Annotated in this window: 55 protein-coding genes (2 of these 55 running past the window's edge); 27 read left to right on the top strand and 28 right to left on the bottom strand. The window is 68.2% G+C overall.

What is annotated here, in order from left to right:
* Positions 1 to 863: the start of an acetoacetate--CoA ligase gene (locus CLV01_RS00805; protein ID WP_099732581.1), read on the bottom strand. The gene continues 1201 nt to the left of window position 1, outside the view; 863 of the gene's 2064 nt are visible here — the first part of the coding sequence; the start codon lies at positions 861 to 863; its stop codon lies beyond the left edge, outside the window.
* Between the two features lie 195 nt (positions 864 to 1058).
* Between CLV01_RS00805 and CLV01_RS00800 the strand changes: the two genes are divergently transcribed.
* The 3 genes from CLV01_RS00800 to CLV01_RS00790 all read left to right on the top strand — a co-directional run bounded on the left by CLV01_RS00800 (position 1059) and on the right by CLV01_RS00790 (position 4700).
* Positions 1059 to 2366, top strand: a complete 1308-nt coding sequence (locus tag CLV01_RS00800; protein WP_099732582.1) for a solute carrier family 23 protein — start codon at positions 1059 to 1061, stop codon at positions 2364 to 2366.
* 207 nt (positions 2367 to 2573) lie between these two features.
* Positions 2574 to 4088 carry an acetyl-CoA hydrolase/transferase family protein gene (locus CLV01_RS00795; protein ID WP_012202025.1) on the top strand — a complete coding sequence of 505 codons (1515 nt, stop codon included), beginning with the start codon at positions 2574 to 2576 and terminating at the stop codon, positions 4086 to 4088.
* A 138-nt stretch (positions 4089 to 4226) separates the two neighbouring features.
* The gene (locus CLV01_RS00790; RefSeq protein WP_099732583.1) at positions 4227 to 4700 is read left to right on the top strand and encodes a hotdog fold thioesterase; all 474 of its coding nucleotides are present in this window, start codon (positions 4227 to 4229) and stop codon (positions 4698 to 4700) included.
* Here CLV01_RS00790 and CLV01_RS00785 read toward each other — a convergent pair whose 3' ends face one another.
* The 6 genes from CLV01_RS00785 to CLV01_RS00760 all read right to left on the bottom strand — a co-directional run bounded on the left by CLV01_RS00785 (position 4701) and on the right by CLV01_RS00760 (position 11090).
* Complete coding sequence (locus tag CLV01_RS00785; RefSeq protein ID WP_373681033.1) at positions 4701 to 5414, bottom strand: ABC transporter ATP-binding protein; 714 nt, start codon at positions 5412 to 5414, stop codon at positions 4701 to 4703.
* Positions 5407 to 6165, bottom strand: coding sequence for an ABC transporter ATP-binding protein (locus tag CLV01_RS00780; RefSeq protein WP_047217557.1), 759 nt, complete (start codon positions 6163 to 6165; stop codon positions 5407 to 5409). Before CLV01_RS00780 ends, CLV01_RS00785 begins: the two co-directional genes overlap by 8 nt.
* Positions 6158 to 7243, bottom strand: coding sequence for a branched-chain amino acid ABC transporter permease (locus CLV01_RS00775; protein WP_099732585.1), 1086 nt, complete (start codon positions 7241 to 7243; stop codon positions 6158 to 6160). The genes CLV01_RS00780 and CLV01_RS00775 overlap by 8 nt, the downstream gene beginning before the upstream one ends.
* Positions 7244 to 7246: 3 nt before the next feature.
* Positions 7247 to 8119 carry a branched-chain amino acid ABC transporter permease gene (locus CLV01_RS00770; RefSeq protein ID WP_013799989.1) on the bottom strand — a complete coding sequence of 291 codons (873 nt, stop codon included), beginning with the start codon at positions 8117 to 8119 and terminating at the stop codon, positions 7247 to 7249.
* A 50-nt stretch (positions 8120 to 8169) separates the two neighbouring features.
* Positions 8170 to 9333, bottom strand: coding sequence for an ABC transporter substrate-binding protein (locus CLV01_RS00765; protein WP_099732586.1), 1164 nt, complete (start codon positions 9331 to 9333; stop codon positions 8170 to 8172).
* A gap of 164 nt (positions 9334 to 9497) precedes the next feature.
* Positions 9498 to 11090 carry a benzoate-CoA ligase family protein gene (locus tag CLV01_RS00760; RefSeq protein WP_046238978.1) on the bottom strand — a complete coding sequence of 531 codons (1593 nt, stop codon included), beginning with the start codon at positions 11088 to 11090 and terminating at the stop codon, positions 9498 to 9500.
* Positions 11091 to 11264: 174 nt separating this feature from the next.
* On the opposite strand from CLV01_RS00760, the gene CLV01_RS00755 reads away from it, so the two are divergent.
* From CLV01_RS00755 to boxA, 4 genes are all read left to right on the top strand, one after another.
* Positions 11265 to 12179, top strand: coding sequence for a helix-turn-helix transcriptional regulator (locus tag CLV01_RS00755; protein WP_013799986.1), 915 nt, complete (start codon positions 11265 to 11267; stop codon positions 12177 to 12179).
* 194 nt (positions 12180 to 12373) lie between these two features.
* Positions 12374 to 14035: a 2,3-epoxybenzoyl-CoA dihydrolase gene (boxC, locus tag CLV01_RS00750; RefSeq protein ID WP_099732587.1), complete on the top strand. Its 1662-nt coding sequence runs from the start codon at positions 12374 to 12376 to the stop codon at positions 14033 to 14035.
* A gap of 38 nt (positions 14036 to 14073) precedes the next feature.
* Positions 14074 to 15501, top strand: coding sequence for a benzoyl-CoA 2,3-epoxidase subunit BoxB (gene boxB / locus CLV01_RS00745; RefSeq protein ID WP_099732588.1), 1428 nt, complete (start codon positions 14074 to 14076; stop codon positions 15499 to 15501).
* A 26-nt stretch (positions 15502 to 15527) separates the two neighbouring features.
* Complete coding sequence (gene boxA, locus CLV01_RS00740; RefSeq protein WP_099732589.1) at positions 15528 to 16847, top strand: benzoyl-CoA 2,3-epoxidase subunit BoxA; 1320 nt, start codon at positions 15528 to 15530, stop codon at positions 16845 to 16847.
* Positions 16848 to 17018: 171 nt separating this feature from the next.
* On the opposite strand, the gene CLV01_RS00735 is transcribed toward boxA, so the two are convergent.
* Entirely contained in the window at positions 17019 to 17786 is a 768-nt protein-coding gene (locus CLV01_RS00735; protein ID WP_099732590.1) for an aspartate/glutamate racemase family protein, read from the bottom strand.
* Between the two features lie 14 nt (positions 17787 to 17800).
* The gene (locus CLV01_RS00730; protein ID WP_099732591.1) at positions 17801 to 18682 is read right to left on the bottom strand and encodes an amino acid ABC transporter substrate-binding protein; all 882 of its coding nucleotides are present in this window, start codon (positions 18680 to 18682) and stop codon (positions 17801 to 17803) included.
* A 222-nt stretch (positions 18683 to 18904) separates the two neighbouring features.
* Here CLV01_RS00730 and CLV01_RS00725 point away from each other — a divergent pair, with 222 nt between their 5' ends.
* Entirely contained in the window at positions 18905 to 20140 is a 1236-nt protein-coding gene (locus tag CLV01_RS00725; RefSeq protein ID WP_099732592.1) for a D-amino acid dehydrogenase, read from the top strand.
* Positions 20141 to 20159: 19 nt separating this feature from the next.
* Here CLV01_RS00725 and CLV01_RS28605 read toward each other — a convergent pair whose 3' ends face one another.
* From CLV01_RS28605 to CLV01_RS00710, 4 genes are all read right to left on the bottom strand, one after another.
* Positions 20160 to 20783 carry a hypothetical protein gene (locus CLV01_RS28605; RefSeq protein ID WP_143044510.1) on the bottom strand — a complete coding sequence of 208 codons (624 nt, stop codon included), beginning with the start codon at positions 20781 to 20783 and terminating at the stop codon, positions 20160 to 20162.
* A 46-nt stretch (positions 20784 to 20829) separates the two neighbouring features.
* Entirely contained in the window at positions 20830 to 21762 is a 933-nt protein-coding gene (locus tag CLV01_RS00720; protein ID WP_143044509.1) for a hypothetical protein, read from the bottom strand.
* Between the two features lie 167 nt (positions 21763 to 21929).
* A complete protein-coding gene (locus CLV01_RS00715) occupies positions 21930 to 22835 on the bottom strand; it encodes a LysR substrate-binding domain-containing protein (RefSeq protein WP_012202007.1) in 906 nt (301 codons plus the stop codon).
* A 42-nt stretch (positions 22836 to 22877) separates the two neighbouring features.
* Complete coding sequence (locus CLV01_RS00710; RefSeq protein ID WP_099732593.1) at positions 22878 to 23450, bottom strand: cob(I)yrinic acid a,c-diamide adenosyltransferase; 573 nt, start codon at positions 23448 to 23450, stop codon at positions 22878 to 22880.
* A gap of 181 nt (positions 23451 to 23631) precedes the next feature.
* On the opposite strand from CLV01_RS00710, the gene CLV01_RS00705 reads away from it, so the two are divergent.
* A complete protein-coding gene (locus CLV01_RS00705; RefSeq protein WP_016447305.1) occupies positions 23632 to 24000 on the top strand; it encodes an EF-hand domain-containing protein in 369 nt (122 codons plus the stop codon).
* An 82-nt stretch (positions 24001 to 24082) separates the two neighbouring features.
* Positions 24083 to 25507, top strand: coding sequence for an FAD-binding oxidoreductase (locus tag CLV01_RS00700; RefSeq protein ID WP_099732594.1), 1425 nt, complete (start codon positions 24083 to 24085; stop codon positions 25505 to 25507).
* Here the strand turns inward: CLV01_RS00700 and CLV01_RS00695 are convergent.
* Entirely contained in the window at positions 25497 to 26402 is a 906-nt protein-coding gene (locus CLV01_RS00695; RefSeq protein WP_047217545.1) for a LysR family transcriptional regulator, read from the bottom strand. The genes CLV01_RS00700 and CLV01_RS00695 overlap by 11 nt on opposite strands.
* Before the next feature lie 129 nt (positions 26403 to 26531).
* Between CLV01_RS00695 and CLV01_RS00690 the strand changes: the two genes are divergently transcribed.
* Positions 26532 to 27740, top strand: a complete 1209-nt coding sequence (locus CLV01_RS00690; protein ID WP_013799976.1) for a CaiB/BaiF CoA transferase family protein — start codon at positions 26532 to 26534, stop codon at positions 27738 to 27740.
* A 71-nt stretch (positions 27741 to 27811) separates the two neighbouring features.
* Positions 27812 to 28813 carry a Bug family tripartite tricarboxylate transporter substrate binding protein gene (locus tag CLV01_RS00685; protein ID WP_013799975.1) on the top strand — a complete coding sequence of 334 codons (1002 nt, stop codon included), beginning with the start codon at positions 27812 to 27814 and terminating at the stop codon, positions 28811 to 28813.
* A gap of 305 nt (positions 28814 to 29118) precedes the next feature.
* On the opposite strand, the gene CLV01_RS00680 is transcribed toward CLV01_RS00685, so the two are convergent.
* Entirely contained in the window at positions 29119 to 30408 is a 1290-nt protein-coding gene (locus CLV01_RS00680; RefSeq protein ID WP_099732595.1) for a M20/M25/M40 family metallo-hydrolase, read from the bottom strand.
* A 157-nt stretch (positions 30409 to 30565) separates the two neighbouring features.
* Complete coding sequence (locus tag CLV01_RS00675; protein WP_043795639.1) at positions 30566 to 31840, bottom strand: MFS transporter; 1275 nt, start codon at positions 31838 to 31840, stop codon at positions 30566 to 30568.
* Between the two features lie 65 nt (positions 31841 to 31905).
* Between CLV01_RS00675 and CLV01_RS00670 the strand changes: the two genes are divergently transcribed.
* The 5 genes from CLV01_RS00670 to sorU all read left to right on the top strand — a co-directional run bounded on the left by CLV01_RS00670 (position 31906) and on the right by sorU (position 35930).
* Positions 31906 to 32940, top strand: coding sequence for an AraC family transcriptional regulator (locus CLV01_RS00670; RefSeq protein WP_099732596.1), 1035 nt, complete (start codon positions 31906 to 31908; stop codon positions 32938 to 32940).
* A 98-nt stretch (positions 32941 to 33038) separates the two neighbouring features.
* Entirely contained in the window at positions 33039 to 33608 is a 570-nt protein-coding gene (locus CLV01_RS00665) for an RNA polymerase sigma factor (protein ID WP_099732597.1), read from the top strand.
* Complete coding sequence (locus CLV01_RS00660; RefSeq protein WP_012201996.1) at positions 33605 to 34192, top strand: hypothetical protein; 588 nt, start codon at positions 33605 to 33607, stop codon at positions 34190 to 34192. Before CLV01_RS00665 ends, CLV01_RS00660 begins: the two co-directional genes overlap by 4 nt.
* 46 nt (positions 34193 to 34238) lie before the next feature.
* Positions 34239 to 35486: a SorT family sulfite dehydrogenase catalytic subunit gene (gene sorT, locus CLV01_RS00655; RefSeq protein ID WP_099735021.1), complete on the top strand. Its 1248-nt coding sequence runs from the start codon at positions 34239 to 34241 to the stop codon at positions 35484 to 35486.
* Between the two features lie 96 nt (positions 35487 to 35582).
* Positions 35583 to 35930, top strand: a complete 348-nt coding sequence (gene sorU, locus CLV01_RS00650) for a SorU family sulfite dehydrogenase c-type cytochrome subunit (RefSeq protein ID WP_099732598.1) — start codon at positions 35583 to 35585, stop codon at positions 35928 to 35930.
* Positions 35931 to 35946: 16 nt separating this feature from the next.
* Here the strand turns inward: sorU and CLV01_RS00645 are convergent, their stop codons facing one another.
* The 10 genes from CLV01_RS00645 to mnmG form a co-directional block, all read right to left on the bottom strand.
* Positions 35947 to 37425, bottom strand: coding sequence for an IPTL-CTERM sorting domain-containing protein (locus tag CLV01_RS00645; protein ID WP_218968172.1), 1479 nt, complete (start codon positions 37423 to 37425; stop codon positions 35947 to 35949).
* Complete coding sequence (locus CLV01_RS00640; RefSeq protein WP_180288346.1) at positions 37344 to 38246, bottom strand: hypothetical protein; 903 nt, start codon at positions 38244 to 38246, stop codon at positions 37344 to 37346. Before CLV01_RS00640 ends, CLV01_RS00645 begins: the two co-directional genes overlap by 82 nt.
* Before the next feature lie 334 nt (positions 38247 to 38580).
* Complete coding sequence (locus CLV01_RS00635) at positions 38581 to 39402, bottom strand: methyltransferase type 12 (RefSeq protein ID WP_065344962.1); 822 nt, start codon at positions 39400 to 39402, stop codon at positions 38581 to 38583.
* A gap of 173 nt (positions 39403 to 39575) precedes the next feature.
* Entirely contained in the window at positions 39576 to 40610 is a 1035-nt protein-coding gene (locus CLV01_RS00630) for a peptidoglycan-binding domain-containing protein (RefSeq protein ID WP_013799966.1), read from the bottom strand.
* A gap of 196 nt (positions 40611 to 40806) precedes the next feature.
* Entirely contained in the window at positions 40807 to 41742 is a 936-nt protein-coding gene (locus CLV01_RS00625; RefSeq protein WP_013799965.1) for a ParB/RepB/Spo0J family partition protein, read from the bottom strand.
* A 13-nt stretch (positions 41743 to 41755) separates the two neighbouring features.
* Complete coding sequence (locus tag CLV01_RS00620) at positions 41756 to 42334, bottom strand: RBBP9/YdeN family alpha/beta hydrolase (RefSeq protein ID WP_071953952.1); 579 nt, start codon at positions 42332 to 42334, stop codon at positions 41756 to 41758.
* A gap of 2 nt (positions 42335 to 42336) precedes the next feature.
* Positions 42337 to 43107 (bottom strand): ParA family protein, encoded by a 771-nt coding sequence (locus tag CLV01_RS00615; RefSeq protein WP_034397528.1) that lies wholly within the window; start codon positions 43105 to 43107, stop codon positions 42337 to 42339.
* A 13-nt stretch (positions 43108 to 43120) separates the two neighbouring features.
* Positions 43121 to 43735, bottom strand: a complete 615-nt coding sequence (locus CLV01_RS00610; protein ID WP_012201988.1) for a LysE family transporter — start codon at positions 43733 to 43735, stop codon at positions 43121 to 43123.
* 106 nt (positions 43736 to 43841) lie between these two features.
* Positions 43842 to 44501 (bottom strand): 16S rRNA (guanine(527)-N(7))-methyltransferase RsmG, encoded by a 660-nt coding sequence (gene rsmG / locus CLV01_RS00605; RefSeq protein WP_099732600.1) that lies wholly within the window; start codon positions 44499 to 44501, stop codon positions 43842 to 43844.
* Entirely contained in the window at positions 44498 to 46477 is a 1980-nt protein-coding gene (gene mnmG / locus CLV01_RS00600; RefSeq protein WP_012201986.1) for a tRNA uridine-5-carboxymethylaminomethyl(34) synthesis enzyme MnmG, read from the bottom strand. Before mnmG ends, rsmG begins: the two co-directional genes overlap by 4 nt.
* Positions 46478 to 46780: 303 nt before the next feature.
* Here mnmG and CLV01_RS00595 point away from each other — a divergent pair, with 303 nt between their 5' ends.
* Both CLV01_RS00595 and gstA read left to right on the top strand, forming a co-directional pair.
* A complete protein-coding gene (locus tag CLV01_RS00595; protein WP_099732601.1) occupies positions 46781 to 47368 on the top strand; it encodes an NADPH-dependent FMN reductase in 588 nt (195 codons plus the stop codon).
* A gap of 95 nt (positions 47369 to 47463) precedes the next feature.
* Positions 47464 to 48072, top strand: a complete 609-nt coding sequence (gene gstA, locus CLV01_RS00590) for a glutathione transferase GstA (RefSeq protein ID WP_013799958.1) — start codon at positions 47464 to 47466, stop codon at positions 48070 to 48072.
* A gap of 60 nt (positions 48073 to 48132) precedes the next feature.
* On the opposite strand, the gene CLV01_RS00585 is transcribed toward gstA, so the two are convergent.
* On the bottom strand, positions 48133 to 48906 hold the full coding sequence (locus tag CLV01_RS00585; RefSeq protein ID WP_012201983.1) for an IclR family transcriptional regulator: 774 nt from the start codon (positions 48904 to 48906) through the stop codon (positions 48133 to 48135).
* A gap of 138 nt (positions 48907 to 49044) precedes the next feature.
* Between CLV01_RS00585 and CLV01_RS00580 the strand changes: the two genes are divergently transcribed.
* From CLV01_RS00580 to CLV01_RS00555, 6 genes are all read left to right on the top strand, one after another.
* Entirely contained in the window at positions 49045 to 49776 is a 732-nt protein-coding gene (locus CLV01_RS00580) for an SDR family NAD(P)-dependent oxidoreductase (protein WP_231574354.1), read from the top strand.
* 13 nt (positions 49777 to 49789) lie between these two features.
* Entirely contained in the window at positions 49790 to 50176 is a 387-nt protein-coding gene (locus tag CLV01_RS00575; protein ID WP_063327853.1) for an NIPSNAP family protein, read from the top strand.
* A gap of 12 nt (positions 50177 to 50188) precedes the next feature.
* The gene (locus CLV01_RS00570) at positions 50189 to 50740 is read left to right on the top strand and encodes a VOC family protein (RefSeq protein WP_065344965.1); all 552 of its coding nucleotides are present in this window, start codon (positions 50189 to 50191) and stop codon (positions 50738 to 50740) included.
* A 73-nt stretch (positions 50741 to 50813) separates the two neighbouring features.
* Positions 50814 to 51788 (top strand): tripartite tricarboxylate transporter substrate binding protein, encoded by a 975-nt coding sequence (locus CLV01_RS00565; RefSeq protein WP_099732602.1) that lies wholly within the window; start codon positions 50814 to 50816, stop codon positions 51786 to 51788.
* Between the two features lie 4 nt (positions 51789 to 51792).
* Complete coding sequence (locus CLV01_RS00560; protein WP_096914497.1) at positions 51793 to 52374, top strand: NADPH-dependent FMN reductase; 582 nt, start codon at positions 51793 to 51795, stop codon at positions 52372 to 52374.
* 81 nt (positions 52375 to 52455) lie between these two features.
* Positions 52456 to 53574 carry an alkene reductase gene (locus CLV01_RS00555; RefSeq protein WP_099732603.1) on the top strand — a complete coding sequence of 373 codons (1119 nt, stop codon included), beginning with the start codon at positions 52456 to 52458 and terminating at the stop codon, positions 53572 to 53574.
* A gap of 105 nt (positions 53575 to 53679) precedes the next feature.
* Here the strand turns inward: CLV01_RS00555 and CLV01_RS00550 are convergent, their stop codons facing one another.
* Complete coding sequence (locus CLV01_RS00550) at positions 53680 to 55374, bottom strand: methyl-accepting chemotaxis protein (protein WP_034397522.1); 1695 nt, start codon at positions 55372 to 55374, stop codon at positions 53680 to 53682.
* A gap of 300 nt (positions 55375 to 55674) precedes the next feature.
* Here CLV01_RS00550 and CLV01_RS00545 point away from each other — a divergent pair, with 300 nt between their 5' ends.
* The gene (locus tag CLV01_RS00545) at positions 55675 to 55869 is read left to right on the top strand and encodes a heavy-metal-associated domain-containing protein (protein ID WP_012201975.1); all 195 of its coding nucleotides are present in this window, start codon (positions 55675 to 55677) and stop codon (positions 55867 to 55869) included.
* Positions 55870 to 55913: 44 nt separating this feature from the next.
* Positions 55914 to 55973, top strand: partial view of a Cu(I)-responsive transcriptional regulator gene (gene cueR, locus CLV01_RS00540; protein ID WP_012201974.1) — the 5' portion only. 375 nt of this gene lie beyond the right edge of the window; the window shows 60 of its 435 coding nt (coding positions 1-60); its start codon is at positions 55914 to 55916; its stop codon lies beyond the right edge, outside the window.

The raw sequence follows: 55973 nt of genomic DNA, 5'->3' as shown, positions 1-55973 counted from the left end.
GCCACCAGCACCATGCCGCCATGGCCGTGGACGATGGGCTTGGGCAGGCCGGTGGTGCCGCTGGAGTAGACGATCCACAGCGGGTGGTCGAAGGGCAGCCATTCGGGTTCGAAGGCCGCCGTGGCCGCGTCGTCGCGGGCCGTGACCTGGCCGTAGTCGGCGGCATCGGCCAGGCTGGCCTGCAGGTCCAGGTTGGGCACAAGGACCACATGCTCCACGCTTGGCAGGCCTGCGCGCAGCTCCGCCAGCACGGCCATGCGGTCGATATCGCGCCCGGCGTAGTGCACGCCATCGACGGCGATCAGCGCCTTGGGCGCGATCTGGCGAAAGCGGTCCAGCACCGCGTTGGTGCCCATGTCGGGCGCGCAGATGCTCCAGACGGCGCCCAGGCTGGCCGTGGCCAGCAGGGCGACCATGGCCTCGGGGATGTTGGGCAGGTAGGCGGCCACGCGGTCGCCGCGGCCCACGCCCTGGGCCTTCAGGTGCAGGGCCAGGGCGGCGACCTGCCGACGCAGCTCGGGCCAGGACAGTTCGCGGTGGCGGCCCGTCTCGTTGCGGCTGACCACGGCGGGCATGCCGGCCGCATGGGCGGCATCCACATGGCGCAGCGCCTGGCGCGTGTAGTTGATCTGGGCACCCGGAAACCACTGGGCGCCGGGCATGGTGTTGCGCTCCAGCACGGCCGTGTGCGGCGTGGGCGACTGCAGCGCGTTGTAGTCCCAGATGCTTTGCCAGAAGGCGTCCAGGTCGGTCACCGACCAGCGCCACAGCGCGTCGTAGCTGTCGAACTGCAGGCCGTGGCGCTCGCGCAGCCAGTCCTGGTACAGGCGGATCTGGGGGATGAAGGCAGGGGTATGGCTCATGACCGGCCACGGTACGCGCGCGCTGCCCGCGAGCCCAGACGGGAAAGCCACTAGCCTGGCACCTGGGCGACAAAGTCTGCGGGCCGGATCGCGTATCTGCGCACAAACACTGGGAAAAAATTTCCGCTCCACCCCACCTGCCAGAAAACAAATGCCTCTAATATCGCGCCAATTTTTTACAAGGAGCGATGCCACATGGGCCTTTTCCAATGGACGGAAAAATCCGCCAACCAGCTGCAACGGGGAGGCGTGATCGGCCCCGCTGAGCGCCTGCCCTGGCCCCAGACCGGGCTGATGGGCATACAGCACGTGATCGCCATGTTCGGCTCCACCGTGCTGGCGCCCATCCTCATGGGGTTCGACCCCAACGTGGCCGTGCTCATGAGCGGCATCGGCACGCTGATCTTCTTCCTGATCACGGGCGGCAAGGTGCCCAGCTACCTGGGTTCGTCCTTTGCCTTCATCGGCGTGGTGATCGCAGCCACGGCCTATGGCGGCAAGGGCGCCAACGGCAACATCGGCGTGGCGCTGGGCGGCATCATTGCCTGCGGTGCGGTCTATGCGCTGATCGGCCTGGTGGTGCAGATGGTGGGAACGCGCTGGATCGAGCGCTTCATGCCGCCCGTGGTCACGGGCGCCGTGGTGGCCGTGATCGGGCTGAACCTGGCGGCCATCCCCGTCAAGAACATGGCGGCCAACAACTTCGAGTCGTGGATGCAGGCCCTGACCTTCGTCTGCGTGGGCCTGGTGGCCGTGTTCACGCGCGGCATGGTGCAGCGCCTGCTGATCCTGGTGGGCCTGATCGCCGCCAGCCTGCTGTACGGCCTGTTCACCAATGTGCTGGGCATGGGCAAGCCCGTGGATCTGTCGGGCGTGATCAACGCCGCCTGGTTCGGCCTGCCCCAGTTCCACGCGCCCGTGTTCAGCGGCCCGGCCATGGTGCTCATCGTGCCCGTGGTCATCATCCTGGTGGCCGAGAACCTGGGCCACATCAAGGCCGTGACCGCCATGACGGGCAAGAACCTGGACCAGTACATGGGCCGGGCCTTCATCGGCGACGGCGTGGCCACCATGGTCAGCGGTGCGGCCGGCGGCACCGGCGTGACCACCTATGCCGAGAACATCGGCGTGATGGCCGCCACGCGCATCTACTCGACGGCCGTGTTCTTCGTGGCCGCCGTCCTGGCCGTGCTGCTGGGCTTCTCGCCCAAGTTCGGCGCGCTGATCCAGGCGATCCCGCTGCCCGTGATGGGCGGCGTGTCCATCGTGGTGTTCGGCCTGATCGCCGTGGCCGGCGCCAAGATCTGGGTGGACAACCGCGTGGACTTCTCGCAGAACAAGAACCTGATCGTGGCGGCCATCACCCTGATCCTGGGCACGGGCGACTTCACGCTCAAGTTCGGCGACTTCGCGCTGGGCGGCATCGGGACCGCGACTTTCGGCGCCATCATCCTGTACGCGCTGCTGGATCACGCACGCGACGATCAGCCGCTGATTCATTGAATGTGAGCACACGCAAACATTCTTTGAGCCTTTGACTGCGCGGCAGGGCCTTTACGGGGAAACCCGAGGGCCGCTGCCAGCGCTGCTACCATCGGTTTCCGGAGATATACCGCCCTTGCGTTCTTGCATGGGGCGGTTTTTTTTAGGCTTGCAAGCCAGCGCTGCGGCACCCTGCCGGCTGGCGCGAGCCGTCAGCCGGAGCCATAGATGTCCCTCGCAGACCGCGTACGTTTCCCAGAATTCCTTTCGCGCACCATGACGGCCGAGCAGGCCGCCGCCCTGATCCCCCACGGCGTCAACGTCGGCATGAGCGGATTCACGGGCGCGGGCTACCCCAAGGCCCTGCCCCAGGCCATCGCCCAGCACGCCAAGAGCGAACACGCGGCCGGCCGGCCCTACAAGATCAATGTCTGGACCGGCGCCTCCACGGCCGCCGAGATGGACGGCGCCCTGGCCGAGGCCGGCGCACTGGGCCAGCGCCTGCCCTTCAACACCGACCCCACCTGCCGCGCCAGGATCAATGCCGGCGAGATCGACTTCATCGACATGCACCTGTCCCACGTGGCCCAGCATGCGTGGTTCGGCTTCCTCGGCCCCATGAGCGTGGCCGTGGTCGAGGTGCTGGGCGTGACCGAGGACGGGCGCCTCATCCCCTCCACCGCCGTGGGCAACAACAAGACCTGGCTGGAGATCGCCGACAAGGTGATCCTGGAGGTCAACACCAAGCCGCCGGCCAAGATGGAAGGCATGCACGACATCTACTACGGCACGGCCATCCCGCCGCGCCGCGTGCCCATTGCCCTGACCCATGCCGATGACCGCATCGGCGAGCCCTATCTGCGCGTGGACCCGGCCAAGGTGGTCGCCGTGGTCGAAACCCACAAGGGCGACCGCGACAACGTCTTCGCCCAGCCCGACGCCAACTCCAACCTGATCGCCGCGTCCATCATCGACTTCCTCGCGCACGAGATGAAGATGGGCCGCCTGCCCAAGGAGATGCTGCCCATCCAGTCGGGCGTGGGCAACGTGGCCAACGCCGTGCTGGCCGGCCTGCTGACGGGGCCGTTCGAGAACCTGCTGGGCTTCACCGAGGTCTTGCAGGACGGCATGCTGGACCTGCTGCGCGCGGGCAAGATGAGCCGCGCCTCGGCCACCTCGATCTCGCTGTCCGGCAGCGCCTACAGGGACTTCGAGGAGAACATCGACTTCTACCGCGAGCGCATCATCCTGCGCCCCCAGGAGATCAGCAACCACCCCGAGCTGGTGCGCCGGCTGGGCGTGATCGCCATGAACTCCATGATCGAGGCCGACATCTACGGCAACATCAACTCCACCCACGTCATGGGCACGGGAATGATGAACGGCATCGGCGGCTCGGGCGATTTCGCGCGCAACGGCTACCTGTCCTTCTTCGTCACGCCCTCGGTGGCCAAGGGCGGCAAGATCAGCTGCATCGTGCCCATGTGCTCGCACGTGGACCATACCGAGCACGACACGCAGATCATCGTCACCGAGCAGGGCCTGGCCGACCTGCGCGGCCTGTCGCCGCGCAAGCGCGCCCAGGTCATCATCGACCGCTGCGCCCATCCCGACTTCCGCCCCCAGCTGCAGGACTACTTCGACCGCGCCCAGCGCCAGGGCGCGCTGCACACGCCGCACATCCTGGGCGAAGCGCTGAGCTGGCACCAGCGCTTTGTCGAAACGGGCGACATGCGCGCCTGAACCGCGCAAGCGCGTTAGCGCGCCAGCGCGCAGTCTCCTGGGCTACAGGCGACCATCGGCATGGCTGCCTGGACTGGCGTAGCATGCAAGGACGGCCCACGGGGCCGTCTTTTTCGTTGCACCCACAGGACTTCTCCCATGCCGATCTGGAAGCGCAGCTTCACCCTTGAAGACATCACCTCGCTGAGCGCCGACACGGCCGTCTCGCACCTGGGCATCGAGTTCACCGAGATCGGTGACGACTTCCTGCGCGGCCGCGTGCACGTGGACCAGCGCACCTGCCAGCCCTACGGCATCATGCACGGCGGCGTGAACGTGGTGCTGGCCGAGACCCTGGGCTCGGTGGCCGCGGCCTGCTCCATCCCCGAGGGCTGGCGCAGCGTGGGCCTGAACGTCTCCGCCAACCATGTGCGCGCCGCGCGCCAGGGCTGGGTCACGGGCACGGCCCGCCCCGTGCACCTGGGCCAGACCACCCATGTCTGGGCCATCGAACTGCACGACGAAACCGGCCGCCTGACCTGCACCTGCAGCCTGACCATGGCGCTGCTGCCGCCGACCCACGCCCAAAACGTCAAGCTTGCCGCGCAGCCTCCGGTGGCGGCCCAGCCCTGATCAAACCCCCAGCAACTCCGACAGGCGCTCCGGCTGCGCCAGCAGCTCCCGCGAATCGGCCTGCAGCGCCAGCCGGCCCTTGGTCATGACGACGGCGCGGTCGGTGTGGGCAAGGACCTTTTTGTAGTCGCGGTCCACGATCAGGGTGGAGATGCCGGTGCTGCGGATGGCGGCGATCACGCGCCAGATTTCGGCGACGACCAGGGGGGCCAGGCCTTCGGTGGCTTCGTCGAGGATGAGCAGGCGCGGGTGCGTCATCAGCGCGCGGCCTATGGACAGCATCTGCTGCTCGCCGCCAGAGAGCTGGTCGCCGCCGTTGGCCAGGCGCTCCGCGAGCCGGGGGAAGGTGTCGAGCACGCGCTCCAGCGTCCAGTGGCGCTCGCCCTGCAGTCCGGGGCGGGCGCTCATGACCAGGTTCTCGCGCACGCTGAGGTTGGGGAAGATGCCGCGCCCCTCTGGCACATAGCCAATGCCCAGCCGCGCCATGCGCTCGGGCGGCGCGCCCGTGCAGTCGCGGCCATCGGCGCGCAGGCGGCCGGAGCGTGCCGGCACATAGCCCATGAGTGTGCGGATCAGCGTGGTCTTGCCCATGCCGTTGCGCCCCAGCAGGCCCACGGCCTGGCCCGCGCCCAGCGCCAAGCTCACGCCCTGCAGGATGTGGCTGTCGCCGTAGTAGGTATGCAGCTCGTCGATGGCGAACATGGGCTCAGTCATCGTCTTCTCCGAGATAGGCAGTACGGACCACGGGATCGACACGGATCTGCGCTGGCGTGCCCGTGGCCACCACGCTGCCGTTGACCATCACGGTGATGCGGTCGGCGATGCGGAACACGGCGTCCATGTCGTGCTCGACCAGCAGTACCGCATGGCCGCGCTTGAGCTCCTGCAGCAGGGCCAGCATGCGCTCGGTCTCCTCCGCGCCCATGCCGGCCAGCGGCTCGTCCAGCAGCAGCACGCGCGGGCCGGTGGCCAGGCACATGGCCACTTCCAGCTGGCGCTTGGCGCCGTGGCTCAGCGTGCCGGCCACGGCCAGCGCCTGCCCGGCCAGGCCCGCACGCTCCAGGGCCGCATGGGCCTGGCGCAGGCTGGCCGCGCAGCGCTGTGCGGACAGGCCCAGCTGCCAGGGCCTGAGCGCCATCTGCGCCTGGGCCGCGAGCCGGCAGTTCTCCAGCGCCGAGAACTCGGGAAAGATGGTGGTGCGCTGGTAGCTGCGGCCCACGCCGGCACGCGCGCGCCGGGGCTGGGGCATGCGCGTGACATCCTGGCCCGCGAGCGCGATGCGGCCCGCGCTGGCCGCCAGCTCGCCCGAGAGCATGTTGACCAGGGTGGACTTGCCCGCGCCGTTGGTGCCGATCACGGCATGGACCTCGCCCTCGTGCAGGTCCAGGTCTACGCCGCCCACGGCCGTGAGCCCGCCAAAGCGGCGCGTGAGGCCGCGCACCGAAAGCAGTGCCGCATCAGCCATGTCCGGCCTCCTTGTGGTGGACCTCGTTGTGCACTCCAGCGCGTTGCCGTGCAAGGCCCGCCAGCCCGATCAGCCCCATCAGCCCTTTCGGCAGCAGGGCCACGAGCACGATGATGGCCAGGCCCAGGCTCAGCTGCCAGTGGTCGGCCATGGGGCCGACGATGGCATGCGTGGACAGCACCTCCTTGAGCGCAACGAAGGCCACCGTGCCCAGCACGGCGCCGCGCAGCGAGCCCAGGCCGCCGAGGATGACCATCAGCAGCACCTCGCCCGAGTGGTGCCAGGACAGCAGCTCGGGGTTGACCACGGCATCGCGCACCGCCAGCAAAAAGCCTGCCACGCCAGCCAGCATGCCGGCCAGCACGAAGGCCGCGAGCTTGTACCCGTAGGTGGTGAAGCCGGCCGCACGCATGCGCTGTTCGTTGACGCGTATGCCCGCCAGCGCCGCACCGAAGCGCGACTGGCGCAGCCCGGCCAGGAAGGCATAGACCAGCACCAGGGCGGCCAGCACCACGTAGTACTGCACGCGCGGGATTTCCATGTCGATGGCGCCCAGCGCGGGCCGGGCCATCAGGTAGATGCCATCGCTGCCGCCGCCGATGCCCGTGTCGTGGACCACGAAGTAGGCCATCTGTGCGAAGGCCAGCGTCACCATGATGAAGTAGATGCCGCGCGTGCGCAGGCTCAGCAGGCCCACCAGCAGCGCATAGCCGCCCGAGGCCAGCAGCGCCCAGCCCAGCATGGCCGGCAGGCTGCCGCCCTCGTTGCCTGCGGACAGCACGGCGGCATAGGCGCCCAGGCCCATGAAGGCCGCATGCCCCAGGCTCACCAGGCCCGTACCGCCCACCAGCAGCTGCAGGCTGAGCGCGAAGATGGCCAGGATCATGGTCTTGACCACCAGGCCCGACAGATAGTCCGACCACCAGGGGCCGGCCAGCGCCAGCAGCGCCACGCAGGCCAGCGGCACGGCGCAGGCCTGCCATCGGCAGGCGCGCTGCGGCATCTCTACGGGCTGCACAGGCTGCAGGGGCTGCACGGCGGCCGCCAGCAGGGCCGGAGAAGGATTGGATACGGCCATTGTTCAGCTCCTTTGCCCCATCAGGCCCTGGGGCCGCCACACCAGCACCACCGCCATCAGCAGGTAGACGCTCATGCCGCTGAGCTCCTGGAAGAACAGCTTGCCGAAGGTATCGACAAAGCCCACCAGCAGCGAGGCCAGCAGCGCGCCCGTGATCGAGCCGATGCCGCCGATCACCACCACCACGAAGCAGATGATGAGCACGTTGCCGCCCATGCCCGGATAGACCGAACTCATGGGCGCGGCGATCATGCCTGCCAGTGCCGCCAGCGCCACGCCGATGGCGAAGACGATGCGGTACAGGCGCTTCACGTCGATGCCCAGGCCGCGCACCATGTCGCGGTTGCTGGCGCCCGCGCGCACCATCATTCCCAGGCGCGTGCGGTTGACCACCCAGTACAGCGCCAGCGCCACCAGCAGGCACACGCCCGAGGCGAACAGCCGGTACCACGGATAGCTCATGAGCCCGCCCAGCGAGAAGCTGCCCGACAGCCAGCCGGGCAGCGGCACGCCATGCACGTCGTTGCCCGCCAGCAGCGAGCGCAGCTCCTCGAACACCAGGATCAGCCCGAAGGTCATCAGCACCTGCTGCAGGTGCTCGCGCTCGTAGAGGTAGCTGAAGAAGGCCCACTCCAGCGCATAGCCCAGCACCACGGTTAGCGCCACGCCGGCCAGCAGCATGGTGATGAAGTGCTGGCCCAGCAGCGGGGACAGCGCAAAGGCCATGTAGGCGCCGATCATGTAGAAGCTGCCATGGGCCAGGTTGATCACGCCCATGATCCCGAAGATCAGCGTCAGGCCCGAGGCCAGCAGGAACAGCAGCAGCCCGTACTGGACGGCGTTCAGGCACTGCACGAGAAAGGTGGCAAGGTCCATGGCGATGTCCGTATGCGTGCGTATTCGTCCGTATGAGTGCGCCCCGCGCCTCACATGCGGCAGCCGCGGCCGGTATCGCCCAGGGCCTTGATGGCCACGCCCATGCGCTGGTTCTCCTTGCCCACGACCTTGCGCAGGTACATGTCCTGCACGGGGTTGTGCGACTTGCTGATGGTGAAGTCGCCGCGCGGGCTGGGGATGGTGGCCTTCTCGATGGCCTGGCGGAACTCGGCATTCTTCGCGATGTCGCCGCCCGCCGCCTTCAGGCCCACGCCCAGCATCTGGGCGGCGTCGTAGCCCTGCACGGCATACACATCGGGCATCAGCTTGTAGGCCTGGGCATAGGCGGAGCGAAAGCGCCGGTCGCGCTCCGTGCCCAGCTCGTCGGCGTAGTGCAGCGTGGTCAGCACGCCCTGGGCGGCCTCGCCCTGGGCCTCCAGCGTGCCGTCGGTCAGAAAGCCCGAGCCGTACAGCGGGATGGTCTTGTGCAGGCCGGCCGCGTGGTAGTCCTTGACGAACTTGACGGCGCCCGCGCCCGCGAAGAAGGCAAACACCGCATCGGGCCTGGCGGCCGCGATCTCGGTCAGCAGGGCCTGGAACTCCACGTTGGGAAAGGGCACGGTGAGCTGCTTGCTGACCTTGCCGCCCTCCTTCTCGAAGCCTTCCTTGAAGGCATTGGTCATCTCCTCGCCAGCCGCGTATTTCCAGGTGATGGTCATGGCGGTTTTCCTGCCTTCCTGCCTGGCCGCCACCACGCCCATGGGATAGGAGGACTGCCAGTTGGAGAAGGACGAACGGAAGATGTTGGGCGCGCACATGGCGCCCGTGACCGCATCGGCGCCCGCATTGGGCACGATGAGCACGGTGCCGCTTTCCTTGGCCGCGCGCGCCATGGCCATGGCCACGCCCGAATGCACGGTGCCCACCAGCACATCGACCTTGTCGCGCTTGATCAGGCGGTTGACGTTGTCCGTGGCCTTGGCCGGATCGGACTCGTCATCGACCTTGAAGAACTCGATCTCGCGCCCGCCCAGCCTGCCGCCCTGCTCGTTCACGAACATGCGAAAGCCGTTTTCTATGGCCGAGCCCAGCGCCGCATAGGTGCCGCTGTAGGGCAGCATGAAGCCGACCTTGATCCTGTCCTGCGCATATGCGCCGCAGGACAGGGAGGCCGTCAGGGCGAGGACGGCCCAGTGTTTGCGATCGGTGTTCATGCGTGTCTCCTTGTGGTGGATGGGTCTTGCTTTGCGGGTCTTGCTCACACAATTCATTTCGGTTCTCCATGGCACTGCCACGCCCCTTGAAACTGGCGCGTCCCAAAGCGAGGGACACCGAGGAAGGGCCGCCCCGCACCGAGGGTGTCGTCCCCCTCCCTCGCTCAGCGAGTAGAGAGGGGGAAGCCGCGTAGCGGCTCAGGGGGTGTACTGGCCTCGCGCTCTCGGAGCCTGAAACGCTGGATCTTTCCGGTGGCGGTCTTCGGAAGTTCGTCCACGAACTCGATGAAGCGCGGGTACTTGTAGGCGGCCAGGCGCTGCTTCACGAAGGCCTTGAGTTCGGCCTCGGTGGCGCTGCAGCCGTCCTTGAGCACGACGAAGGACTTGGTCTTGAGCAGGCCGTCGGCGTCGGTCTTGCCGATCACGGCGGCCTCCAGCACGGCCGGGTGCTGCATCAGCGTGGCCTCGACCTCGAAGGGCGAGACATAGATGCCGCTGACCTTGAGCATGTCGTCGCTGCGCCCGGCATAGGTGTAGTAGCCATCGGCGTCGCGCACGTACTTGTCGCCGCTCTTGAGCCAGCCGCCCTGGAAGGTCTCGCGCGTTTTGTCGCGGTTGCCCCAGTACATGAGGGCGGCGCTGGGGCCCTGGATGAACAGGTCGCCCACCTCGCCATCGGCCACGGGGCGGCCGTCCTCGCCGCGCAGCTCCACGCGGTAGCCGTCCACGGGCTTGCCCGTGGTGCCGTAGCGGATGTCGCCGGGCCGGTTGGACAGGAAGATGTGCAGCATCTCGGTGGAGCCGATGCCGTCCACGATGTCGGCGCCGAAATGCGCCTTGAAGCGCTGGGCGATCTCGGCCGGCAGCGCCTCGCCGGCCGAGGAGCACATGCGCAGGCTGACCTGCTCGCGCGCGGGCAGCAGCGGCGAGGCCAGCATGCCCGCAAAGCCCGTGGGCGCGCCGAAGAACACCGTGGGCCGGTGCTGCACCCAGCGCGCGAAGGTGGCCTCGGGCGTGGGCCGCTCGGCCATCAGCAGCACGGTGGCGCCCACGCTCAGCGGAAAGCTCAGGGCATTGCCCAGGCCGTAGGCGAAGTAGAGCTTGGCGGCGGAAAAGCAGATATCGCCCTCGCCCAGGCCCAGCACCGGGCCGCCATAGAGTTCGGCCGTCCAGTACGGATTGGCATGCGTGTGGACCGCGCCCTTGGGCTTGCCCGTGGAGCCGGAGGAATACAGCCAGAAGCCCGGGTCATCGCCCAGCGTGGGCGCCGGTGCGGGCAGCGGCGGCTGCGCCGCCAGCCAGGGCTGCAGGGGCGCAAAGCCTGCGGCGCGCGCCGCCGCTTCGTCGCCGGCCACCCAGACATGGCGCACCTCGTTGGGCGCCCGGTCCAGCGCCTGGCGCAGCAGGGGCAGCAGCGCATCGCAGGTCAGCACGGCCTGGGCGCGGCTGTGGCCCAGCATGTAGGCGTAGTCGTCGGCCGTGAGCAAGGTGTTCACCGCCACCGGCACCACGCCCGCATACAGCGCGCCCAGAAAGGCCACGGCCCATTCATGGCGGTCGTGCATGAGCAGCAGCACGCGCTCCTCGCGGTGGATGCCCGCCGCCAGCAGGCCGCTGGCCATGCGCTGCGCCTGTTGCTGCAGCTGGCCGTAGCTCAGCGTGCCGTGGTCGTCGATGTAGGCGATCTTGCCGGGCCGCCCCTCATTGAGCGCGAACAGGTGCGCGGCGAAATTGAAGGGCTGGGTGAAGTCGATCATCGGGGTCTCCTTCGACATCGGGCATCCGGCCCGACTTGTGATCTTCCGCACAACATGCAATATTGTGCGTGCATCAGAAAGATAGTTAGAACACCACCGAGCGTCAAGCACTATATTGCATGGCTGGTGTTAACCCCGACTGTTTATCATTCACGCCCTCTTCAAGGAAACTCTATGGACCAGTTCGAGACGGCAGCCCAGTCCGCCGGGGCGGCGGATTCCCTCTCAGAAGCCCCCAGGAACCAGGTGCTGCAGGCGCTGGGCGAGCGTGTGCGCAGCCTGCGCTCGCGCCGGGGCATGACGCGGCGCGCCCTGGCGGCGGCGGCCGATGTCTCGGAGCGCCACCTGGCCAACCTCGAATACGGCACGGGCAATGTGTCGGTGCTGGTGCTGCACCATATTGCACAGGCCCTGCAATGCTCCATGGCCGAGCTGCTGGGCGACGTGACCACCACCAGCGCCGAATGGCTGCTGATCCGCGAGCTGCTGGAAGGCCGCGATGAAGAGGATCTGCGCCGCGTGCGCCTGGCTGCGGGCGAGCTGCTGGGCACGGCGCCCAGCGACCGCCAGCGCCACACGCGCATCGCCCTGATCGGACTGCGCGGCGCGGGCAAGTCCACGCTGGGCCGCATGCTGGCCGAGCAGCTGGGCGTGCCCTTCCTCGAACTCAACCAGGAAATCGAGCGCATTGCGGGCTGCAGCGTGCGCGCCATCCACGACCTGTACGGTGCCAACGCCTACCGCCGCTACGAGCGCCGCGCGCTGGAGGAGGCCGTGCAGATCTACAGCGACGTGGTCATCGCCACGCCGGGCGGCATCGTCTCCGACCCGGCCACCTTCAACGAGCTGCTGTCGCACTGCACCACAGTCTGGCTCAAGGCCCAGCCCGAGGAACACATGGCCCGCGTCGTGGCCCAGGGCGACACCCGCCCCATGGCCGCCAATCCCGAGGCCATGGACGATCTGCGCAGCATCCTCGAAGGTCGCGCCGGCTTTTACGCCAAGGCCGACCACGTGGTGGATACCAGCGGCCAGACGCTGGAGCAGAGCTTCGATCAGTTGAAGGCACTGTTCCTGCCCGCACGCTGAGACGGCGGCAGCAACCCACGGCATCCAGGCCCCAGGCCTGGATTTTTTTCGCCTGTGCTGGCTGGTGTTTACCCTTGATATGGTCAAAACACGCACTATCGTGCGTGTTGCTGCGTGCATTTTTGGGACAAATCTGCATAATTGTGCCTGCACCGTATCTGCGACTGCACTATTTTTCATCCAAGAGGCCGTCCATGCACCCGTCCAGCCCCACTGTCGATTACCGCACCGAGCCCGCCCAGTACCGCCACTGGTCGTTCACCGTCGAGGGCGCCATCGCCCGCATGCAGCTGAACATCGCCGAGGACGGCGGCATACGGCCCGGCTACAAGCTCAAGCTCAACAGCTACGACCTGGGCGTGGACATCGAGCTGCACGACGCGCTCAACCGCATCCGCTTCGAGCATCCGCAGGTGCGCACCGTCATCGTCACCAGCGGGCGCGACCGCATCTTCTGCTCGGGCGCCAACATCTTCATGCTGGGCGTGTCCAGCCATGCCTGGAAGGTGAACTTCTGCAAGTTCACGAACGAGACGCGCAACGGCGTCGAGGACAGCTCGCGCCACTCGGGCCTGAAGTTCCTGGCCGCCGTCAACGGCGCCTGCGCAGGCGGCGGCTACGAGCTGGCCCTGGCCTGCGACGACATCGTGCTGATCGACGACCGCTCCTCCTCCGTCTCCCTGCCCGAGGTGCCGCTGCTGGGCGTGCTGCCCGGCACGGGCGGCCTCACGCGCGTGACCGACAAGCGCCATGTGCGCCATGACCTGGCCGACATCTTCTGCACCAGCGTGGAAGGCGTGCGCGGCCAGCGCGCCGTGGACTGGCGCCTGGTCGATGCCGTGGCCAAGCCCGCGCAGTTCGAGGCCGTGGTGGCCCAGCGCGCGCAGCGCCTGGCCGAGGGCAGCACGCGCCCCGCCAATGCGCAGGGCATCACGCTCACGCGCCTGGAACGCGAAGCCACGGACGACGCGCTGCACTACCGCCATGTCAGCGTGCAGATCGACCGCGCGCGCCGCAGCGCCACGCTGACCGTGAAGGCTCCGCAGGGTTCGCAGCCGGCCACCCTCGAAGCCATCGAGCAGGCCGGCGACGCCTGGTGGCCGCTGGCCATGGGCCGCGAGCTGGACGACGCCATCCTGCACCTGCGCACCAACGAGCTGGACGTGGGCACCTGGCTGCTCAAGACCGAAGGCGATGCCGCCGCCGTGCTGGCCGCAGACGCAGCCCTGCTGGCCCACCAGGACCACTGGCTGGCGCGCGAGACGCTGGGCCTGCTGCGCCGCAGCTTTGCGCGGCTCGATGTGTCCTCGCGCACGCTGTTCGCGCTGATCGAGCCCGGCTCCTGCTTCGTGGGCATGCTGGCCGAGCTGGCCTTCGCGGCCGACCGCGCCTACATGCTGGTGCTGCCCGATGACACCGAGCGCGCCCCGCGCATCCAGCTGGACGAATTCAATTTCGGCCTGCTGCCCCTGGTCAACGACCAGTCGCGCCTGCAGCGCCGCTTCTACGAGGAGGCCGCACCGCTGGAGGCCGCGCGCGCCGCCACGGGCCGCGCGCTGGACGGCGACCAGGCCCTGGCCCTGGGCCTGGTCACGGCCGCGCCCGACGACATCGACTGGGACGACGAGATCCGCATCGCCATGGAAGAGCGCGCCGCCATGTCGCCCGATGCGCTCACGGGCCTGGAGGCCAACCTGCGCTTTGCCAGCCGCGAGAACATGGTCACGCGCATCTTCGGGCGCCTGTCGGCCTGGCAGAACTGGATCTTCAACCGCCCCAATGCCGTGGGCGACAAGGGCGCTCTCAAGCTCTACGGCACGGGCCAGAAGGCCGGCTTCGACTTCAACCGCGTCTGACCGCAGGCACGCCCCGAAACATCCACGGAGACCCCACCATGAGCGCCATCAACTACAGCGAGAAGATCCCCAACAACGTCAACCTCGGCGAAGACCGCACCCTGCAGCGCGCGCTGGAGAGCTGGCAGCCCAACTTCCTGAACTGGTGGGGCGACGTGGGCCCCGAAGGCTCCACCGACTACGACGTCTACCTGCGCACCGCCATCAGCGTGGACCCGCAGGGCTGGGCCCAGTTCGGCCACGTGAAGATGCGTGACTACCGCTGGGGCATCTTCCTGAACCCGGCCGAGGCCGACCGCAAGGTGCACTTCGGCGACCACGCGGGCGAGAAGGCCTGGCAGGACGTGCCCGGCGAGCACCGCGCCAACCTGCGCCGCATCATCGTCACCCAGGGCGATACCGAGCCCGCCTCGGTGGAGCAGCAGCGCCACCTGGGCCTGACCGCGCCGTCCATGTACGACCTGCGCAACCTGTTCCAGGTCAACGTGGAGGAAGGCCGCCACCTGTGGGCCATGGTCTACCTGCTGCACAAGCACTTCGGCCGCGACGGCCGCGAGGAGGCCGAGGCCCTGCTGGAGCGCCAGTCGGGCGACGAGAACAACCCGCGCATCCTGGGCGCCTTCAACGAGAAGACGCCCGACTGGCTGTCCTTCTTCATGTTCACCTACTTCACCGACCGCGACGGCAAGTTCCAGCTGGCCGCGCTGGCCGAAAGCGCCTTCGACCCGCTGGCGCGCACCACCAAATTCATGCTGACCGAGGAGGCCCACCACATGTTCGTAGGCGAGTCCGGCGTCTCGCGCGTGCTGCAGCGCACCTGCCAGGTCATGAACGAGCTGCGCACCGACGACGTGGGCCGCCTGCGCGCGGCCGGCGTGATCGACCTGCCCACGCTGCAGCGCTACCTGAACTTCCACTACAGCGTGACCATCGACCTGTTCGGCGCCGACCAGTCCAGCAATGCCGCCACCTTCTACAGCAGCGGCCTCAAGGGCCGCTACGAGGAAGGCAAGCGCACGGACGACCACCGCCTGCACGACCAGCACTACAAGGTGCTGGAAGTGGTGGACGGCAGGCTGCAGGAAAAGGAAGTGCCCATGCTCAACGCGCTCAACGAGGTACTGCGCGACGACTACATCAAGGACTCCAACGCGGGCGTGGGCCGCTGGAACAAGGTCATGGAAAAGGCCGGCATCGACTTCCGCCTCACCGTGCCGCACAAGGCCTTCAACCGCCAGATCGGCGCGCTGGCCGGCGTGCGCATGAGCCCCGACGGCCGCGTGGTCAGCGAGCAGGAATGGCGCATGCGCGAGGCCGAATGGCTGCCCACGGACGCCGACCGCGCCTTCGTCGCCTCGCTCATGGGCCGCTGCGTGGAGCCGGGCCAGTTCGCGGGCTGGATCGCGCCGCCGGTCATGGGCATCAACCGCCAGCCCGTGGATTTCGAATACGTGCGCTTCAACTGAAGCGCCGCGCCAGCAGGGAGTCGCCCATGACAGTCGCCTTGGTAGAACACGGCATCCTCACCCAGCACCTGATCGACCCGGAGATCTGCATACGCTGCAACACCTGCGAGGCCACCTGCCCCGTGGGCGCCATCACGCACGATGACCGCAACTACGTGGTCCTGGCCGAGCAGTGCAACGGCTGCATGGACTGCGTCTCGCCCTGCCCCACGGGCGCCATCGACAACTGGCGCAAGGTGCCCCTGAAAAGCGCCTATCCCGTGGCCGAGCAGCTGCTCTGGGACGAGCTGCCCGAGGAGCTGCCGCCTGAAGCGCTGGTTCAGGCACAGGACACAGGGGACGCACCTGCCGCCGAGGACCTGAGCCAGGCCCAGGCCGTGATCGCGGCGGCCGCCACGCGCGGTGCGGATGCGGCCCGGCCCGATGACCAGGCCGATACCCAGGTGTTGCGCAGCGCCAGCTACGGCGCCACCGTGCCGCCCTGGTCGGCCGCCCATCCGTACACCAACCTGCATGGCCCCAGGAGCCCCGTCACGGCCACCGTGGTCGGCAACCTCAACTGCACGGAGGCGGGATTCGACAGCGAGACCCACCACATCGTGCTGGACTTCGGCAGCCAGCCGTTCCCCGTGCTCGAAGGCCAGTCCATCGCCGTCATCGCGCCCGGCACCGATGCCCAGGGCCGCCCGCATGTGGCGCGCCAGTACTCGGTGGCCAGTGCGCGCAATGGCGAGCGGCCCGGCTACAACAACCTGGCGCTGACCGTGAAACGCGTCACCCAGGACCACCAGGGCCGCCCTGTGCGCGGCGTGGCCAGCAACTACCTGTGCGACGCACGCATCGGCGACAGGGTCCAGGTCATAGGCCCGTTCGGCCAGTCGTTCCTGATGCCCAACCATCCCCGCTCGCACATCGTGATGATCTGCACGGGCACGGGCAGCGCCCCCATGCGCGCCATGACCGAATGGCGCAGGCGGCTGCGCAAGAGCGGCAGGTTCGAGGGCGGCAAGCTCATGCTGTTCTTCGGCGCACGCACGCCGCAGGAGCTGCCCTACTTCGGCCCACTGCAAAGCCTGCCGCGCGACTTCATCGACAACAACCTGGCCTTCTCGCGCGTGGCCGGCCAGCCCCGGCGCTACGTGCAGGACCTGCTGCGCGAACGTGCGGCCGACCTGGCAGCCCTGCTGCGCGACGACAACGCGCACTTCTACGTCTGCGGGCTCAAGAGCATGGAGGAAGGCGTGGTGCTGGCACTGCGCGACGTGGCGCAGCAAGCCGGGCTGGACTGGGAACAGATCGGCGCGCGCCTCAAGCGCGAAGGCCGGCTGCACCTCGAGACTTATTGAAACACCCCCTGAGTCGCTTCGCGCCTTCCCCCTGAAGGGGGGCATACGGGCACCCGGCGACACCCTCGGTGCAGGGCGGCGCGGCCGGCGTAGGCCCTTCCTCGGTGTCCCTGAGTTGAGCCGCGCCAGGTTCCTAGGCAGTTATTGAATGGCGCGCAACACCTTGAAAAACTAATGCGCTGGAGTTCGGACCTGTCCATAGGCATCGCCGGCCAGGGCCTGGGCCAGTATCCAGGCAGGGTCCACCAGCTCGGCACCGCGCACCAGCGGCGACTGCGGCAGGGCCAGCGGGATCTCGGTGCAGCCCATGATCACGGGCACATCGCCATGGCGCTGCAGCAGCGGCGCCAGCACCTCGCTGAAGCAGCGCGCGGCCAGGTCCATGTCGCCCTGCTTGACGCCGTCGTAGATGCCCTGCATGAGCCGCGCGCGGCCCTGTGCATCGGGCTGCAGCGCGGTGATGCCGCACTCGGCCAGCGCCGCGTCGTACAGGCCGCTGTCATAGGTGCCCTGCGTGGCCAGCACGATGGCCTGCTGCGCGCCGCCGGCCTGCAGGTGCAGGGCGGCCTGGCGCGCGATGTGCAGCACATGCAGCTGCGGAAACAGCGCCTGCAGCTGCCCATGCCAGGCATGGGCCGTGTTGCAGGCCAGGGCCACGCTGCGCACGCCCAGCGCCGCCATGCGGCCCACGCCCTGCAGCAGGTGCTGGGCCGGCCCCGTGGGCGACTGCGGGTCCGCGCGCAGCGCGGCGCTGCGGTCGGGCATGGGCAGTTGCACCAGCCAGTGCTCGGGATAGGCCTGGTCATGCACGGGCAGGCCCTGCTGCTGCAGGTGCGCCGTGCAGGCCTGCACGAACAGGCGCACGAAATCCGCGCCTGCGGCCGGGCCCATGCCCCCGAGAATGCCCACCGCGCGCGGGGGCTGAAGCTGCTGCTGCATGCTGCGATCCGAAATCAAAAAGCGGGTTTGTCGCTGAGGTCCTGCAGGTTTTTCTGCAATTGCTCGCTCATCGGCAGGCCCAGGGCCACGTTCCTCGGGGCAATGGGCTGCATGAACCACTTGTCATAAAGCCTGGCGAACGCGCCCGACTTCATCATGTCGCCGATCACGCCATCGACCAGCTGCTTGAACTGGGGGTCGTCCTTGCGCAGCATGCAGGCATAGGGCTCGACCTGCAGCGAGTCGGCCACCACCTCGAAGTCCCCGGGGTTCTTGGCCGTGGGGATCAGGCCGAAGAGCAGGATGTCGTCCATGCCGAAGGCCGCGGCGCGGTCGTTCTCCACCAGCAGGAAGCCGTCCGCATGGTCCTTGGCCATGACGATGTTCATGCCCCAGGCCTTGTCGGCATTGGCCTTGCGCAGCACCTGCAGGTTGGTGGTTCCCGTGGTGATGGCCACGGTCTTGTCCTTGAGGTCGGCGTAGTTTTTGATGCCCGAGCTCTTCTTCACCAGCAGCCGCGTGCCCGTGTAGAAATGGTTGATGGAAAAGGCCACCTCCTTGCCGCGCACCGTGTTGTTGGTGGTCGAGCCGCATTCCAGGTCGATGGTGCCGTTGGCCAGCAGCGGCATGCGGTTCTGCGAGGTCACGGCCTGCCACTGCACCTTCAGATCGGGCCGGTTCACCGCCTTCTTCACGGCCTCGGCCACGGCCTGGGACATCTCCACCGTCATGCCGATGGGCTTGCCGTTGTCCAGGTAGCTGAAGGGCACGGAGGACTCGCGGTAGGCCAGCGTGATGCGGCCGCTGTCGCGCACCTTGGCCAGCGTGTCGGCATGGGCCGCAGCCAGGCCTCCCAGGGCCAGGGCCGCGCACAGCGCGGTGGTGTGAAGTTGCATGCTTGTCTCCTCGTCTTTGGTGGATGTGCGGCCAGTGTAGGAAGGGCGGCGGCCTTTGCGGAATGACAATATCGGGCCGGTCCATGCCCGCCGGTTATGGGCTGGCCGCCTGCCCGCAGCAGCAGCCCCCGGCCATAACCTGCGTGCATGGCCCGTGTGCCAAATGCCATGGCCCGGCCTGCCGCGCGCGGCCTACAGTGCGGCTGCATGGAGAAACGATCAATGCATGTCTGCATCGTGGGCGCCGGCATCGTCGGCCTGGCAACGGCCTGGGCGCTGCAGCAGGCCGGCCACCGCATCACCGTGCTGGACCGCGCACCGGGCCCTGCCCAGGGCGCCAGCGGCGGCAATGGCGCGCAGCTGAGCTATTCCTACGTGCAGCCGCTGGCCGATCCCGGCATCTGGAAGATGCTGCCCCGCCTGCTGCTGCAAAAGGATTCGCCGCTGGCCTTCCGCCTGCGCGCCGACCCCGCGCAATGGGCCTGGGGACTGCGCTTTCTGGGCGCCTGCAATGCCCATGCCTCGGCCGAAGGCACGCGCGCCCTGCTGGCCCTGGCCGCCGAAAGCCGTCAGGCCTTCGAGTCGCTCCAGGCCGACGAAGCACTGGCCTGCGACCTGCACACGCCGGGCAAGCTGGTGCTCTACCCCACCCAGCAGGCGCTGGATGCCGCCGCGCAGCAGGTGGCACTGCAGGCGGGCCTGGGCGGCGCGCCGCAGCGCATCGTCAACGCCGCCGAAGTGGCGCGCATCGAACCCGCGCTCGCCCGCTACGCCCAGCGCATTGCAGGCGCCGTACACACGCCCAGCGAGGCCGCAGCCGACTGCCGCCTGCTGTGCGAGCAACTGGCCGCCCGGCTCACCGCACGCGGCGCCGAACTGCGCTACGGCGTGGAGCTGCAGGGCTTCGAGCGCGAGGGCGACGCCATCACCGGCCTGCGCACCGCCGCAGGCCCACTGCCGCTGCGCGCCGACCACTACGTGCTGGCCAGCGGCTGGGAAAGCGCGGTCCACGCGCGCCAGCTGGGCCTGCGCATTCCCGTCTACCCGCTCAAGGGCTACAGCATCACCGCCGATGCCGCCGCGCAACTGCCGCACGCCGCGCCCCGGGTCAGCGTCACCGACACCGCACGCAAGGTCGTCTTCGCACGCATCGGCGAACGCCTGCGCGTGGCCGGCATGGTGGAGATCGTGGGCCGGGACACGCGCACCGACCCGCGCCGCATCGCCAGCCTGCGCCGCTCCACGCAGGAGGTCTTCGCCGACCTGCCGCTGGACGGCGACCTCCACCCCTGGACCGGCATGCGCCCCGCCACACCCACCGGCCTGCCCCTCACCGGCCGCCAGCGCGGCGGTCCGCGCAACCTGTGGCTGCAGACGGGGCACGGCGCGCTGGGGCTGACGCTGGCGTTCGGTTCGGCGCAGAGGCTGGTGGGGCAGATGGAGGCGGGCGATCTGTAGGACCCGGTCCCGCAGCCACCTATGTCATGTCGCCGCTCAATCTCCGTACGAGTTGCCAGTCGTCCTTGGACCAGCCAAGTCGAGCATCCACCGACATGGCTGCGGCGCCAATCAAGGCAAGCCAACCGCTGGCCTCCACACGTCGCAACGGCTCCCATGTCGGCCGCTGGGCTATTTGCTGCCAATCCGAACCATGGCAACCAGTGCACTTTGTCAGCGTGTCATCAGGCCGGAGTGGTTCGACCGTGACCGTCCCGGGTGGCACTTCGCCCCAATCAGCGATGAGGGTCTCCAAGGAACCTGTTGGAGGCATACCTCCTCGACCCAGAATCCACTTGATTAAGCGCTCCCATAGCGAGACATCGGGAGGTTGATTGCGTGAATCGACATTTTTTGCTTTGGCCCAGGCATCGTGAGACATCGGATTGATGTAGGCCACCAAAATGCATCTACTGGATCCTGCTTGACAGATGGTCACTGTATCTCCGGGCTTCCACTGTCCAATCGACAAGGACGAGTTGACCGTCTCCAGGATGAATCGAGCAATCTCGGTGTTGTTCCACCCGCGCGGATCTTCCTGGGTGTCGGAGACGCCACGCCAACTCGCTGCGATGAGTAACGCGGCAAGCGCGATGATGATCACAGAGCGCCACGTTTGGGGCAGGCGCGGTGACAACGAAGTTATTTGGCTAGCCACCACAGCATCTCCTCAGCAACTCCTGGGCCATATCCCTCGCGCGTTGACGGCCCTCAGGCGGCACTCGTTGGTCGATGCTCTGAAGCAGGTTTGCTTGCGATGACACATTGCCTTTGGCCTTGGCGTCGGCATAGACATATGCCCACACCTCGGCAGGCTGCGGCTCCCCCCATGTGGGGTTACTTCTGATGGAGGCCATCGAGATCAGCGCATCGACATAGCCTTGGTCGATCAAGGCGTTGAGGTATATCAGGGTGGTGCGCCGATACTCGGCGAGGCGCTCTGGATCCGTTCTCGCATGCTCCAGACCCCGGGTCCAGTAGGCTCCGCCATAGTCCATCATGCTCTGAGGATCTCCCTGCACCGCGAGCCGGGCAGTCCACTCATCGGCCCTTGTGTATGCGTCCATCGGGAGTTGTCCGCAGCCAGGGCGCGCACTGGCCCTCTGCTCCCGAGCCAGCCGTTGCGCCATTGCGTGCCCCTTGGGGTCGGAATCCGGCGGAACCAGCAGCGCCATGCGCTCATAGAGGGACGCCATCCAGCAAGGCTCCAATGCCTTGTGGAGTTTGGCGACTTCGCCGGCCTGGTCCAGCGTGACCTCGCTGCTGGCAAGCCGGTTGTACAGAATCTCCGCCGATGCATCCACGACAACGGCAGGAAACGCCTTGGCTCTAGGTGCCGTGGGGGGCGCCACCGGCACGGGCGCCGGTACAGAAGCGATCGCCGGTGGAGCGGGAGTTTCAGGTGCTGGCGCAGCAGGCTCGGAAGCTTGCGCAGGTGGCTTGGTTGCGCTCACCTGTGCATGCCTGACCTCAGACGCTGGTTCGGCAAAAAAGATGAGCGCCAGCCCACCGGCAAAGGCAAGAGCAGCACATGCCCAGGCAACGACCTGCCAGCGCGGACGCAAAGCTCCTGAATTTCTCATGACCCTCCTTCATGACGATGCAGTTGTCAGATCCCGGGTAATGATTGTGAATAATTCTCATTAGCAAATCAATCGATCATGAGAATTCAGTTGAATTTGACAATCGATCGTGCCAATGACCACGGCGCATCAGCCGCAGTCCAGCAGGCATGCTTGTATGAACGGCCTCAACCAGCCAGCAACTCGCGCAAGGCCTTGCGCATTTCCTCGGTCATTGCCCGTGCCAGCACCGACCCTGGCCGCTGGGGCAGGCTCAGGGCATTCACACCCACCGTGATGCGCGGCAGCAGGGGGACGACATGGACCTTGCGGCGGTCGGCGGCCAGGGCGGTGCAGCCGTCCATGATGGCGGCGCCCAGGCCGTACTCGGCCATGGACAGGGCCGCGTGGTAGGTCTGCACGGTGACCACGGGCGACAGGCCCACGCCGTGCTCGCGGCAGGCCTGGCCCAGGCGCATGCCCAGCGGGTCGCGCGCATCGAGAGCGACCACGGGCAGCTCGGCCAGGTCCTTGAGCTCCATGCCCTCTTCGCGCACGCGCGAGGGCGGCAGCAGGCCCTTGGGCAGCACGCAGAACATGTCCACCTCGGCCAGCAGTTCATGCTCCAGCGCGGGCTGGCCCACGGAGCTGATGACGAAGCCCACGTCGGCCTCCTGCAGCAGCAGGGCCGAGACCACCTGGGGGGTGTGCAGCGCCTGCACATGGACCTGCACCTGGGGGTGGCGGCGCCGAAATCCGGCCACGGCGCGCGGCAGCACCTCGCGGCTGAGCGCGAAGACAGTGAGCACCGTCAGCCGGTCCGCCGCCTGGCCATGGCGCAGGTTGTCGGCCAGGCGCTGGACCTCGTCGAGCTGCTCGAACAGCTTCTCGATGTGGGGGAACAGCGCCAGCGCCTCATTGGTGGGCGTGAGCCGCCCGCGTGCGCGCTGGAACAGCGCAAAGCCCAGCTGCAGCTCCGCGTGCTGCAGGGTGCGGCTGACGGCCGGCTGGGTGATGTTGATCAGCCGTGCGGCAGCGCTGACGCTGCCGGTCTGCATGACGGCATTGAAGACCTCGATGTGGCGCAGGCGCATGGGCCGTCCTAAACGCGGGATTAGCGCAGGTTCAGCGCGGGTTCACTCTTCGGCGGACTGCGCGCGGGCCATCCGCTCACTCTTCCAGTAGACGTCGTCGCCGCCATCCATGCGGTTGAGCACGCGCGCCAGCACGAACAGCAGGTCGGACAGGCGGTTCAGGTACTGGCGCGGCGCGGGCCGCATGGCCTCGCCCTGCTCCAACGCCACCACCATGCGCTCGGCGCGGCGCGCCACCGTGCGGCAGACATGGGCCTGGGCCGCGGCGCGGCAGCCGGCCGGCAGAATGAATTCCTGCAGCCGGGGCAGTTGCGCGTTGTAGTGGGCCAGCGCTTCATCAAGCTGCAGCAGGGCGTCGTCCTTGAGCAGTTCATAGCCGGGAATGGACAGCTCGCCACCGAGGTTGAACAGCTGGTGCTGCACATCGACCAGCAGTTCGCGCACGTCGTCGGGCAGGGCCTCGCACAGCAGCAGGCCGATGTGGGAATTGAGCTCGTCCACATCGCCCATGGCGTGCGGGCGGCCGCTGTTCTTGGAGACGCGCGTGTTGTCGCCCAGGCCCGTGCTGCCGTCGTCTCCGGTGCGCGTGGCGATCTGTGTCAAACGGTTGCCCATGGGCGTTCTCCTTGGCGGTGCGGGGGTGGAAAGCCGGACCCGTAACGGCCCAACACCCAATTGTGCGTTACAGGCAGCACGCAAATGTTGTAGCAGGCAACAGCCGGCAAAAGTGCTGGCCCTGCTGCGCTGCAACAGGTGGAATGCAGTCATGTTCCACGTTCGACAAGGAGTTCGACACATGACCTCTCAACTGCGCAAAGTCTCTGGTTTTGAAATCCGCAGCGTGATGTTGTTCGCGGCCATTTCGCTGGGCAGCGTTGCTGCCATGGCGCAGACATCTACTCCCGCTGCGCCTCCTTCGCAGGCCTCCTTTGGAGCCGGTAGCGGTCCTGCCACCGGCGTACAAGCAGCGCCGGCCCCTTCGTCGGCCGGCGCCAACGAGGTGCAAGCCGCATTCGACCGCGCCGACACCAACCGGGACGGCAAGCTGAGCAAGAAGGAGGCCGAGGCCCTGCCCGCCGTGAGCAGCAATTTCGCCCAGATCGATGCCGACAAGAACGGATCGCTGTCGCGCGATGAATTCAGCAAGGCTGTCCAGCCGCGCTGACACCCGGATGCCTGGCGGCTGACCCACACGGTTGGGCGGCAGGGCCGGTGGTATTCTTTCCAGTTCCCCCTGGAGAACACCGATGAACGCCCCTGTCGCCCCCGTCCGCCTGCAGCCTGACTTCGCTCAGCGCCCCATCCCCGAAGCCTTCCTCCAAGCCCTGGCCCAGCGTTTCGGCGCCCAGTGCTCCACGGCTTTGGCGGTGCGCGAACAGCACGGCCGCGACGAGGGCGCCATCCAGGCGCCCCCGCCTGCGGCCGTGGTCTTTGCCGAAAGCACGCAGGACGTGCAGGACGCGCTGAAGCTGGCCGACCAGTATGCCGTGCCGGTCATCCCCTACGGCGCGGGCTCCTCGCTCGAAGGCCATCTGCTGGCCGTCGAGGGCGGCATCAGCCTGGACCTGAGCCGCATGAACCGCATTCTCTCGGTCAACACCGAGGACCTGACGGTCACCGTGCAGCCCGGCATCACGCGCAAGCAGCTCAACGATGCCATCAAGGACACGGGCTTCTTCTTCCCCATCGATCCCGGCGCCGATGCCTCCATCGGCGGCATGACCGCCACGCGCGCCAGCGGCACCAATGCCGTGCGCTACGGCACCATGCGCGAGAACGTGCTGGCGCTGGAACTGGTCACGGCCAGCGGCGAGCTGATGCGCACCGGCACGCGCGCCAAAAAGAGCAGCGCGGGCTACGACCTCACGCGTCTGATCGTGGGCAGCGAAGGCACGCTGGGCGTGGTCACCGAGATCACGGTGCGCCTGTACCCGCTGCCCGAGGCCGTGAGCGCGGCCATCTGCTCCTTCCCCAGCATCGAGGCCGCCGTGCGCACGGTGATCCAGACCATCCAGATGGGCGTGCCGATCGCGCGCGTGGAGCTGGTGGACGTGAACTCGGTGCGCATGGTCAACGCCTACAGCAAGCTCACGCTGCGCGAGGAACCCATGCTGCTGATGGAGTTCCACGGCTCGCCCACGGGCGTGAAGGAGCAGGCCGAGATGGTGCAGGACATCGCAGGCGAGTTCGGCGGCAACGCCTTCGAATGGGCCGAGCGTCCCGAGGACCGCACGCGATTGTTCACGGCCCGCCACAACGCCTATTTCGCGGCTGTCTCCAGCCGCCCCGGCTGCCGCTGCATCACCACCGACGCCTGCGTGCCCATCAGCCGCCTGGCCGATGCGCTGCTGGACTCGGTGCGCGAGGCCGATGACAGCGGCATTCCCTACTTCCTCGTCGGCCACGTGGGCGACGGCAACTTCCACTTCGGCTACCTGATCGACCCGGACAACGAGGACGAGCGCTCGCGCGCCGAGCAGCTCAACCACCAGCTGGTGTCGCGCTCCATTGCGCTGGGCGGCACCTGCACGGGCGAGCATGGCGTGGGCATCCACAAGATGGATTTCCTGCGCGAGGAAGCCGGCGACGGCGCGGTGCAGATGATGCGCTCCATCAAGCAGGCGCTGGACCCGAAGAACATCCTGAACCCCGGGAAAATCTTCAGCCTCTGAGTCCCTCCGCCGCAGCTTTCTCGCGCAGGAAGTCGATCAGCGTGGTGATGGCCCGCGTCTGGTAGTGGGACGGCATGTACAGCAGGTACTGGCGCGTGGCCAGAAAGTCCAGGCTCCCCGGCGGCAGCGGCAGGCGCTCAAGCGCGCCGCTGGCCAGTTCGGCCGCCACCATGTAGCGCGGCACCACGGCCACGCCCAGGCCCTGCAGCACGGCATCGCGCAGGAAGTGGAAGTTGGGCGACATCAGGCGCGGGCGTATGCGCAGCTCGGTGGGCCGGGCGCCGTTCATGCCCGCCGTGCGCAGCTTCTGGCCCGTGAGCGCCGAGGTGATCAGCGGCACGCGCTTGAGCGCCAGCAGCGAGTCGGGATGGCCATGCGCAGCCAGAAACTGCGGCGTGGCGCAGGCCTCGTAGAGCACATCGCCGAGCTTGCAGGCCACCAGGCTTTCGGGCGGCTCGGTCATCACGCGCACGGCGAAGTCCACGGCGCCCTGCATCAGGTCCTCGATGTCGTTGTCGAAGATCACCTCCAGCGTGATGCCCGGATGCATGCGCATGAACTCCGTCAGCCAGCCCGACATCTGCAGCTGGCCGTAGCCGCTGGGCACGCTCAGCCGCACGGTGCCCTGCAGGCTCTGGCCCAGGCTGTCCACCGACTCGTCCGCCGCCATGGCTTCCTGGCGTATCGCGCGGCCATGCGCGTACAGGCGCAGGCCCAGCTCGGTGGGCTCGACCTGGCGCGTGGTGCGGCGCAGCAGCTGCTGGCCGATCTGGCGCTCGAACTGGTTGAGCCGGTGGCTGACGTTGGCGCGGCTCATGCCCAGGCGCACGGCGGCGCGGCTCAGGTTGCCGGCTTCGATGATGTCCACCAGCAGGGACAGTCCGCCCAGATCCATTGTCAAACCTCAGTACACACAATGTCCATTTTTTAGCACGATTGTCAAAGTCCATAAACGAATGAAGAATGCGGGCCTGCCCGGGCATCACCGGCCCGTTGCGGTTTTCGTGGTTCGACAAGGTTTCGCATGAGTGCTCTCCCCTCTTCCCTGCCGCTGGACGGCGTGCGCGTCCTGGATCTTTCGCGCGTGCTGGCCGGCCCCATGTGCGCCATGGCGCTGGCCGACCTGGGCGCCGATGTCGTCAAGGTCGAGCACCCGGGCCGCGGCGACGACACGCGCGACTGGGGCGTGCGCGTGGGCCAGCGCAACACCTCCTACTTCAACAGCGCCAACCGCAACAAGCGCTCGGTCACGCTGGACCTGCAGGCCGAAGAGGGCCTGCGCATCGCACGCGAGCTGGCGGCCGACAGCGATGTGGTCATCCAGAACTTCAAGGTCGGCGGCGCCGAGAAGCTGGGGCTGGGCTACGAGCAGCTGTCGCAGCTGAACCCGCGCCTGGTGTACTGCTCCATCTCGGGCTACTCGCGCAGCGGCCCCGAGGCCACGCGGCCCGGCTACGACCTGGTGGTGCAGGGCGAGTCCGGCATCATGGCCATGAACGGCGAGCAGGGCCAGGGTCCGCTGAAGTTCGGCGTGGCCGCCGTGGACATGTTCACGGGCATGTACTCGGCCCAGGCCATCCTGGCCGCGCTCTACGAGCGCGAGCGCAGCGGGCGCGGTCGCCATGTGCAGATGGCACTGTACGACTGCGGCCTGATGATCACCAGCTACTACGGCATGGAGGCCTTGCTCAAGGCAGGCGACCCGCCCAAGTTCGGCAACGCCCATCCGTCCATCGTGCCCTACGGCGTGTTCGAGGCGGCCGACGGCCCGCTGGTCATCACCGTGGGCAACAACGGCCAGTTCCAGCGCTTTTGCACCGACGTCATCGCCAAGCCCGAGTGGGCCGCCGACGAACGCTTTGCCACCAATACCGCACGCTCGGCAAACCGCGATCTGCTGATGCCGCTGGTGCAGGCCGAGCTGCTGCGCTTCACGCGCGCACAACTGCTCGAATGCCTGACGGCCGCGCAGATTCCCTGCGGCGAGGTGCTGGGCCTGTTCGAGGCCCTGAACTCGCAGCGCACGGCCGACGCCGGCCTGCTGCACCGCTTCGAGGACAGCGAGGCCGGCAGCCAGTCCGTGCTGGCCCCGCCCTATGCGCTGGACGGCCAGCGCCTGCCCGTGCGCCGCCCGCCGCCGCACCAGGGCGAACACACCGACGAGGTGCTGCAGCAGCGCCTGGGCCTGGACGAACAGGCCCGCGCCGCACTGCGCGCCAAAAACATCATCTGAGAGCGCGCAGACGTTCCCACCCAGACCGCTCCACGGCTCTCATTTCCACCCCTTCCCGCTTGAGGAGACATATGACTTCCACCCCCTTCCAGGCCTCGCGCCGCCAGATCCTTTCCGCCGCCTGCGCCACCGCCATCGCCACGCTGGCCCCCGCCGCCCGGGCCCAGAGCCAGTGGCCCGACAAGCTGATCAAGCTGACCGTGGCCTTCCCGCCCGGCGGCCCCACCGACACGGCCGCGCGCATCGTCGCGCAGCGCCTGACCGAGCGCCTGGGCCAGACCATCGTCATCGACAACCGCCCCGGCGCCTCGGGCTCGGTGGGCACGGCGGCCTTCATCAAGTCGCAGCCCGACGGCTACTCGCTGTCCATGTTCGGCATGCCCGCGCTGCTGGCGCCCATGCTGTTCAACAACAACCTGTACGACGTGCGCAAGGACTTCCTGCCCGTGGCCACGGTCTATGACCTGCCCATGGCCATCGTCATCAACCCGCGCGAGCTGCCGGACGTGACCAACCTGCAGCAGCTGATCGAGCACGCCAAGAAGGCCAAGCCGGCGCTGAACTACACCAGCTCGGGCACGGGCAGCTTCGGCCACCTGTCCATGGAGCAGCTCAAGGACCTGGGCGGCTTCGACATGCAGCACGTGCCCTACCGCGGCAGCGCGCCGGCCGTGACCGACCTGATCGGCGGCCAGATCGCCGTGATGTTCGCCGACGTGGTCGCCGCCCTGCCCCACATCCAGGCCGGCAAGCTGCGCGCCATTGCCGTCAGCTCGCAAAAGGCCAAGCAGCTGCTGCCCAATGTGAAGTCGGTGGCCGAGCAGGGCTTCCCCGGCTTCGACGCCGACACCTGGGGCGGCCTGATCGCCCCGCTGAACACGCCGCCCGCCGTGGTCCAGCGCCTGAACCAGGAGCTCAAGCTCATCCTGGCCGAGCCCGAGCTGCAAAAGAAGATGCTGGCCGCAGGCGCCATCGCCACCTACCAGGACGGCGCGGCCATGAAGGCGCGCCTGAATGCCGACTTCACGCGCTGGAGCAAGATCGCCAAGGACAAGAACATCTCTTCGCAGTAAAGAACACAGAGCGCCCCACGATGCGCCTTCAGGGCATGCCGCAAGGCATGCCCTTTTTTGCGTCCGCAAATGCTCGGCGCCTGCTGTTCACTCCCGTATGGCCGCGCCCGCAGCGAAGCGCAGGGGTCGCGGACATCCGGGTCGCCTTCTTTGACCTGCCCTTTCCTGGCGAATCAAGAAAGGGCTGTCGGCTGCCGGGCCGAAACCCGGCCTCGAAAAACAACCACCCGGCAGGGTCAGAAAAAGCGACTCAAGCCACCGTCTGGCTTTGGCTTAACGCAGGAGTGCAGCCTGATAGCCGACCCTTACTTGGAGAGATCCATGATCATGCGCGTGGCCAGGTACAGGCGCGGCACGATGGTGTTCAGCTGCACATACTCCGCATCATTGGAGTGCGCACCGTAGCCGCTCAGGCCAAAGCCCTCGATGACCGCACCCTTGGACTTGAGCGCCGCAAACGCCGCGTCGGTGCCGCCGCCCGTGGCCTTTTCCATCACGCTCATCTTCAGGCCCAGCTCATCGCTGTAGATGGTCTGCGCCTGTTTGGCCAGGCTGCGCGAGGCCTCGTTGGCCTCCAGCGGCGGGCGGCGCACTTCGAACTTGAGCTGCACCTTGCTGGCGTCCAGCAGCTTGTGGCCCACCTTGGCCTGCATGGCCTGCTCCAGCGCCGTGAAGTCGGCCACGCGCAGCGCGCGGGCGTCGGCCTGGGCCGTGGCCTCGGCGGGAATGACGTTGCGGTTGGTGCCGGCCTTGGCCACGGTCCAGTTGAGCTTGAGGCCGGTCTCGGGCTTGGACAGGTCCTTCATCTGCAGCAGCTGGTGCGACAGCTCGTACAGCGCGTTCACGCCGTCCTCGGGCTTGGCGCCCGCGTGCGAGGCCTTGCCCTCGACCTTGAGGTAGGCCGCGCCGATGCCGCTGGTGGCCAGGCGCACGCCGCCGTCGGTGCCGCCGCCTTCGAACGAGAAGACCGCATCCTGCTCGGCGCCCATGCGCGTGATGGTGCTGCGCGCGCCGGGCGAGCTGATTTCCTCGTCGCTGTTCATCAGCACGGTCAGCGTGCCGTAGTTGTCGAAGCCCAGCTGGCGCAGCATGGCCACGGTGTGCAGGATCAGGGCCACGCCCTGCTTGTCGTCGGCAATCCCCAGGCCGTAGGCGCGCTCGCCGTCGATGCGAAACGGCTGGTCCTTGAGCATGCCGCGCAGGTAGACCGTGTCCATGTGGGCGATCAGCATGATGCGGCTGGTGCCCTTGCCCTTGAACTCGGCATGCACCATGGGACCGATCTTCTCGGGCGTGTCACCCAGCCGGTAGACGTCGGTGGGCTGCAGGATCTCGACCTTGCCGCCCTGCTCGCGCAGCTTGCCGGCCACGTAGTTGGCGATCTGCTCCACGCCCTCCATGTCCTTGCTGCCCGACTCGATGTGCACCAGGTCGCGCAGCGTGTCCAGCAAGGGCTGCTGGTGCTTTTGCGCCAGCGCCTGGATATCGGCCTTGGGCGCAGCCAGGGCACTGCCGGACAGGCCGGCCATGGCAAGGGCCAGCGCCAGCGGGGCGCTGCGGAACATGAGGGAAAGCGGTGCGAAGGCGGAACGCATGGACAGGTCTCCTGTGTTGAAAAAGTTGTGCCTGCACGATAGCAGGCGCCGCGCAGGGCGCACGCAATTGCCGTGCCTGTTTTGCCCATCTCCCCGCCCAAAGCAAAGGCCCCGCAAGCCTTGGCCTGCGGGGCCTTGTGGGGAGCGAGATCCGGGGTCAGCCCGCGCTCAGCGCCATGCCGCCCTTCTTGCTCACGCCATCGCCCACGACCACGGCCGACACCACGCTCAGCACCAGGGCAATGGCCGATCCGTAGAACACGCCGTGGCTCATGCCGTGGTCCAGCATGTAGCCGAACACCGGCGCGGCCAGGCAAAAGCCCAGGTCCAGGCCCGAGTACACCGTGCCGTAGACGCGGCCCGTGGCGCCGGGCGGGGCGGCGCGCTTGATCAGCATGTCGCGCGAAGGACCGGCCAGGCCCGTTCCCAGGCCCGCGATGGAGGCCACGGCCACGGCCGCCATGGCCGGCAGCCAGCCCGTGCCGACCAGGAACAGCGCAACGCCCGAGCCCAGCATGCAAATGGAGATCACCTTCTCCAGCCGCTGCACGCGGCCCACGAGGAAGCCGCCGGCCAGCATGCCTGCCGCGCCGCAGAGCATGTAGCCCGTGACGATCAGCGCCGTCACGCTCAGCGGCAGTCCGTACATGGACTGCATGGCGGGGCTGGCAAAGCTCTGGATGGCGCTGAGCGCGCAGGTGCTCCAGAAGAAGAACGAGAAGCACAGCCAGACCGAGGGCAGCTTCAGGAAGGCCATGGGATGCTCCTGCGGCACGGCGGCTGCAGCGGCGCGCGCCGCGGGGGCCTGGGCATCGGCCGCACGGTCGTCCAGCGCCTCGCGATTGAGCACCATGATGGTGAGGATGACGGCGGCCAGGGCCGCGCCGCACAGGCAGGCCAGGCGCCACGAGCCCGTGGCCGTGGTGATGCCCGCCATGAACAGCGGCGCCAGCGCCCAGCCGATATTGCCCGACAGGCCGTGCACCGAGAACGCATGGCCGATGCGCTTGGCCGACACGCGCTTGTTGAGGATGGTGAAGTCCACCGGGTGGAAGGGCGCATTGCCCAGGCCCGCGAAGAAGGCCGCCAGCAGCAGCATTCCATAGCCCTGTGCCAGGCTGGCGACCACGCCCGCCACGGTGAAGCTGCCCAGCGCCGCAAACAGAATGGGGCGCGCGCCGAAGCGGTCCACGGCAAAGCCGGCCATGGCCTGTCCCACGCCGGAGACCACGAAGAACAGCGACACCATCACGCTGAGTTCGGCATAGCTGTAGCCGAACTCGGCGATCAGCCACGGGAACAGCGGCGGCAGCAGCAGGTGGAAGAAATGCGAGGAACCATGCGCCAGGCCGATCAGGCCGATGGTGCGCACATCGCTGCGCAGCGGGTCCGGAGCCACGGCGTCCGGCATGGAAGAGGAAGAGGCAGTCATGGGCCGCATCTTAGGCAGCAGCGTTTCGTCTTGTATGCGATAGTCTGCCAACTTCTGTCGCAAACATGCCAAAGCCTGTCTCCACGCCCGGCACCCCTGCCCACACCCCTGCCCACACCCTTGCCGACACTTGTGCCGACCCCCTGCCCAGCGCCTGCCCCGCAGCCGCACTGCGGTCGGTGCGCAGGGCCCGGCCAATGGAGCCGGTGGAGGCCCTGCATCCGCACCTGTTCGTGCCCACGCCCCAGCGCCCCGTGCGCGCCAAGCAGCACCGCCTGTCGGCACGCACGCGCGTCATACCGCACAGCCACAGCTGGGCACAGATCGCCATCTCGCTGGACGGCGTGCTGCACCTGTCGGCCCCCCAGGGCACGCTGATCGCACCGCCGTCCAAGGCCGTGTGGATTCCGCCCGGCCTGGTCCACGCCGTGGCCATGGTCGAGGAAGCCGACCTCGTCTCCATCTACGTGCTACAGGACGATCCGGCCCAGGGCCCCGTACTGCCGGACCTCCCGCCCTGCGGCGTGGCCTGCAACCCGCAGGACTGGGCACGCTGCCGCGTGCTGGAGGTTTCGCCGCTGATGCGCGAGCTGATCACGGCCCTGCCCAAGCAAAGCGATGACCAGCCCGCACCCGACGCCGCCACCCTGCAGCGCGAGCACCATCTGGGCGCCCTGTTGCTGGAAGAGCTTCGCCGCGCCAGCGAAGTCCACCTTGGCGTGAACATGCCCCAGGACAAGCGGCTGCGCATGCTCTGCGAGGCCGTGGTGGCCGACCCCACCCAGCACGAGAGCCTGGCCGACTGGGCGGCAGACACCGGCGCCAGCCCGCGCACCGTGGCCCGGCTGTTCCAGCAGCAGCTGGGCTGCAGCTTCACCACCTGGCGCCAGCAAGTCGTGCTGGCCCATGGCCTGAGCCTGGCCGCGCGCGGCCTGCCCATACAGCAGATCGCCGCCGAGCTGGGCTACAGCCCCAGCGCCTTCAGCGCCATGGTGCACCGCACGGTGGGCATGCCTCCGGCACGGTTCTTCGGGCAGCAGGCCGGCTCCGCTGCCCACAGGGCCGGAACAGGCGCTGTATCGCGGCCGACCAGGGAATGACGGGGAGCCATCGCCTCTTCGCGATAGCTGATCCGATATAGGGTTTGCCGATAGGCCGGCCATGGAATGCGGCGGCGCCCTGCGTGCTCTTATGCCGCATGATCTCCACCGCCGAGTCGCGCTACAACCAGTGGGTGCGCGAGCACTACCGATTCCTGCTGCGCAGCGCCTGGGCGCTGACCGGCTCGCGCGCGCTGGCCGAGGACGTGGTGCAGGACTGCTTCACCAGCGCCTGGCGCTTTCGCCACCAGCTGCGCGAGGCCGCAATGGCGCGGGCCTGGCTGTTCCAGATCATGCGCCGCCATGCCTTCCGGCACCTTGCGCCATCGGCCCATCTGGTCAGCGATGACGAGGCGCTGGACCAGCATCCCGCCCCCTCGCCTTCGGCGCTGGACGACCGGCTCGACGTGGTCAAGGCGCTGGCGCGCATCGCGCCCATCCACCGCGAAGTGCTGGTGCTCTATTACTTCGACGACATGCCCACGGCACAGATGGCCGAGGCCCTGGACATTGCGCCGGGCACGGTGCTGTCGCGCCTGTCACGCGCCCGCGATGCGCTGAAGGCGGCGCTGGAGCAGGCGGCCCCGGCGCCTGCTCCAGAGACTGCCAGCGTGATTCCGCTGCGCCCCACCCCGCTGCGCCCCACCCGATACCAAGGCTTGAAATGACTGCCCCGGACACGACCGACGAATCGGCCTTCGACCTGCGCGCACGCGCCGAACTGGCCCTGGCCTTCGACCCCGGACCGCACGGCGAGCCGCCCGCCCATCTGCTGCGCCACACGCCCTGGCATGCGCGCAGCGGCGTGCGCCGGCTGATCGCCGCGCTGCTGGTGGGCAGCTCGGCCGCCACGGCCGTGTTCGCCATGCGCCCGCCCGAGCTGGTGCGCGCCGCCATCGAGCATGAGTACTACGAGCGCACGCTGCGCGGCAGCTTCATGCCCGAGGCCGAGGTCGCGCGCCGCATGGACCTGCCGGCCGGCGAGAAGCTGCCCGGCTACACCCAGCTGATGCGGCCCTGCGACATCGACGGCACGCGCGCCTACCACCTGACCACCTTCTTCGAGAAGGGCGGCATCGTCACCGTGCTGGCCTTCGACCAGCCCCAGCGCCTGGCCGATGGCCAGGGCTGGTGGGCCAACATGCACTGGCAGGTCGTTCGCTCGCGCGAAGGCCGGCCGCTGGTGCTGGTGGCCCAGAAGAAACAGGCCCTGGCCGTGGCCAGCAAGGCCCTGGGCACCCCTGCCCCTTGAGATGCCCCATGAGACGCCCCCTGACAACCACCACGAGGAGACAACCATGAACCACTTGCCGACATCGCCCACTTCCCCCGCGCGCCGCAGCCTGCTGGCCGGCAGCGCCAGCGCGCTGGCCGCAGCTGGCCTGGCCGGCCTGCACCAGGGCGCACTGGCCCAAGCCCAGGCCCAGGCACCGACAGCTGCGGCAGCACCGGCCACCAAGCCCCTGCCCGGCTACGCGGGCTGGAAGAAGGCCGATGCCCTCATCGTCCACAGCTCCACCACCATAGAGACGCGGCGCGGCGCCTTCGGCACCAGCGTGATCACGCCCAGCGACCAGCTCTATGTGCGCAACAACCTGCCCACGCCGCCCGAATCCATCGTGGCCGACCGCGATGCCTGGCAGCTGCAGGTGGAGGGCGTGTGCCAGCCCCGCAGCCTCAGCGTGCGCGAGCTCAAGTCCCTGGGACTGGAGACCGTGGCCATGGTGCTGCAGTGCTCGGGCAATGGCCGGGCCTTCTTTCCCAGCAAGCCCAGCGGCACGGCCTGGACCGTGGGTGCGGCCGGCTGCGTGGTCTGGAGCGGCGTGCCCGTGCGCGAGGTGGTCAAGGCCCTGGGCGGTGTGTCAGACGGCGGTCTCTACATGACCGGCACGGGCGGCGAGGTGCTGCCTGCGGGGCTGGACCCCAAGAGCGTCATCGTCGAGCGCTCGGTGCCGCTGTCGGCCCTGGAAGACGCCCTGCTGGCCTGGGAGATGAACGGCGAGCCCATCCCGCTGGCCCACGGCGGGCCGCTGCGCCTGATCGTGCCCGGCTACACGGGCGTGAACAACATCAAGTACATCAAGCAACTGGCCTTCACGCCGCGCGAGAGCGAGGCCCACATCATGTCCCACGGCTACCGCATCTCGCCACCCGGCAGCAAGGGCGACCCGAGCCAGCCCTCGGTGCAGGAGATGAGCGTCAAGTCCTGGATCAACTCGCCCCTGCCCGAGGACGGCGGGCAGGCCGCCGGCCTGGTGCAGATCCACGGCGTGGCCTTTGGCGGCATGGATGCCGTCAAGGGCGTGGAAGTGTCCACGGACGGCGGCAAGAGCTGGCAGGCCGCGCGCCTGGTCGGCCCCGACCTGGGCAAGTACGCCTGGCGCCAGTTCGTGCTGCAGGCGCGCCTGCCCAAGGGCACGCATGTGCTGGCCAGCCGCGCCACCGACGCGCGCGGCCGGGTCCAGCCCGAGACGCGCGGCGAAAACCAGAGTGGCTACAACAACACCAGCTGGGCCGACCACGCCGTGACCGTCACCGTGGCCTGAGCACGGCCCGCGCGCTCATCCCGCCCCCCCTTCTCTTCACTCCCGTCACTTCCCGCACACGGCGCCAGACCGTGGCGGGCCCGTACCCCCATTGCCATTTTCACGATGAAACACCTGATCCACACCGCCCTGCTGGGCAGCACTTTGCTCGGCAGCGCCCTGCTGTCCGCCCCCGCCTTGGCCGATGAAGCGGCCCAGATGGCCCTGGGCAAGAAGCTGTTCTCCACGGCCACGCCCGCCTGCGCGCTGTGCCACACGCTCAAGGACGCGGGCGCAGAGGGCGCCATCGGCCCCGTGCTCGACGAGCTCAAGCCCGACGCCGCGCGCGTGGCCCGTGCCCTGCGCGACGGCATAGGCGCCATGCCCTCGTTCAAGGCCACGCTCAGCGAGGCCGATATCGCCGCGCTGTCGCTCTATGTGAGCAAGGCCAGCGCGAATAAGTAGAGGCAGGCCGCCGTGCTCAGCCCCGCACGGCGCCCGGACGGCGGCGCTGCCGCCAGGCAGCCAGCCCGCCCAGCATCAGGGCCAGGCCTGCCAGGCCCGCCGTGCCCAGCGCGGGAATCTGCTGCACCCCTGTGGCGCCCGCCAGGCGTGACTGCAGATACCAGTGGCTGCCCACCTGCACCAGCTGGTAGCTGTAGCCTCCGGCCTGCAGCGGCGCCGCCAGCACGAAGGCACCTGCAGGCGATGCCGCACCATTGACCTGCACGACCAAAATACCGTTGCCCACGGTCGCCGCGCCCAGGCCTGCGGCGTTGGCAATTTCCAGGCGCGTGGGCGCACCTGCCGTCACGCTGCCGTTCACCACCAGGCGGTCACTGGGCGACGCTTCATTGCCCAGTTGCGTGGCCATGGCCAGCACGCCGCCGCCGCTGTAGTTGCCTGTCACGCTCAGCGTGGTGCCGGGTACGGCCGGAGCGCCGTTCCTGGGAAGGCGTACCGTGCCCGCGTTCACCAGGCTGGCCACGGTCTGGGCCAGGCCGTCGAGATCCAGCACGCCCGAAGCCTGCACCTCATGGGCCGAAACGCTGGTCAGCACATTGGCAGCGCCGGCACGCAGACTGCCGCCCTGGACCGTGGTGGCGCCGCCGTAGCTGCCGGCAGCTTCCAGCACCAGCGTGCCGGTGCCGGCCTTGGCCAGGCCACCCGGGCCGGACAGCACCAATGCCACCGTCGCCGTCGCGCCGCTGGCCACGTTGACCGTGTTGGCTCCCGCGCCCTGCAATCCCAGGGTCGCACCCTGGAGGCGGTAGCCATCGACATCGAACTGCATGCCGGTAATGCCGATGGCCCCCGCACCGGCATCCGCCGTCACCACACCGGCCAGGCCCTGGAACCGGGCCACGGTGGGGTTGGGTTGATAAGGGCCGTTGAGCGTGCCGCCCGCACCGGTCCAGTTGCGGCCATCGGCGCGCCAGACGCCTGTGCCGCCGTTGACCACGTTGTTGTCCCTGAGCGCGGCATTGCCACCATCCCAATAGCCCAGGGCCACGCCGACCGTTGAGAGCAGGTTCACCTGCCCGGGCACCGAAGTCTGCAGGGTCAGGTTGTCCGCCACCACGCCTGGCGGCAGCGCGCCGAAGGCCAGGCTCCCGGCCAGCGTGCCGCGATAGTCGAACAGCCGGTACACGCCTGCGCCAAAGCCGCCCAGGTCATTGATGCCAAGCGTGCCGCCCAGCGTGAGATTGCCGTTCACATCGAACAAGGCCGTGGCCGAAGGCGCTCCCAGGCCCGCCTGTACCACCGCACCGCCGCCCAGCGTGGCCAGGCCTGCAACGCTGAGCTTGCGGCCTTGCTGGCCCAGCAGCACGCCGCCGGCGGTCTGGTCCAGGTCGCCAGAGACCGTGCCCGCCCCGGTCACCACGCCGGAGCCGCTGGCCGTGACGGTGCCGCCCTGCGTGCCATCGACATCCAGCTGCCCGCCCGTGACCGACGCCATGCCGCCCAGCGCATTGGCGACCACCAGCCGCCCCCGGAGACCGCGATGCTGCCCGAGAAACCGGAGCTGTCGGCCGACAGCGTGGTCGTGCCGGCCTGATGGGTGATGCGGTGCGTGCCGGGATCGACGCTGGACAGCGCAAGCGCAAAGCCCAGGTTGGCGCCCGTGTGGTTGAAATGCAGGGTGCCGGTCCCCAGGCGGAAGTCGATGCGGGCCGCATCGACCACGCCGGGCGCCATGGCGGCGTCGGCCGGTCCACCACCCACCTGGAGGGTTCCGACGGCGCCCGGGTCAGCATCCATGGTGATGGTCCCGGCGCCCCCCTGCACAGACAGCGCACCACCATCGCGCACGGTGACCGTGCCCGTTCCGTTGAAGCTGGTGAAGAAATCCTGGGTGCTGCGCCAGGCCGAGCCTGTTCCACTGATCGTCGCCGTGCCCACGCCTTCAGGGACATCGCCCAAAGCACCCACCACACCTGACACCACGCCCCCATCTTCGACCTTCAAGGTGCCTGTGCCCCTGCCACCAATCACGAGACTGCTTGAACCGTTCCACGTGGAACCCGCGCCCCGCACGGTGACCGTGCCATTGCTGCCCAGGTCGTAGCCCACGGTGCCGACCCCGGAGTGGGTCACTGAGCCTCCGCTGTCCATGGTGAGCGTTCCCGTGCCCGTACTGCCGACGTGCAGCGTAGTGCCCGCATTCCAGCTGGGCGAGGGGTTGGGCACCTGGACAGGCACCACATCGCCGGTGGAAGTGACCGTTTGGGCCTGCGCCTGGGTGCAGCACAAGGCCACGCCCCATGCCAGGATTTTCAACACGGACCGAGGGGCACAGGCAGCGAAGAAGAAGGCGAACGCATGCGGCTGCGGGCCGTGCATGCACGAGACAGTTCCATATCCATCTTGGCGATCTTTGTGTTTGTCATCTGCACCGCAGCCTGGCGCAGCAGATGGGTCAAGACTTGCAGGGCCTGCATCTGTGGATGGCAGGCACAGCAAGTCTTGCGCACGTACACAAAGAGTCAATTCCGGGGAGCATGGAGAGCCTGCCTTTCTCCTGTAAGACAAAGGCGCGAAGTGTGTGGGCCCGCCGTCCGGACTCAGTGCCTGGCCCGGCCGTGCAACGCCACGGCTGGAGCGGCACAGGCTCTCATCGGCGCTGCTGCAGCTCCCGCCGCGCCTTTTCGTAGGGCGTTTCCTCGGGCTCGGGAACATGCACCACGGCCTCGCCGGCACCGCCCAGCGGCATGCGGTAGACCCAGAGGCTATGCCGGCCCGGGCCCTGGCGCTGCCAGGAGGGCTCCACGCCGGGCAGCGCAAAGTCCAGGCTGACCAGCCAGGCGCCCTCAGGCAGCTCCGTGGCGGCCTTGACGGCCGCACGGCCCATGCTTTCGGGGCGCTGGAACAGGTAGACCATCTGGTAGCCGCTCCAGTCGGCCAGCCAGATGTCGGCACGGCGCACGCGGGCCCACGGGCAGCGCAGCGCGCACAGCCAGCGCAGCGGCCAGCTCCACTCCATGCCGTTGAGCCGCGCCTGCGGGTACTGCCCGCGCAGCGCGCGCAGGCCGTCGCCCAGGCCGCAACCGGCATCGAGCACGGCCGCGCCATCGGGCAGCGGCGCAGCATCGGCCAGGCCTTGCAGCGCATCTGTCGGCGTGGGGAACAGCGGCGCATCGCGCCAGGCGTTGAGCGGGTAGACCAGGGTCAGCAGACCCAGCGCCGCCAGCCACAGCCAGGGGCTGATGGCGGCCAGGCCGCCCGGCCCCCACAGCATCAGGCAGGACAACGGAAAGCCCGCAGCCACGGCCAGGCGCCGCCACCAGGGCGTGGCCAGCAGGCTGGCGAGCACGCCTAAAAAACAGGCCGCCAGCCAGGCGGCCAGCGGCCCTAGGGTCGATTGCAGCGCGGCGTAAACAAGCCAGGCACCCGCCCAGGCAAGAAGGGCCGGGGCTGGCCAGGGAAGGCGCCGCATGTCAGAGCCTCATTGCGCGACGCGCCTCCCACAGCCCATGAAACGAGCGCGACCTATGAGCCCGAAACGCCCCAAACCAGGGACAGCGAGCAAGGGCCGCCCCGCAGCGAGGCTGTCGTCCCCCTCCCGCAGGAGAGGGGGAAGGCGCGAAGCGACTCAGGGGGTGCTGCATCTCATTGCTGTTGCAGTGCTTGCGAGGTGGCACGGTCGAGGCGGCCGGTCTGCGGCAGGCTCTGGTCGCGCTGGAACTCGCGCAGGGCGTTCTGGGTGTTCTTGCCCATGGAGCCGTCAGGCGTGCCTGCGGTGTAGCCCAGGGCATTGAGCTTTTGCTGCGCGGCGCGCAGCGACATGCCGGCGGCATTGGCGCCCGGAGCCGATGTCTGCGACGGTGCGGCACCGCCGTCCACGCCCAGGCGTCCACCGCCGCCCAGGCCCTGGCCCTTGACGGTCTGAGCCTTGTAGTTGCGCAGCGAGCGCACCATCTGGTTGTAGGCGTCCATGAAGGCGGCGGCGATCACCTTGCCTTCGGCCGTGCGTGTGTAGCCGCCCAGCGAGGCGCCGGCAGAGCCGCCGAACAGCGCGCCCATGCCGCCCCAGTCGGTCTTGGAGGACGAGCCTTCGGAAGCCGACACCTGCACGCCCGAGCGGTTGTCCACCAGGGCCAGCATGACCGAGGCCTCGCGCGTCTTGGTGGCTGCAGCCAGCGCGCCGAAGATGCCGCCGGCGCGGCCGCCGATGGCGCCGCCCATGCCGCCGGCATCGCTCTGGTTGAAGATCACTTCGGGAGACAGGCCGTAGTCGGAGGCCACCATCTGGCCCTTGCCCAGGTTGCTGCCGCCGCGCATTTCGCCCGAGTCCATCAGCGCGCGTTCACGCGCCATGGCGCCCATGCCGGCCGCGCCGCGTTCCACGACGATGAAGCAGTTGGACTGCTGGATCATCAGGCGCAGCAGCTGCGAGGTGGGCGGCAGGCGGTACTGCTGGGTGAGGATGGTGTACCAGCCGGCGGTCTGGTTCTCGACCAGGGAGATGGTGCCCAGCGAGGAGTCGCAACGCTCCAGCTCGGTGTTGGCGTTCTCGGCGCTGGCACCGCCTGCGGCGCCCGTGGCCACGGTCTTGGCTTCGGGCGAGCCCATGCGCATGTCGGTGGTCACGCAGCCGGTCAGCGCCACGGCAGCGATGGCAGTCAGGGCAAGATACTTCTTCACGTTGTAATCCTCTTGGTCTGGTCTAGGTGAATCAGCGCCAGGGCAATGGGCGTCCACGCACTGGCAGCGTCGCCAGTCAGCGATTACACACAATTACCCCGCATAACAGCGCGCAAATATACCGGGATTCACCCTTGCGAAAAAGCGCTGCTTTGCTGGAGAACGACAGATCACAGACGGTTACAAGCTGTTGTCATCACTCGGGTGCATCGCCGCGCAAACGTTCGATCAGCCCGTTGAGCGCATCGAGCGAGCCGAACTGGATCGCCACTTCGCCCATCTCCTGCAGCTTGCCGCCACGGCGCACGGACTTCTTGATGCGCACTTCGACATCGGCCATGAGCAGGTCGGACAGCTCTTCTTCCACGCGCTTGATGTCGCGCGACTTGCCGTCCTTCTTGGACTTCTGGCGCACCAGGCTGAAGTCGGCGCCGATCTTCTTGACCAGGGCCTCGGCCTCGCGCACCGACAGCTTCTTGGCCGCGATCTGGTTGCCGGCCGTGATCTGGGCCGCGCGGTCCAGCGACAGCAGGGCGCGCGCATGGCCCATGTCGATGTCGCCGGCCATGAGCATGGTCTGCACCGGGTCGGCCAGGTTGAGCAGGCGCAGGATGTTGGTGGCCGCGCTGCGCGAGCGTCCTACGGCCTGGGCCGCCTGCTCGTGCGTGAGGCCGAACTCCTTGACCAGGCGCGACAGGCCCTGGGCCTCTTCCAGCGGGTTGAGGTCCTCGCGCTGGATGTTCTCGATCAGCGCCATCGCGGCGGCGGCCTCGTCGGGCACCTCGCGCACCAGCACCGGCACCTCGGCCAGGCCGGCGATGCGGGCCGCACGGAAGCGCCGCTCGCCCGCGATGATTTCGTACTTGCCGGCGTGGTCGCCCTTGGCCAGGCGGCGCACCAGGATGGGCTGCATGATGCCCTGGGCCTTGATGCTTTCGGCCAGCTCGTAGAGCGCGCCCTCGTCCATGTGGGTGCGCGGCTGGTACTGGCCGGGCACCATGACGTCGAGCTGCAGGATGCTGGGCAGGCCGGTCTCGGCCACCGGGCCGCCGCCCTCTTCCTTGTCGTGGACCTTGGGTCCGAGCAGGGCTTCCAGCCCGCGTCCCAGTCCCTTGGGTTTCTTGGTCACCATGGTGTTGTCCTTGTCAAAGCGATGCCAGCAGCGCGTGTCCGCTGTCCCAGTCGCCCAGCCCGCTGGCCGTGTTGAGATGGCCCGAAGGCCCTGCGTCGACGAAGCGTGCGCCCCAGGCATCGGCCATGGCTTGCACGCGCTGGGCGCTGCAGTAAATGTCGTTGTCGCTGCCGACCACGATGGAGGCAAACGGCAGGCGCTGCATCATCACGGGCGACCAGCCGGGCAGTTGCTCGCGCAGCTGGGGCTGCTCGGTATCGCCGGGGGCCACCAGCAGCGCGCCGCGCACCTTGCGGGCAGCCAGCGGCGAATGCGCTGCCCACCAGGCCACAAGGATGCAGCCCAGGCTGTGCGCCACCAGCACCACGGGGCGCGGCGCGTCGAGCACCGTCTCCTGCAGCCTGGCGCTCCAGTCGCCGCGCAGCGGGCGGTCCCAGTCGTTTTGCTCCAGGCGGCGGTAGCCGTGGCGCTGCTCCCAGCGGCTTTGCCAGTGATCGGCGTCCGAGTTCTGCCAGCCGGGCAGCAGCCAGACGTCCTCGGCGGCCCACCCGGTCGGCACGCCCTGCCCTGCCGCTTCATGTGAACCTTGCATGGCTACATCTTCTTGATGCGGCGCACCATCTCGTGCGCGAAATCGATGAAGGCCTTGCTGCCCTTGGCGCCCGGGTCGAAGACCACGCCGGGCACGCCATAGCTGGGCGCCTCAGCCAGGCGCACGTTGCGCGGGATGACGGTGTCGAACACCTTGTCGCCGAAGTGCTCCTTGAGCTGGTCGCTGACCTGCTGCTGCAGCGTGGTGCGCGGATCGAACATCACGCGCAGCAGGCCGATGATCTGCAGGTCGGGGTTCATGTTGGCGTGCACCTGCTTGATCGTGTTGACCAGGTCGGTCAGGCCTTCGAGCGCGAAGTACTCGCACTGCATGGGCACGACCACGCCATGGGCCGCGCACAGGCCGTTCAAGGTGAGCATGGACAGGCTGGGCGGGCAGTCCACCAGCACGAAGTCGTAGTCGGCATCGACCGCCTTGAGGGCGCCCTTCAGGCGATCGTTGCGGCGCTCCAGGGTGACCAGCTCGATCTCGGCGCCGCTGAGTTCGCGGTTGGCGCCCAGCACGTCGTAGCCCACGGCATCGGAACGCACGGCGGCTTCCTTGACGCTGGCGTTCTCCAGCAGCACGTCATAGACCGACAGCTCCAGCGCACGCTTGTCCACGCCCGAGCCCATGGTGGCATTGCCCTGCGGGTCCAGGTCGATCATCAGCACGCGCTGGCCGACCTTGGCCAGGCCCGCTGCAAGGTTGACGGCGGTGGTGGTCTTGCCGACCCCGCCCTTTTGATTGGCGACACAGAAGATTTTGGCCATGGTATTTACACGCTTATTTGGCGATGGCCAGCTTGAGGCCAAAACCGATCAGGAACACGCCCGCAGTCTTTTCGAGAACCCGGGAAACCGCAGGATTGGCGCGCATGCGCTCGGCCAGATGCGCGGTCAGCAGCACCACGATCAGGCAATAGAGAAAGGTCAGAGCGGCCACCGTGGCCGCCATCACCGCGAACGTGAGCAGGCCCTGGTGGCTTGCGGGATCCACGAACAGCGGGAAGAAGGCCATGTAGAACACGATGGACTTGGGGTTCATCAGGGTGATCAGGCCGGCCTGGCGAAAGTAGTGGCGCGGCTCGATGTGCAGCACGGGCTTGTCGCCGGGCTTGGCGGTGAGCATCCTGAAACCCAGCCAGCCCAGGTAGGCGGCGCCCAGCCATTGCACGGCATGGAAGGCCGTGGGATAGGAGGCCAGCAGCGCGGCCACGCCCGCCACGGCCATCCAGATCAGCACCTGGTCAGCCGCCAGCACGCCGGCGCAGGCCGCCATTCCGGCACGTATGCCGCCCTTGCCGGTGGAGGTGATCAGCGCCAGATTGCCCGGCCCCGGAATCAGCAAAAACAGAAGAATGGCAACAACGAATGCGCTGAAATCGGAGATGCCGAACATGCTGACCCCTGAGCGATGAAAGCTGGGAGTTTATGCGAGGGCCATGGCCAGCGCATGTGGAACATGGCCCCGCCGCAACGCGGCAGTGTGCCATTCGGTAAAAAAATCAGGCGCAAACGCGCAGCCAGAGGATGCAGCGCTCGGCATCCAGGCCCGGCACCTTCAATGGTTCCACGTGAAACACCTGCACGTCGGCGGGCAGCGCGGCGATTTCATCGTCGGGGTGCTTGCCCTTCATGGCCAGCCAGGTGCCGCCCTCCTCCAGCGCCTGGCGCGACCAGCTGGTGAAGTCCGCCAGCGAGGCAAACGCACGGCAGCTGATCAGCGGATAGCGCGTGGTCAGCTGCTCCACGCGGCTGTGGATGCCGCGCAGGTTGGACAGGCGCAGCGTGGCCGCTGCCTGCTGGATGAATGCGGCCTTCTTGCCCACCGTGTCCACGCAGTGCACGTCGATCTGCGGGCAGCAGATGGCAAAGACCACGCCGGGCAGGCCGCCGCCCGAGCCCACGTCCAGCATGGCGGTGCGGCCTTCGCGCGCAGGCATCTGTGCCAGATGGCGCTGCAGCGCCGGCACGGCAGCCAGGCTGTCGAGCAGGTGGTGGGTCATCATCTCCTGCGGATCACGCACGGCCGTGAGGTTGTAGACCTTGTTCCACTTGCCCAGCAGGGCCTGGAATTCCATCAGCGTATCGATCTGGGCGGGGGTGAGGTCCAGCCCCAGCGCCTGCAGGCCGGCTTCGAGCGGAGCGCGCAGTTCCTGGCTCATGCGGATGCCTCCTCGCCCTTCGCGTCAGTCACATCCGGTGCAAAGCCGCGGAAGCCGCCCTTCTTCAGGTGCACCATCAGCAGCGAGATCGCCGCCGGCGTCACGCCCGACATGCGCGACGCCTGGCCCAGCGTCTCGGGCCTGTGCTTTTGCAGCGACTGGCGCACCTCGAAGGACAGGGCCGGCACCTGCATGTAGTCCAGCTCGGCCGGCAGGCGCAGGTTCTCGAAGTGGGCGGCGCGCTGCACCTCGTCCTTCTGGCGGTCGATGTAGCCCGCGTACTTGGCCGCGATTTCCACCTGCTCGACCACGGAGGCGCTGAGATCGCCCAGCACGTCGGGCTGCACATCGGCCGAGGCATAGCGGCCCTCGTTCAGGCTCATCAGCTTGCCGTAGCCCACATCGGGCCGGCGCAGCAGGTCGAACAGGTTGTACTCGCGCTCGATGGACTTGCCCAGCACCCGCTCCGACTCCTCGGGCGTGACGATGCGCGGATTGACCCAGGTGGACTTCAGGCGCTCTGTTTCACGTGAAACAGCATCGCGCTTGCGGCTGAAGGCATCCCAGCGCGCATCGTCCACCAGGCCCATGGCGCGGCCAGCTTCGGTCAGGCGCATGTCGGCGTTGTCCTCGCGCAGCTGCAGCCGGAACTCGGCGCGGCTGGTGAACATGCGGTAGGGCTCGGTCACGCCCTTGGTGATCAGGTCATCGACCAGCACGCCCAGATAGGCCTCGTCGCGGCGCGGCAGCCAGGCTTCCTGGCCGCGGCACTGCAGCGCGGCGTTGAGGCCGGCGAACAGGCCCTGGGCCGCCGCCTCCTCGTAGCCCGTCGTGCCGTTGATCTGGCCGGCGAAGAACAGGCCCTGGATCTGGCGCGTCTCGAAGCTGCTCTTGAGCGAGCGCGGATCGAAGTAGTCGTACTCGATGGCGTAGCCGGGGCGCAGGATGTGCGCGTTCTCCAGCCCCTTCATGCTGCGCACCAGTTCGTACTGGATGTCGAAGGGCAGGCTGGTGGAGATGCCGTTGGGATAGAACTCGTTGGTGGTCAGGCCTTCGGGCTCCAGGAAGATCTGGTGGCTTTCCTTGTCGGCAAAGCGGTTGATCTTGTCCTCGACGCTGGGGCAGTAGCGCGGGCCCACGCCCTCGATCTTGCCCGTGAACATGGGGCTGCGGTCAAAGCCGCTGCGGATGATGTCGTGCGTGCGCTCGTTGGTGTGGGTGATCCAGCAAGGCATCTGGCGCGGGTGCATGGCCGCATTGCCGATGAAGCTGAACACGGGCAGCACGCCTTCGTTGACACCACCGGGCATGCCGTCGCCGGGCTGCTCCTCGCACTGCGAGAAATCGATGCTGCGGCCATCCAGGCGCGGCGGCGTGCCGGTCTTCAGGCGCCCCTGGGGCAGCTGCAGCTCCTTGAGCCGCGACGACAGGCTGACGGCTGGCGGATCGCCCGCGCGGCCTGCCGCGTAGTTGTTCAGGCCCACGTGGATCTTGCCGTCCAGGAACGTGCCCGCCGTGAGCACCACGGTGCGGCTGCGAAAGCGCACGCCGACCTGGGTGACGGCGCCCACCACGCGGTCGCCCTCGACCATGAGGTCATCCACCGCCTGCTGGAACAGCCACAGGTTGGGCTGGTTCTCCAGCATGTCGCGGATGGCGGCCTTGTAGAGAATGCGGTCGGCCTGGGCGCGCGTGGCACGCACGGCCGGGCCCTTGGAGCTGTTGAGGATGCGGAACTGTATGCCGCCGATATCGGTGGCCAGCGCCATGGCGCCGCCCAGCGCATCCACTTCCTTGACCAGATGCCCCTTGCCGATCCCGCCGATGCTGGGATTGCAGCTCATCTGGCCCAGGGTCTCGATGTTGTGGCTCAGCAGCAGCGTCCTGCAGCCCATGCGCGCAGCGGCCAGCGCGGCCTCGGTGCCGGCGTGGCCGCCACCGACCACGATCACATCAAATTCCTGTGGGTACAACATGCTTATCACTCCGGGGGCCTGCCCGGCCCAAGCCCCCGACACGGAGCACTCACGCTCCGGCGCTCATGGCAGGTGGCCCTCGTTCATGTAGCGAGGGGAACCCAGCGGGGAACCCGCGATTTTCCCACCTTTGCCGCACCAATGCCTTGCAAGGGGTCGGCCGGCCCCGCCACCGGGCCGGCACTGTGCCGGTGTTCCACGTGAAACAGTGCGGCGGACACAGCGCGTGCACCGCAGGATGCTGCGCGCCGCCACCCGCAGGGCGGCCCGCTTGCAAGAAACATGTGCAGGGCCTGTGATGCAATGGCGGCCATGCAGATCCTCATCTTCGCGGGCAGTACCCGCCAACAATCGCACAACCGGCGCCTGGCCGCCGCCGCCGCCGACATGGCGCGCGAACTGGGCGCCCAGCCCACGCTGCTGGAGCTGTCGGATTTCGACATCCCCATGTATAACGCCGACCTGGAGGCCAGCGGCACGCCGCCCGACGTGCTGCGCTTCAAGGCCGCGCTGCACAGCCACCCGGCCTGGCTGATCTGCTCGCCCGAATACAACGGCAGCTACCCTGCCCTGCTCAAGAACGCCATCGACTGGGCTTCCAGCCCTGTGGCCGGTGATCCGGTCTGGTCCGATGGCACCCTGCCCTTTCGCGGCAAGGTCGTGGGCATGGCCAGCGCCTCGCCCGGCGGCCTGGGCGGCCTGCGCGCCCAGTCGCACCTGGCGCCGCTTCTGCTGAACCTGCAGTGCTGGCTGGCCCCCGTGAGCCACGCCGTGGGCCAGGCAGGCCAGGCATTCGACGAAGCCGGCCGCCTGCAGCGGCCCCAGGACCAGCTGGGCATGAAGGCCGTGCTGGAACAGGTGCTCTGGGCTGCACAGCGCCTGTCGGCCTGAACCCTGCCGCCAGCGCGGTCCCATCATGCGCAGCCCCTGCACATGGGGTTAGCATGGGCGCTTGTCTTTCTTACCCTGATCGGAAGCCATCCACCATGAAGCTCTACTACAGCCCTGGCGCCTGCTCTCTGTCTCCCCACATCGTCCTGCACGAGGCAGGGCTGGCCTACGAGCCGGTCCTGGCCAGCACCAAGACGCACAAGCTGCAGGACGGCACGGACTACTACGGCATCAACCCGCTGGGCTATGTTCCCTTCCTCGTGCTCGACGACGGCGACACGCTGCATGAAGGCCCGGCCATCGTCCAGTACCTGGCCGATCTGGTCCCCGAGAAGAAGCTGGCGCCTGCCAACGGCACCATGGCCCGCTACCACCTTCAGGAGTGGCTGAACTTCATCGGCACCGAGCTGCACAAGGGCTTCGGCCCCCTGTTCAACCCCGCCACGCCCGACGACTACAAGCCCGTGGTGCGCCAGCGCGTGCTGGACCGCCTCAAGTGGGTGGACGGCGAGCTCAATGGCCGCGACTACCTGATGGGCGAGCAGTTCACCGTGGCCGACGCCTACCTGTTCACCGTGACGGGCTGGGCCCAGTTCGTGGGCGTGGACATCTCCGAGCTGACCAACCTCCTGGCCTACCGCGAGCGCGTGCTGGCCCGCCCTGCCGTGCAGGCCGCGATGAAGGCCGAAGGCCTGCTCAAGTAAGCAGCGCCGAGCCCGGGCTCGGCGGCACAAGGGGCCGGCTGGTGTGAACCAGCCGGCCCCTTATCTTTTGCGCGTGCGGATGCGCTGCTCTATCTGGGCCGCCGCAGCGCGCACCTGCTGGGCGATGCGCCGCACGCGCGCCGCCGTCATGCGCTGGGTCAGCGCGGCCACGCTGACCGCCCCCATGGCCTGGCCCATGCTGTCGCAAAAATGCGCGCCCACGGCCGTCACGCCCAGGCTCACGCGGTTCTGTATCACGGCCACGCCTGCGCGGGCCGTTTCCTCGCAGGCCAGGCGCAGTCCCGCATCGGTGAGCTTGCCAAAGGCCGGCAGGGCGGGCGCCACTCGCTCGATGATGGCCTCGCGCTCCTCGGGCGCAATGGCGGCCAGCACGGCCAGCCCCCCTGCGCCCACGCCCAGCGGGCGCCGGCTGCCGACCTGCAGCACCAGCGTGCGTATGGGGAAGTCGCCTTCGAGCCGGTGCAGGCACACGGCCTCGAATCCGCTGCGCACCACCAGGTAGGCCGTGTCCTCGGTTTCACGTGACAGCGCCGCCATGGCCGGCTCGCACAGGTCGCGTATGTCGTGCAGCATCGACCCGGCCAGGCCCAGCTCGAAGGCCAGCGGCCCCAGCCGGTAGCGGTGGGTCTGGGCGTCGTGCACCACCAGGCGCTCGGCAATCAGCTGCTTGAGGATGCGGTGGGCCGAAGGGTGGGGCACGCCGGATTTTTCGGCCAGTTCGCTGAGCGGGCAACCGCGCACGCCCCCGGTCGCCAGCAGCTTGAGAAAGGCCACGCCCCGCTTGAGGGAGCCGGCATCGGACGATGAGGTCATGTTCGTTTATCGGACAACTGAGTGGCGCCGCCGGGCGATTTGAAAACAATCGGAATGGCCGATCAACCACGGCCCGGCCAGGGCACGGCAAGGCCGGGCGCCACGGATTTCCGAATGATGCAACTCTCCCATCCGCCATTGCAAGACAGAATCGCCGTCGTCACCGGCGCCAGCAGCGGCATAGGCGCCGCCACGGCGCGGGCCCTGGCCCGCGAGGGCGCCACCGTCGTGATCGGCTACCACCAGGGCCGCGACCGCGCCCAGGCGCTGCGCGAGGAACTGCCGGGCAGCCACCACACGCTGCAGCTGTCGCTGCAAGACGAGGCCAGCCACGCCACCGCCGCCCAGTGGCTGCAGCAGCACCTGGGCCGGGTGGACCTGCTGGTCAACTGCGCGGGCTTCACCGAGCGCATCGCGCACGCGCAGATCGATGCGCTGGAGCCCGCGCTGTTCAATCGCATCCTGTGCGCCAACGTGGGCGGCACCTATGCCGTGACGCGGGCCCTGCTGCCGCTGCTGCGCGCCTCGCAGGACGCCGCCGTGGTCAACGTGTCCTCGGTCTCCGCCTTCACGGGCCTGGGCAGCAACATGGCCTATTGCGCCGCCAAGGCCGCGCTGGACACGCTGACGGTGTCCATGGCGCGCGCCTTCGGCCCGGTGCGCTTTCTCTGCGTCTCGCCCGCCGCCGTGGACACGGGCTTCGTGGGGGGCCGCAGCCGCCAGGAGCTGGAGAAAAAGGCCGCGCACACGCCGCTGGGCCGCGTGGTCGAGCCCGGCGATGTGGCGCAGGCCATCCTCGCCTGCGCCACGCATCTGCGCACGGCCACGGGCACGCGCATCGTGATCGACGGCGGCCACAGCCTCGGTTGAAAGAAGGCACGGCATGCTCGTCGAACAACGCACCTACACCGCCCACCCCGGCAAATGGCGGGACTACCTGGCGCTCTACCAGGCCGAGGGCCTGGAGCTGCAGCAGCGCATTCTGGGCCGCATGGTCGGCTACTACACCAGCGACTCGGGGCCGCTCAACCAGATCGTCCACCTGTGGGCCTATACGGACCTGAACGAGCGCGCCGAGCGCCGCGCCCGCCTGCTGGCCGAGCCACGCTGGCAGGCCTATGTCGCGCGCATGCTGCCGCTGCTGCAAAGCCAGGAATCGAAGTTCCTGGTCCCGGCCCCCTTCTTCCAGCCCCAGTGGAGCGGCTGCCAGGAGCCGCTCCACGGCGCCACAGGCCCCGCGTCCACTTCCGGCCCCCTTTCCACCGACTGACAGGAGACATCCATGCTGTGCAAAAAGCTTCACCACGCCGCCTACCGCTGCAAGGACGCGGCCGAGACCGTGCGCTTCTATACCGAGGTGCTGGGCCTGCGCTTCACCCACGCCATGGGCGAGGACCATGTGCCCTCCACGGGCCAGTACAGCCCGCACATCCACATCTTTTTCGAGATGGAGGACGGCAGCTCCATCGCCTTCTTCGAGTGCCCCAGGGACCCGGGCCAGATGAAGGACATGGAGTCGCCGGGCTGGATACAGCACTTCGCCTTCGAGGTCGCCGACGTGGACACCGTGCTGCGCGCCCGGCAGGACCTGCTGGACCGGGGCATTGACGTGGTGGGCCCCACCAACCACGACGACTTCATCACCTCGATCTACTTCTTCGACCCTTCGGGCCACCGCCTGGAGCTGACCGCACGCACGGCCGACGCGGCGCGCCACCAGGTCTTCGAGCAGGAGGCCATGCAGGTGCTGGCCCTGTGGAACGAGACCCGCGACTGGTCGCAGCGCGAAAAGCTCTACGGCGCCCAGACCGGCTACGCACGCGCGGACCGCTAGCCGCAACGCCAGCGAGGCCAGCCAAGCCACTGGACACAGCCACAGCGTGCAATACAAAAAAAGGAGACATGACATGACTGCCATCACCCGACGCACGGCCCTGCTTGCAGGCGCCGCCTCACTCGCCCTGCCCACGGCCCGGGCCCAGGGCGGTTTTCCCAACCGGCCCATTCAATTGATCCACGGCTTTGGCGCGGGCGGCAACGCCGACGTGGTGGCCCGGCTCGTGGCACAGAAGCTGCAGGAATCGCTCAGGCAGCCCGTGGTGGTGGAGATCAAGAGCGGCGCGGGCGGCTCCATTGCCAGCAACTTCGTGGCCAAGGCGGTGCCGGACGGCTACAGCCTGGTCATGCTCACGGGCGCGCACACCGTGTCGGCCGCGCTGCGCAAATCGCTGCCCTACGACGCGGTCAAGGACTTCGCCTTTGTCTCCACCGTCTCGTCCTTTCCCTTCGTGGTGGCCGTGCGCGCCGAGCATCCCGCCAGGACCCTGGCCGATCTGCTGGCCATGGCGCGCAAGGAACCGGGCCGCATCACCTTCACCTCGGTGGGCGTGGGCTCCACCCAGCACATGGCCGGCGAGCTGCTGGGCTCCACGGCCAAGGTACAGCTGCTGCACGTGCCCTACCGGGGCGGCGGCGCACCCGTGCAGGCCGTGATAGCGGGCGATGTGGACGTGCTCAGCGACACGCTGACCGTGGCCATGCCGCACATCAAGTCGGGCCGGCTGCGCGCCCTGGCCGTCACCAGCGCCCAGGCCTGGCCCACCCTGCCCGAGGTGCCGCCGGCCTCGGCCGTGCTGCCCGGCTTCGAGGTGCGCTCCTGGCTGGGCCTGGCCGCGCCCGCAGGCACGCCCGCCGACGTGGTGCAAAGGCTGGCCGCCGAAGCCCACAAGGCCCTGAAGGAGCCCGACCTGCTCCAGGCCCTGGCCAGCGCCGGCAGCGCGGCCACGCCCTGCAGCCCCGAGGAGATGCGTGGCATGGTGGGCGCCGAGATCGCGCGCTGGCGCGGCGTCATCCAGCAGGTCGGCATTCCGCTGCAGGCCTGACGCCATGGACATCATCGGCCTGTGCGGCAGCCTGCGCCGCCATTCACTGAACCGCATGCTGCTGGAGCTGGCGGGCGAATGCCTGCCACCCCAGGCCACGATGCAGGTCTGCGACTGGCGCGCGCTGCCGCCGCTGGATGCCGACCTGCTGGCCACGGGCATGCCCGAATCCGTGCACCAGTTGCGCGAGCGCATCCGCCGCGCCGACGCCGTGGTGCTGGCCACGCCCGAGTACAACTTCTCCATTCCAGGCATGTTCAAGAATGCGCTGGACTGGATCTCGCGTGGCGACGACCAACCCTTTCGGCACAAGCCCGTGGCCCTTGTCTCGGCCTCGCCCGGCCCGCTGGGCGGGGCGCGCGTGCAGTACGAACTGCGCAAGGTATTGCAGTGCATGGAAGCCGACGTGCTGGCCCGGCCCGAGGTGTTCGTGGGCCAGGCGGCGCAGAAATTCGACAGCCAGGGCCTGTGCACCGATACCGCCACGCGCAGCTTCGTGACGGCGCAGATGCAGGCGCTGGGGCGACTCGTGGCACAGCACCGTCGCCTGCACGACAGCGCGCAAATCCCTGGCCTGCACGATTGATTCCATGGGCGTAATCTGTGCCGTACGCCGCGCCGCCCGCACGGGTGGCGCTTTTGCTTCACGCACAGAAAGCCCCGTTGCATGACCTCTCTGTTCGAACCCATACAGGCCGGCGAGCTGCGCCTGCCCAACCGCATCGCCATGGCGCCGCTGACGCGCAACCGCGCACCCCAGGCCCTGCCCAACGACATCATGGTCACCTACTACGCCCAGCGCGCCAGCGCCGGCCTGCTGATCAGCGAAGGCACGGCCATCAGCCACCAGGGCCAGGGCTATGCCCATGTGCCGGGCCTGTACGGCAGCGAGCAGCTCGACGGCTGGAAGCGCGTGACCGACGCCGTGCACAAGGCCGGCGGGCGCATCGTCACCCAGCTGTGGCATGTGGGCCGCGTCTCGCACACCTCGCTGCAGCCCGAAGGCCAGGCGCCCGTGGGGCCGTCCCCGGTGGCGGCCAGATCCAAGACCTATGTGATCGACGAGGACTCGGGCAAGGGCCAGTTCGTGCCCACCTCCGCGCCGCGCGCGCTCGCCCAGCAGGAGCTCCCCGCCATCGTCCACAGCTTCGCCGTGGCCGCGCGCAATGCCGTGGAGACGGCCGGCTTCGACGGCGTGGAGCTGCACGGCGCCAACGGCTATCTGCTGGACCAGTTCCTCAAGACCGGCGCCAACCAGCGCGATGACGACTACGGCGGCAGCATCGAGAACCGCGCCCGCCTGCTGCTCGAATGCACGCGCGCCGCCGCCGATGCCGTGGGCGGCGGCCGCGTGGGCATCCGCCTGTCGCCCGTGACGCCGGCCAACGACATCGCCGATGCCGACCCCCAGCCGCTGTTCGAATACGTGGTGCGCCAGCTGGCGCCGCTGGGCCTGGCCTACATCCACATCATCGAAGGCTCCACCGGCGGCCCGCGTGAATTGCCCGACCGGCCCTTCGACTACGCGGCGCTCAAATCCGCCTACCGCGAGGCCGGGGGCCAGGGCGCCTGGATGGTCAACAACGGCTATGACCGCGACATGGCGCTGCGCGCCGTGGAAAGCGGCCACGCCGATATCGTGGCCTTCGGCAAGGCCTTCATCTCCAACCCCGACCTGGTCCACCGCCTGCGCGACGACCTGCCGCTGAACCCCTGGAACTCCAGCCTGTTCTACGGCGGCGGCGCCGAGGGCTATACCGACTACCCGTTCGCGCGCCAGGCCTGATTTGCGGCGCTGCAAAGCAAAAAGCCCGCAGGCATGGCCTGCGGGCTTTTTTCGTTCGCGCGATTCACGGGGTCACGTGAAACAGGGCCGCTGGCCCCTGCCTTCTCAGGCGTGTTCCAGCAACTGGGTCTCGCGGGCCGAAGCCAGCGGGGCGCGGCCGGCAGCCGGGGCCAGGCCGGGCTTGCCCTGGCCGGGACGGCCATAGGAAGCATGCGAGCCCATGGACGCCACGGCCGCACCGGCAATGCGGAACTGGCCCACCACCTGCGCCAGGCGCGCGGCCTGCTCGCGCAGCGACTCGGCAGCGGCGGCCGATTCCTCGACCAGGGCTGCGTTCTGCTGCGTCATGCGGTCGATGTCGCCCACGGCCTGGTTGACCTGGCCGATGCCGCCCGACTGCTCGCTGGAAGCCGCCGTGATCTCGCCAATGATGTCGCCCACGCGCTGCACGCTGTCCACGATCTCCTTCATGGTCTTGCCAGCATCCTCCACCTGGCGCACGCCCACGTCCACGGCCTGCACGCTGGTCTGGATCAGCGCCTTGATCTCGCTGGCCGCCTGGGCCGAGCGCTGGGCCAGGGATCGCACCTCGGCCGCCACCACGGCAAAGCCGCGGCCCTGCTCGCCGGCGCGCGCCGCTTCCACGGCGGCGTTCAGCGCCAGGATGTTGGTCTGGAAGGCGATGGAGTCGATCAGGCCGATGATGTCGCCGATCTTGCGGCTGGAGGTCGTGATCTCCTGCATGCTCACCACCGCCTGGGCCACCACGTCGCCACCGCGCGTGGCCGTGGTCGAGGCCGATGCCGCCAGCTGGTTGGCCAGCTGCGAGGACGATGCCGTCTGCTGCACCGTGGCCGTGAGCTGGGACAGCGAGGCCACGGTCTCCTGCACATTGCTGGCCGTCTGCTCGGTGCGCGAGGACAGGTCCTGGTTGCCCGTGGCGATCTCCTGGCTGGCCGTGGCGATGTTGCCGCTGGCGTCGCGCACCTGGGTCACCATGGAGCCCAGGCTCTGCTGCATCTGGTCCAGCGCGCGCTGCAGATCGGCCACCTCATCCTTGCCCTCCACCTTCACGCTCTGCGACAGGTCGCCCTGGGCGATGGTCAGCGCCGTCTGGCGCGCCTGCACCAGGGGGCGGCAGATGGACAGCATGTTCATCAGCGTCAGCGGCACCACCACCAGCACCGTGAGCACCACGGCGGCGACGAAGATCCACTGCGTCTGCTCGGCCACGCCCTGCTCCTCCGCGGCCATGGCATCGACCTGCTGGCGCAGCAGCTGGTCGAGCTGTGCGATGAGCTTTTCGACCTCGGCCACCTCGGCCATGGCCTTGCCGCTCATGCGGTTGGCCGTGGTCGCCGTGTCATAGCCACCGGCCTCCAGCTGCCGCGCAATGTGCTCGAACTGCTGGCGGTAGCGGTCCACGCGCTCGGAGATGCCGCTGACGATGGCATCGTCGGCCGGGTCCTCGTCCTTCAGAAAGCGCTCGGCCACGGATTTCACGCGGTCGATGGCGGCCAGCCACTGGGTGTGGGCCTTGCGCACCTCTTCGGCACGCTCGTACTGGATGATCATGTCCTTTTCATGGGCGCGCACGGCACCCAGCTCGGCGCGCAACTCCACCATGTAGCCCATCTTGGCGTACGAGGTATGCATGAACTGCTGACTCATGCCATGGATGCGGAACATGCCCAGCATCCCGGCTCCGCCCAGCAGACCCAGCAGTACCAGCACCATGGCGATGGCACCCAGCATCCGCGTGCGGATCGTGAAAGCCCGCATCATTCCCAACAAGTTCATGACCGTTTTCCTCTCTGTCAGTCAAGGCGCCCGCACGGTCTCCAAATGCATAGCGCCAACGTAAATACAAATTGTTGCAGTTTGTCAGATGATCGCCAATGGCCTATGACGGTTTTTGCCTATTCACGGCTCTTTTCGATCTATCGGCCATTGCAGCGGATCATTGAGTCGGCCGGCTCACATCGAATTGGGCCAAATCAACCCTTGTCCAGCCAGACGCTTGACCTTGCCATGGTGTCAGGGTTCAACATGCCGTCCATGGCTTGCGCCACTTCGGCGCGCCCCAACCAGGAGCGAGAGATGCAACATGTTTTCACCGTGCAGGGCATGACCTGCGGCCACTGCGAACGCGCCGTCACCCAGGCCGTGCAGGGCGTGGATGACCAGGCCCAGGTAAAAATCGATCGCGCAGCCCAGCGCGTGGAAGTCGACAGCAGCGCCAGCCGCGAGGCACTGGGCGCCGCCATTGCCGAAGAAGGCTACAAGGTCGCCTGAGAGACACCTCAAAGACACCCGAAGGCATCCGAAAGGCACGCACCATGTCCGCCCACCCCGCACAGCACTGGCCCGTCTCCATCGGCGAGGCCGCGCGCCGCGCC

The sequence above is a fragment of the Delftia sp. 60 genome (assembly GCF_002754395.1).
Taxonomy (GTDB): domain Bacteria; phylum Pseudomonadota; class Gammaproteobacteria; order Burkholderiales; family Burkholderiaceae_C; genus Comamonas; species Comamonas acidovorans.
Note: the sequence above shows the minus strand (reverse complement) of the source record. Positions and strands in the feature narration are given on the sequence as shown.

Coding starts and splice junctions, on each gene's coding strand:
- CLV01_RS00760 (WP_046238978.1), bottom strand. CDS start 11,090: ATGATCGACTTCACCCAGCCCTTCAATTTCGCCGCGCACCTGTTCGCG.
- CLV01_RS00705 (WP_016447305.1), top strand. CDS start 23,632: ATGACCTCTCAACTGCGCAAAGTCTCTGGTTTTGAAATCCGCAGCGTG.
- boxA (WP_099732589.1), top strand. CDS start 15,528: ATGACAGTCGCCTTGGTAGAACACGGCATCCTCACCCAGCACCTGATC.
- CLV01_RS00775 (WP_099732585.1), bottom strand. CDS start 7,243: ATGGCCGTATCCAATCCTTCTCCGGCCCTGCTGGCGGCCGCCGTGCAG.
- CLV01_RS00715 (WP_012202007.1), bottom strand. CDS start 22,835: ATGCGCCTGCGCCACATCGAGGTCTTCAATGCCGTCATGCAGACCGGC.
- CLV01_RS00570 (WP_065344965.1), top strand. CDS start 50,189: ATGCTGTGCAAAAAGCTTCACCACGCCGCCTACCGCTGCAAGGACGCG.
- CLV01_RS00770 (WP_013799989.1), bottom strand. CDS start 8,119: ATGGACCTTGCCACCTTTCTCGTGCAGTGCCTGAACGCCGTCCAGTAC.
- boxB (WP_099732588.1), top strand. CDS start 14,074: ATGAGCGCCATCAACTACAGCGAGAAGATCCCCAACAACGTCAACCTC.
- CLV01_RS00560 (WP_096914497.1), top strand. CDS start 51,793: ATGGACATCATCGGCCTGTGCGGCAGCCTGCGCCGCCATTCACTGAAC.
- CLV01_RS00720 (WP_143044509.1), bottom strand. CDS start 21,762: ATGAGAAATTCAGGAGCTTTGCGTCCGCGCTGGCAGGTCGTTGCCTGG.
- CLV01_RS00765 (WP_099732586.1), bottom strand. CDS start 9,333: ATGAACACCGATCGCAAACACTGGGCCGTCCTCGCCCTGACGGCCTCC.
- CLV01_RS00585 (WP_012201983.1), bottom strand. CDS start 48,906: ATGACCTCATCGTCCGATGCCGGCTCCCTCAAGCGGGGCGTGGCCTTT.
- CLV01_RS00790 (WP_099732583.1), top strand. CDS start 4,227: ATGCCGATCTGGAAGCGCAGCTTCACCCTTGAAGACATCACCTCGCTG.
- rsmG (WP_099732600.1), bottom strand. CDS start 44,501: ATGAGCCAGGAACTGCGCGCTCCGCTCGAAGCCGGCCTGCAGGCGCTG.
- CLV01_RS00700 (WP_099732594.1), top strand. CDS start 24,083: ATGAACGCCCCTGTCGCCCCCGTCCGCCTGCAGCCTGACTTCGCTCAG.
- CLV01_RS00670 (WP_099732596.1), top strand. CDS start 31,906: ATGCCAAAGCCTGTCTCCACGCCCGGCACCCCTGCCCACACCCCTGCC.
- CLV01_RS00620 (WP_071953952.1), bottom strand. CDS start 42,334: ATGCAAGGTTCACATGAAGCGGCAGGGCAGGGCGTGCCGACCGGGTGG.
- CLV01_RS00725 (WP_099732592.1), top strand. CDS start 18,905: ATGCATGTCTGCATCGTGGGCGCCGGCATCGTCGGCCTGGCAACGGCC.
- CLV01_RS00565 (WP_099732602.1), top strand. CDS start 50,814: ATGACTGCCATCACCCGACGCACGGCCCTGCTTGCAGGCGCCGCCTCA.
- CLV01_RS00575 (WP_063327853.1), top strand. CDS start 49,790: ATGCTCGTCGAACAACGCACCTACACCGCCCACCCCGGCAAATGGCGG.
- CLV01_RS00555 (WP_099732603.1), top strand. CDS start 52,456: ATGACCTCTCTGTTCGAACCCATACAGGCCGGCGAGCTGCGCCTGCCC.
- CLV01_RS00550 (WP_034397522.1), bottom strand. CDS start 55,374: ATGAACTTGTTGGGAATGATGCGGGCTTTCACGATCCGCACGCGGATG.
- CLV01_RS00695 (WP_047217545.1), bottom strand. CDS start 26,402: ATGGATCTGGGCGGACTGTCCCTGCTGGTGGACATCATCGAAGCCGGC.
- gstA (WP_013799958.1), top strand. CDS start 47,464: ATGAAGCTCTACTACAGCCCTGGCGCCTGCTCTCTGTCTCCCCACATC.
- boxC (WP_099732587.1), top strand. CDS start 12,374: ATGCACCCGTCCAGCCCCACTGTCGATTACCGCACCGAGCCCGCCCAG.
- CLV01_RS00735 (WP_099732590.1), bottom strand. CDS start 17,786: ATGCAGCAGCAGCTTCAGCCCCCGCGCGCGGTGGGCATTCTCGGGGGC.
- CLV01_RS00730 (WP_099732591.1), bottom strand. CDS start 18,682: ATGCAACTTCACACCACCGCGCTGTGCGCGGCCCTGGCCCTGGGAGGC.
- mnmG (WP_012201986.1), bottom strand. CDS start 46,477: ATGTTGTACCCACAGGAATTTGATGTGATCGTGGTCGGTGGCGGCCAC.
- CLV01_RS00680 (WP_099732595.1), bottom strand. CDS start 30,408: ATGCGTTCCGCCTTCGCACCGCTTTCCCTCATGTTCCGCAGCGCCCCG.
- CLV01_RS00610 (WP_012201988.1), bottom strand. CDS start 43,735: ATGTTCGGCATCTCCGATTTCAGCGCATTCGTTGTTGCCATTCTTCTG.
- CLV01_RS00785 (WP_373681033.1), bottom strand. CDS start 5,414: ATGACTGAGCCCATGTTCGCCATCGACGAGCTGCATACCTACTACGGC.
- CLV01_RS00625 (WP_013799965.1), bottom strand. CDS start 41,742: ATGGTGACCAAGAAACCCAAGGGACTGGGACGCGGGCTGGAAGCCCTG.
- CLV01_RS00800 (WP_099732582.1), top strand. CDS start 1,059: ATGGGCCTTTTCCAATGGACGGAAAAATCCGCCAACCAGCTGCAACGG.
- CLV01_RS00755 (WP_013799986.1), top strand. CDS start 11,265: ATGGACCAGTTCGAGACGGCAGCCCAGTCCGCCGGGGCGGCGGATTCC.
- CLV01_RS00675 (WP_043795639.1), bottom strand. CDS start 31,840: ATGACTGCCTCTTCCTCTTCCATGCCGGACGCCGTGGCTCCGGACCCG.
- CLV01_RS00685 (WP_013799975.1), top strand. CDS start 27,812: ATGACTTCCACCCCCTTCCAGGCCTCGCGCCGCCAGATCCTTTCCGCC.
- CLV01_RS00645 (WP_218968172.1), bottom strand. CDS start 37,425: ATGGCGTCGGTCACGGGCGGGCAGCTGGATGTCGATGGCACGCAGGGC.
- CLV01_RS00615 (WP_034397528.1), bottom strand. CDS start 43,107: ATGGCCAAAATCTTCTGTGTCGCCAATCAAAAGGGCGGGGTCGGCAAG.
- CLV01_RS00710 (WP_099732593.1), bottom strand. CDS start 23,450: ATGGGCAACCGTTTGACACAGATCGCCACGCGCACCGGAGACGACGGC.
- CLV01_RS00690 (WP_013799976.1), top strand. CDS start 26,532: ATGAGTGCTCTCCCCTCTTCCCTGCCGCTGGACGGCGTGCGCGTCCTG.
- CLV01_RS00780 (WP_047217557.1), bottom strand. CDS start 6,165: ATGGCTGATGCGGCACTGCTTTCGGTGCGCGGCCTCACGCGCCGCTTT.
- CLV01_RS00545 (WP_012201975.1), top strand. CDS start 55,675: ATGCAACATGTTTTCACCGTGCAGGGCATGACCTGCGGCCACTGCGAA.
- CLV01_RS00660 (WP_012201996.1), top strand. CDS start 33,605: ATGACTGCCCCGGACACGACCGACGAATCGGCCTTCGACCTGCGCGCA.
- sorT (WP_099735021.1), top strand. CDS start 34,239: ATGAACCACTTGCCGACATCGCCCACTTCCCCCGCGCGCCGCAGCCTG.
- CLV01_RS00635 (WP_065344962.1), bottom strand. CDS start 39,402: ATGCGGCGCCTTCCCTGGCCAGCCCCGGCCCTTCTTGCCTGGGCGGGT.
- CLV01_RS00795 (WP_012202025.1), top strand. CDS start 2,574: ATGTCCCTCGCAGACCGCGTACGTTTCCCAGAATTCCTTTCGCGCACC.
- CLV01_RS00665 (WP_099732597.1), top strand. CDS start 33,039: ATGATCTCCACCGCCGAGTCGCGCTACAACCAGTGGGTGCGCGAGCAC.
- CLV01_RS00595 (WP_099732601.1), top strand. CDS start 46,781: ATGGCGGCCATGCAGATCCTCATCTTCGCGGGCAGTACCCGCCAACAA.